Consider the following 57671-nt stretch of genomic DNA (forward strand, 5'->3'; position numbering starts at 1 on the left):
CCGCCCACGCCTCGTCGCGCAGCGCCAGCATGCGCCGCGCATAGGTCAGCAGCACTTCGCCATCCTGCGTGGGCGTGACGCTGCGCGGCCGGCGCACGAACAGCGGCTTGCCCAGCGCCGCCTCGAGCGTCTTGATCTGCATGCTCACGGCCGATTGCGAACGGTGCACGACTTCGGCCGCGCGGCTGATATTGCCGGTATCGGCCACGGCGACGATCATCGCCAAGACATCGAGGTCCAGTGCTTTCATTGAATCCTATGCATCAGTATCAGAAAATCTTATGGTTACCTTCAATATTATGCGATTTTCTTGGAGAAGTGCGTGATGCATAGTGTCGGAAAGGAGCCCACCGATGAACGCACGAACCAACCTGCCGAGCCTTGCCACCCCCGAGGTGTATTTCGCCACACTGCCCTCCGGCACCCGCGTGCCGTATGTGGCCAGCGGCTACGGCGAACCGCTGGTGTTCATCCACGGCTCGCTGTGCGATTACCGCTACTGGGATGCCCAGACAAGTGTGCTGTCGAAGCAGTTCTTCTGCATGTCGGTAAGCCTGAGCCATTACTGGCCGGACGACCAGGACCGCATGCCCGGCGAATTCGGCTGGCGCACGCACATGGAGGAACTGGCCGATTTCATCGCGATGATGAACGTGGGGCCGGTGCACCTGGTGGGCCATTCGCGTGGCGGCTGCGTCGCCTTCCAGCTGGCGCGCGAATATCCGCACCTGGTCAAGTCGCTGACACTGGCCGATCCGGGCGGGCCGCTGCAGGTCGATGGCCTGCCCGAAGCGCAGATGCCGGCGGCAACGACCGCCCTGCGCGCACGGGTGGCGGAGCTTGTCGAGGCAGGCGACATCGATGCCGGGCTCGAACTGTTCGTCGATTCCGTCAGCATGACCGGCGCCTGGCGCCGCAGCCCGCCGGCCTTCCGCAGGATGGCGCTCGATAACGCCTCCACGCTGCCCAAGCAGTTCCGCGATCCGCTGCCGGCCTACACCCAGGCCGCCGCCGCCAGCCTGCGCTGCAAGGTGCTGCTGGTCGAAGGCGAAAAAAGCCCGCGGATGTATCGCGACAATGTGGCGCAGCTCATGGCGTGGTGCGGTCGCGCCGAGAAGTACACCATTGCTGGCGCTTCGCACGGCATGGTGGCCACGCATGCGGCGGCATTCAGCCGGCTTGTGCAGGGATTTGTTGCCGCCGCATCCGAATGATGCATTGACCTTCACGCGGCGCCCCCAGCCAGCCGCGATACCCCGACCGTTAGAAAACCGCTTTAGCCATCCCCGATCGCGGGTAGCCAGCCCGCGCATCGGGCGGTATCTTCCTTGCCGGGTCCTCACCCAAGCGTGATGACGGCCCGGCGCCGCAATCGTCCATTTCCTGCCCAGCGCTACAGAACGGGACCCGTCCTGCTACCGTCCCTGGGCCATGCCGGCGTTAAAAAACGTTTTCTGGTATCCGTCGATTATTGCATAATCCCATAAAATTGGTATCGTTTCCAATCGGTGTTGTGCCGCATACAACGGAACTTCAAGAGGAAGGTAATCGTTTACCTAATCCTGTTGACTTTGGCACATCGCCTGCATACGATCGATGGACCAGAAGAAATAACAGGAGACAGTCATCATGGGATATTCCCCCCTCGCCCGCGTGCTTGCGACGGCAGTGTGCGGCATCGTCACGACCCTGCCCCTGGTCGGCACGGCCATGGCGGCAACGGCAGACAAGCCGGCCGCAGAGCTGGTACGCGACACGTTCGCGGCGGCAGCGGAGCGCTACGGCACGCTGCTGGCGAAAGTGCAGCGTCAACCCGGTTTTCCCCGCACGGTCGAGAATGGCGAAGTGCGGCTCGTCGATGTGAAGGACTGGACCGCGGGCTTCTTCCCGGGCTCGCTCTGGTACCTGTACGAAGCGACCGGCGACGCCCGGTGGCGGGCCGCGGCCATCGACTATACGGCCCGCACGGCGCCCGCCAAATTCGACAAGACACAGCACGACCTCGGCTTCATGCTGGGTGCCGGCTATGGCAACGGCTATCGCCTCACCGGCGATCCGGCCTACCGCGACGCCCTCCTCGCGGGCGCCACCACGCTGGTCACGCGCTTCAACCCGAAGGTGGGCAGCATCCAGTCGTGGGACCTGTGGAAGAACAGCACGTGGACCTTCCCCGTCATCGTCGACAACATGATGAACCTGGAACTGCTGACGTGGGCATCGCGCGCGGCGAATGAACCGCATTACCGCGACATCGCGATTGCCCACGCCGATACGACGCTGAAAAACCATTTCCGGCCCGATCACTCCAGCTATCACCTCGTCGACTACGATCCGCAAAGCGGTGCGGTGCGTGGCCGCATCACCGTGCAGGGCAACGCCGATGCCTCGGCGTGGGCCCGTGGCCAGGCGTGGGGACTGTACGGCTACACGATGATGTACCGCGAAACCCGCAAGGACGAGTACCTTCGCCAAGCGCACCGGATCGCCGCGTTCATCATGAATCACCCGCGCCTGCCGGCGGACAAGGTGCCCTACTGGGACTTCGACGACCCGGCGATCCCTGACGCGCCGCGCGACAGCTCGGCGGCCGCCATCACCAGCTCGGCCCTGCTGGAGCTGGCGCGCTTTGCGGACAAGGGCCTGGCGCAGCGGTACCGCGCGTTCGCCGAAGCGCAGTTGCGCAGCCTCGCCTCCCCTGCCTATCTTGCCGGGCCAGGCGAAAACGGCGACTTCCTCCTCAAGCACGCCACCGGCCACAAGCCGGCCGGCAAGGAAATCGACGTGCCCCTGAATTACGGCGACTACTACTTTCTCGAAGCCCTGCTGCGCCTGAAGGCCGCACAGGGCGGCGCCGACGCCGGCGGATGACCCATCGCGCCGGCGCATCGGGATCGGCCGGCGGCTTCACGCGCGCGGTGGCCGCCACCCGGGCCCGGCTGTATTTACCAAAAATAACAGGAGACCAGCATGCACCAGAACCACAACACACGCGCCGCAGTGGCCACGAAGCCGCTTGCCTTGCAACCGCTTGCCGCGGTCGTCGCCCTCGCCCTCGCGCAATGGGCGCTGCCCGCCCACGGGCAGGCAAGCCCCGAAGCGCAGCCCGATCCGAACCGGCTGCAGTCCGTGGTCGTCACAGCCAACAAGCGCGTGGAAAAGCTCGAGAGCGTGCCGATGGCCATTTCCGTGCTGTCGGAAGAAGAACTGCAGCGCAACAACGTGCGCGAGATCGAGGACGTCGTGGCCCTCACCCCGTCGCTGACCCAGGCGTCGGGCACGACGGCGGCCAACAACGCGCTGTTCATGCGCGGCATCGGCACGGTATCGGTCGGCATCGGCGTGGAGTCCGACGTGTCGGTGATCATCGACGATATCCCCATCGCCGTGCAGTTCCAGGCATTCCGCGACCTGGCCGACGTGGCCCGCGTCGAAGTGCTGAAGGGCCCGCAAAGCACGCTGTTCGGCAAGTCGGCCGTGGCCGGCGCCATCAACATCGTGACGAAGCCGATCAGCGGGCCGATCGTGTACCGGGGCAGCGCCTACTATACCGACGACCACGAGTGGCGGCTGGCCGCCTCGGTGGGCGGGCGCATGACCGACACGTTCGGCATGCGCATCGCCGTCAACAAGAGCGACATGCCCGGCAACTTCACGAACCTGACGACGGGCGAGAAGGTCAACGGCTCGTCCGGCAAGACGCTGATGGCGAAGTTCACGTGGACGCCGGTCCCGAACCTCGACATCGACTTCATGCCGCAATATAACGAGCAGTCCAACACGCGCGGCGTGACCGCGGTGAACGGCTTCTATCGCACGACCGGTTCGGCCGCGGCGGGCAACCTGGCGCGCGTGCCGGTCGACCTGTCGACCGCGTACATGAACGGCAATCCGCAATTGCCCGCCTCGCTGGTACTGGCCGGCATCGACCCGACCAATCCAAACAACCGCTCCGTGCGGCGCGATTTCCCCACCGGGATCAGCTCGCGCACCACGGGCACGGGCCTGAAGCTGTCGTACACGCTGCCCAACGATGCGATCCTGATGTCGATCTCGTCCTACCAGCGCTACAAGGCCAACGACGCGCGCGACCAGGACTTCACGGACGTGCCGACCATTGCCCGCCCCGGCGAAACCCGGTTCACGGTCGGCAACAGCCAGTTCGGCTCCTACGACATCCGCTCGAAGACGCAGGAATTCCGCCTCGTGTCGCCGGACGCCGGCAGCCTGCGCTACGTGGCCGGCCTGTGGTGGGCGCGCAACGAGATCGACCGCCACTTCATCCGCGGCTTCTGCGTGGCGCCCGCACGGTGCGCCGCCAATTCGCCCTCGAGCCCGACCAACTACTACACCGACATCTACAACGTGAACAAGGCCGTGTTCGGCCAGGGCACGTGGGACTTCGCACCGACGTGGACCCTCGTCGCCGGCGTGCGCCGCAACCTGGAGGAATCGGGCTTCAACTACGAACGCAGCTTCTACACGGACCAGCTGGACCGCGCCACGTTCGTGCCCGGCCCCGTCGGCGTGGACGTGTTCAGCAGCAGCGGCAACGAGGACTGGGCCACGACCGGCAAGTTGAGCATCCAGAAGCAGGTCACCGGCGACGTGATGGTGTATGCCATGACGGCCACGGGCCACAAGGGCAAGGCGTACGATGTCACTAGCGGCCTGCGCGCATCCGCGGCCTTCCCGGTGGACCCGGAAACGAGCCGCACCTACGAACTGGGCACGAAGGCCAACCTGTTCAACAACCGCCTGTCGGTCGCGGCCACGTTGTTCAAGACCGACTTCAAGCACTACCAGCAGAACACGTCGTTCGTGCTGCCCGACGACCCCACGATCTACACGCAGCTCAATTCGATCCCGAAGATCCGCACGAAAGGCTTTGAGATCGATGCGAACATGCTGCTCTCGCCGGGCTGGTCGGTCAACGCCGCTCTCGCCTACACGCGGCCGAGCATCGTCGACTGGAAGAACGGCCCCTGCTACCAGGACAACACCAACCCGGCGATCGGCAACACCGGCCTGGGCGAAGGCGGCTCGCTGGGCGGCTGGAACCGCCAGTGCTTCCCGATCCGCGCCGGCGCCACGACCGGCATCCAGGACCTGTCCGGCGGCGTGTTCCCGGGCACGCCGAAGGTCAAGGTCAACATCGGCAGCAATTACGAGATGCGGCTGACCGCCATCCCCTACCGCCTGTTCGTGAACGGCAACGTGCGCTACCAGAGCGATTACCAGACCAGCATCAACAACGACCCGCGCGCCGTGAACGACAGCTACACGATCGCCGACCTGGGCTTCGGCATCCGTGAAGACAAGGACCGGTGGCGCCTGAGCTTCCGCGTCAACAACCTGTTCGACCGGTTCTACATTCCGAACGCGAACGCCAGCGGGTTGAGCTTCCGCGCCGGCCCCACGTCGACGTCGCCCAGTATCACCGTCGACAACTGGGTGCCGCCGCGCGACGTGTTCCGCTACTTCAGCGCCAAGCTGGATGTGAAGTTTTGAGGATGGTCCGGTCGCGGGCCGGGCGGCCGCCTGGCCGCCCCTTGATCATGCCGGCATCAATCCTTGTAGATCGGTCCGGCCAGCACGAAGGGTCCGCCCTGGAACGTTGCGCCGATATCGTCCACCGGCGGCCAGGCGCCTGTCTGCGGGAAGCGCCCGGCGTGCTCGCGCGAGCTGTGCTTCGGCACGAAGCCGAGGTGGGCGGCCTGGCCATTGTCCCACCAGCGCACCGGGTTGTCCGACACGCCGAACGTGATCGTGTGGCCGACGCGCGGCGTGAACAGCGCGCAGCGCACCAGCTCCACCAGGTCGTCATGCGCAAGGAAGGTGACCATCATGCGCGCGTTGCGCGGTGCGTCGAACGAGGAGCCGATGCGCAGGCAGACGGTTTCGATGCCGAAGCGGTCGTAATAGTAGCGCGACAGCGCTTCGCCGAAGCACTTCGACACGCCATAGAGGCAATCGGGGCGCAGCGGTGCGCAGGCGTCGACGACCTGGGTGGTCGGGTAGAAGCCGACCACGTGGCTGGAACTGGCATAGATGACGCGCCGGATGCCCTGCTTGTGCACGGCCTCGTACAGGTTGTGCAGGCCGACGATATTGGCCTGCACGATCCTGTCGACCTCCTCCTCGACCGACACGCCGCCGAAGTGGAGGACGGCATCCACGCCATCGAGCAGGGACAGCACCGCGGCGCGGTCCGACAGGTCGCAACGCACCACTTCCTCGCCGGCCTGCGCCGTGGGGATGTCGCGGATATCGGAAACGCGGATCACGTCCGCCCACGGCTTGATGCGCTCGCGCAGCAGGGTGCCGAGGCCGCCGCCGGCACCGGTGAGCAGCAGGCGTTTGAAGGGTTTGTGCGGTGTGTCTTGTTGCATGGTTCGCTCCAGGTGAAGGTAAACGTTTACCTTAGTATAGCCGAACCAAACGCAGCGTCAATAATGGGGTCCCGTCACGCCAGCTGCATTCTGCCGTCTTTTAGAAGTATTGACCGCCAATTTTAGAGAAAACGTTTAACATGACTGGAGACTACACCATGCGCCTTGCCCTCACCCTGCTGGCCGCCGCGAGCCTGCTTTCCCCGTGCGCGCACGCCGCGCTGCCGCTGGAACGCAGCGTTGCCCAGGCCTACCCGCAGCTCGAGGCCCTGTTCCACAAGCTGGTGAAGGAACGGGACGGCATCACGATGGATGGACAGGCGGCCCTGAAGAGCAAGGACAGGTTCTTGCCCGGCAAGATCGCCACCGGCCTGGCCGACCTGCTGGTGCACGTGCAATCCGTGAACCCCGCCGATCCGCGCCTGCCCGGCATGCTGCGCGATTATGCCGACCTGGCCGATCTCACCATCGGCATGGACAACGAGACGTGGGGCATCTACTACTACATCGGTGCGCTGCACCGGCTGAAGGAAGCAGGCCTGCTGGGACGCGCAGTGCGCCCCGCCACGCTGGCCAGGCTGCGCGACCGCCTCGACTGGCGCACCTTCGTCACGCAGCCGGGCTTCGAACTGGTCAACCTGCCGACGAACTATTACGGCGTGGCGTTCAGCATCGCCCGGCTGCGCATGCTCATGGGCTGGGAAGACGCGGGCGCCAGCGCGGTGCTGCTCGACCGCATGCTCAAGCACTATGCCGCCTACTCGGGCGAATACGGCTTCAGCGACGAGACCGATGGCCAGGGCCGCTTCGACCGCTACAGCATCCTGCTGGCGGCCGAGATCTGCGAACGCTTCATCGAGACTGGCATGACGGTGACGCCCGAGCTCAAGGCGCTGCTGCGCAAGTCCGCCGACGTGGCCCTGAACAGCGCCACGGCCGACGGCACCGGGTTCACGATGGGCCGCAGCCTGGGCCCTTACGGCGAGACCGCGATGCTGGAGATCCTGTCGACCGCGGCCTATCTGGGCGTGTTGAGCCCCGAGGAAAAGGAATACGCCTACGCCTACTCGGCGCGCATCGCCGAGCGCTACATGACCTTCTGGTACGACAGCGGCATCGGCTCCGTCGATTTGTGGAACAAGGGCCGGCGCACGGACGCCTATCGGGGCAAGCACCGCATCCTGGGCGAAAACTTTTCGCTGCTGCACCAGCTCATCGCCACCAACGAACTGTGGAACCGCGCCGAGATGAAGGGCGTAACGCCGCGCCAGGACCTGGCGGCATGGTTCGAACGCACGCGGCCGAAGTTCAGCCTCACCCGGTTTGCGCGCGGCGAGTACGACCGGGCGCTGGCGATCTGGCGAGACAAGGGGCACGTGTTCAGCCTGTCGCTGATCAACGGCGGCCAGGGCCAGCATGCGAACAGCCCCTACTATCCGCTGCCCTTCGCGCACAACGTCGTCGCAGGCGTCGCCGACAGCGGCCACGCCCATCCGCAACTGCTGCCCAAGTTCACGCTGGCCGACGGCAGTGAACTCATCGCCACCGCCTTCATGAAGGACATCCGGAGCAGCGCGCGCGGTGCCGGCCACGTCGTCACCTACCGGCAGGACGAGCTGACGCGGCTCGGCAAGAACCTGCCGCAAAAGGATGGCCGCATCCGTGTCGAAACCGAATATGCGCTGCAGTCGGGCGCCATCACGCGCACCGACCGCTACATCCCGACGGCGCCGCTCGACGTGTCGCAGGTCAGCCTGGAATTCGCCTCGTTCTCGACCGGTGCCACGGTCGACGGCAACACGGTGCGTTTCAAGAACGGCGCGGTGCGGGCATTCGAAGTGAGCTCGCTCGCTTCGTGCGCCGTGCAGCCGGCCGGCGACAACCCCGCCTATCGCGCGCCGTATGGCTCGATGCACTCGGTGGTCCGGTGCAGCAGTGGCGCGTTCAGCCTGCGCGAGCCGCTCGTCGTCAGCTGGACGATCCGCTACCAGTAATCAGCGGACCGGATGCTCCAGCGGATTGGCCAGGTTCCGGTCGCCGCCCATGCGCGCATCCCAGTTATCGCCGGGCGGCGGCCCGACCGATAGCGGGCGTGGCGCATGACGATCGTAGATGGCGATCCAGCCGGGGATGCGCGCCGGCAGCTCCTGCGGCGCGCCCGCGGCACGCTCGATGCGTGCCGGGTCGGCGATGCCGTCCACGGCGTAGCGCACGAGGCGTTCCAGTGCCGGGTGCTGCACGTCGAAGATCGAGGCCATCATGACGAGCGGCGCGGCGGCGTACAGGTGGTAGTGCAGCGCCTTGCCCGCGCGCGCCAGTTCGAGCGGCAGCGAGCCGTCGGGCTGCACCTGGCGCATGGCGTCGCCGAACACCTTGCGCCCCCAGGCCAGGTAGCGCTGCTCGCCGGTGACGGCGCCGGCGGCCGTCACCGCCAGGCCTTCCCAGTAGTAGTGGTTGTTGCGCACCCCCTTGTGCGCGTCCGAATGGGCGATGGTGGCATCGGCCAGGCGCCCGAACCAGCCCTCGATGGCTTGCCGCTGCGCCGGCGTGGCCGCGTCCCGCACACGCGCGTAGCTGAGCGCCATCCCGCCGAGCGTCCATTTGCGCGTGTAGTACGACTGTGGGGTCGTCATGGTTCCCAGCATGGCGCCGGGCCGGGCCCATGCCTCGAGCCAGTTGAGCGCGCAATGCGCATCGGCCACGTCGCCGCGTCGCTGCCATGCGCTCGCGCGGCGTGCTACCACTTCAAGGAAATCGTTGACCGGCCGGACCGCCGCTTCATTGCGCGTCTTCAGCACCGGGTCGATGACGGAGCTGCGGGCATCGGTGTAATAGCGGTTCGCGTCGATGTCGCGCACCGGTGGCGGTGGCGCCTCGCACGCCATGGCGCTGCGACTCGCGATCGCCAGCAACAGCATGGGAAGGAGCAGCGACCGGCGCGGGCGGACAGCGTGGCCATCGGGATGTAAGCCTTGACGTTTCAAAGCGGGCCTCCGGTAAACGATTACCCATCGTACCGCCCACGCGTCATGCTGTAAAGCGGGAGCCCGGGCTACAGCGACTTCGCCATCAGCACCGAAGCAATGGCGATGCCGCTGCGGTGCGGATACAGCTCTTCCCTGATCGCGGTGAACCCCGCGCGCGCGTAGAACGGCACCGCGTTCAGCGAAGCCGACAGGTACAGCCTGCCGATCCGCCGTTCGCGTGCCAGCGCTTCGAGCGCGACGAGCAGGCCGATGCCGATCCCTCTCCCCTGCCCCGAGGGCTCGACGAAGACCGCGTCCACCTCGCCGTTTGCCACATCGAGGATCGCATAGCCGGCAAGCCGGCCTTCGTCTTCGGCGACCAGGCATCCGCCGCCTGCAACAAGGCCGGGCATCCTGTCGGGCATCGGCGCGGCGCACCAGGCCTCGATGACGTCCGGCGCATAGTGCGCGGCACAGCCGCTGCGAACGGCCCGGGTGCGCAATGCCCACAGGGCGGCGAGATCTTCGACGGTGGCTAGGCGTTGTACCGGCATGGCGCCTCCTGCTTGGTTTTCCCGAAACGGACCTGGGCGGTCCGTGCATGCGCCATCTTATAACCGCAGTGCCGCCCTGACGAAACGAATCGGCCCGATAGCGCTACCCACCAGTCCCGGCGCCGCTGTACAGCCGCTCGAAATCCCTCATCGGCATCGGCCGTCCCAGCAGGTAGCCCTGCAGCGTATTGCAACCGCTGTCGACGAGGAAGGCCCGCTGCGCCTCGTGTTCGACGCCTTCGGCAACGATGTCGAGCTTGAGCTTGTGGGCCAGCGCGATGATCGCCTCGACGATCGACGTGGCGTCGGCATCGAGGTGCACGTCGTGCACGAACGAGCGGTCGATCTTCAGGGCCGTCAGCGGGAAGCGCTTGAGGTAGGCCAGCGAGGAATAGCCGGTGCCGAAATCGTCCAGGGAAAAATGCACGCCCAGGCTGCAAAGCGCGTGCATGCGCTCGATCACGGCCGCCACGTTTTCCGCGAAGACGCTTTCCGTCAGCTCCAGGCACAACTTTTCCGCAGGCGCGCCGGTCTGGCGCAGGATACCGGCCATGCTGGATGCCAGGTCGTCGTTGCGCAGCTGCTGGGCGCTGACATTGACGGCCAGCTCGAGTTTCCCGAGCGTGCAATCGGTGCGCCAGCGCGCCAGTGCGCGGCAACTCTCCTCGAGCACGTATTGGCCGAGGGGCACGATCATGCCCGACGATTCCGCCAGGCCGATGAATGCGTCGGGGCCGAGCAGTTCGCCGTTGGCGCGCCGCCAGCGCACCAGCACTTCCGCCCCGACCAGTTGCCCCGCCGCGCTGAACTGCGGCTGGCAGAACAGCACGAACTGCCGGGTCGACAGGGCGTCGTGCAGGGCGCGCTCCAGCGCCGCCTGGTGCTCGGCCACGGCCTGCATGGCGGGATCGAAGAACCTGGCGGTATTGCGCCCGTCGGACTTGGCCCGGTACATGGCGAGATCGGCCTGCTTGAGCAGGGTCTCGATGTCGGTCGCGGTGCCGTCGAACAGCGTGGCCCCCATGCTTGGCGTGCTCAGGAACAGGCGGTCGTTCAGGTAATACGGCTGCCCCAGCGCGGCCAGCAGTTTTTCCAGCACATGCTGGGCTTCGTTCGCGGCACCGTGCGGGTCGTCGCCCAGGTCTTCCAGCACGACGACGAATTCGTCGCCGCCCAGGCGGGCCAGCTGGTCGCGGTGGCGCAGCGTGCGGCGCAGGCGGTCGGCCACTTGGCGCAGCAGCAGGTCGCCCAGGTCGTGGCCCATCGTATCGTTCAGCAGCTTGAAGTTATCCAGGTCGATGAACACGACGGCGCCGAAGCGCCCGGAGCGCTGCCCGCGGACCAGTGCCTTGTGCAGCTCCTCGATCAGCAGGCGGCGGTTCGGCAAGCCGGTCAGGTGATCGAAATTGGCCAGTTCGTAAATGCGCTGTTCCGCGATCTTGCGTTCGGTCAGGTCGGTATTGGTGCCGGACAGGCGCAACGCCGTGCCGTGTGCATCGCGCGATACCCAGCCGCGCGACAGGACCGGGAAATAATGCCCATCCCGGTGGCGCAGCCGGAATTCGAAATTGTAGCCCTCGCATTGCCCGCCGAGCACCTCCTGCAGGAAGCCGACGACACGCTGCCGGTCGTCGGGATGCGCCAGCGCCAGCCAGAGGTCCGGCGTCGTCGCCAGCGCGCCCGGCTCGTAGCCGAGCATGTTCCACCACCGGTCGGAATAATAGATTTCGCCCTTCACGAGATCGTAATCCCAGGGGGCATCGGTGGACCCCTGCAGCACGAGCCTCAGCCGCTCTTCCGACTTGTGCAGGTCCTGTTCCGCCTGTTTCAGCCCCGTGCAATCCGTGAAGCAGACGACGACACGGCACAGCGTGCCGTCGGCGTCGGTTTCCGGATACGCGTTGCAGATCACCCAGCGCACGAATCCGGCCTCCGGGAGCGGAAGCCCGAGAAGGATCTGCGACTGCTTCTGGCCCGTGCGCAGCACCACGTTGACAGGGAATTGCTCCGGGGACAGCGGCGTGCCGTCGGCCGCGAGGAGGTGCCAGGCGCTTTCATCGGAGCTGGTGCCGCGCAACTGCTCGACGCTTTGGCCGATGAGCTCGCAGGCGAGACGGTTGGCGTTCAGGATGCGGCCGTCGGTCCCATGCACCACGACGCCTGCCGGCAGGTGATCGAGAAGGTCGTCCAGTCGGCGCTGGATCTCCTCGGCGTTACTGGACCCCATACATGGCGTGGCTATCAAGTTGGCAATGCCTTCGATGGTACCACGGCCCTTTTGACACGGCGTCGCCGGAAACCGCCAGGCCGCGTTACCATGCCCGCTGGCCCGGAGGAAAAGCCCATGAACGACTGGATCGACCTGACCCGCAAGCTGGACCAGGATCTGTGGATCTACCAGGAAGACGGCTATGCCGACCCGCCGCTGGCCATCGAGCGGTGGGCCGAGCGCGCCACCGAAGGCTTCGAGGTATGGCGCCTCGCACTGGGCACGCAGACGGGCACCCATATCGATGCCCCATGCCACTTCGCCGATGGCGGCGCGACGCTGGACGCGCTGCCGGCCGGCGCCTGCGTGGGCACCTATCGGCTGGTCACGGCGGAAGATCTCGCCGACCCGGACGTCCGTTTCGACTGGACCGGCGAAAGCCACGTGCTGCTCGATGCGCGGACGCCGCATCCGGCCGCCACGGCCGCCATCGACGCCATGCTGGCCTTGCCGCCCCTGATGATCGTCATGGTCGGCAACCTGAACGTCGCCCATGCCGACCCGCTGTGGTTCCACCGGCGCGTGGCAGGAGCAGGAAAATTCCTTGCCGAAGATTTGCTGGAAGCGGTGCTGGACGACATTGGCGACCTGGCGCCCGCGGGCGACATCATCGCTCTGCCCTTGCGGCTGATGGGGGTCAGCGGTTCACCCGCGCGCGTGCTGATACGGGCGAAGCGATAACCCCGGTTGCGGCGCCAGGGCACGCCACGGGAAGGACTCCATGTCTTTATGGCAAGCAATCGTGCATGCAGGCGAACTTTCCAGCTTCCTGCTAGCATACCGGCCGCAGGCCTGCTGGACAGTAAGGGTATCGACCCGCGCCGCCAGCCGTCCGGATGCAATGCCCATCCAACCGGCCACGGCCCCGCGCAGTGCCTTGGCCATCGACCGAATCAAGGATCCACCCGTGCTACCCATCGTCAACCTCTTCCTGGGCCTTTACCTGGTGTGGCGGTATCTGTTCAGGTTCCCGCTCAACCTTGCCGCCAGGGCCGTGCTGGCGGCCGTGCTCATGGCGCTGATCGAGCACCACTGGCTCGTCAGCCGCATCTTTGGCACGACCATCGCATCGCCGGAGATTCCCCGGGCCGCGCTGATCGGCATCAGCGTGGCGTATGGCGCACTGGTCGTGACGGCCGTATTGCTGTTGCTGGCGGACCTGGCCGGCCTCGCCGCCTGGCTGCCTTCCCGCGAGACGGGCCGGAAGATCCTGCGCAACAGGGCGGTACCGCACGTGTTCCTTGCCCTGGGCATCGTCACGGCAGGCATCGGCGTGGCGCAGGCGATCAGGGTGCCGGCCGTGAAGCCGCTCGAAGTCCACCTGCCGGGATTGCCGGCGGCACTCGATGGCTACCAGGTCGCCCATCTCACCGACCTGCACCTGAGCCGCCTGCTGCAGGCGCCCTGGGCAACGGAGGTGGTCGCGGCGACCAATGCGCTGGGTGCGGACCTGATCGTCATCTCGGGCGACCTGGTCGACGGCACGCCCGCGGCGCGCACCAGCGATGTGGCGCCCCTGGCGGCCCTGGCCGCGAAGGATGGCGTGTTCGCCGTGGCCGGCAACCATGAATACTATGCCGACTACGTGGCCTGGATGCGCAAGTTCGACGAGCTTGGCATCGACATGCTGGAGAACCGGCACGTGGTCGTGCGCCAGGGTTTCGTGCTGGCCGGCGTTCCCGACCAGGTCAGCGCCAAACATGGCCAGCGCGTGCCCGACATCGCCGCGGCCCTTGCCGGCAAGCCGGACGGCCTGCCGGTCATGCTGCTCGACCACCGGCCGGCAACGATCCTGCGCAACGCCGGGTTCGGCGTCGACCTGCAACTCTCCGGGCACACCCATGGCGGGCACGCCCGCGGCCTCGACTTGATCGTCGCCCGCTTCAACGAAGGCTTCGTTTCCGGCCGCTACAGCGTCGGCCGGTCGACGCTGTACGTGAGCAATGGCGCGGGGCTGTGGCCGGGTTTCCCGATCCGCCTGGGGCGCCCTTCCGACATCACGCTCATCACGCTGCGCGCGGCAAAGGCTGGCGCGCCCGCAGGCGGCGCGTAAGCGTTGACCGGCAGGCGCGGCCAACCCGATAGGCTGCACCCGATAAGGAGCTGACCTGATACGCTGCGCTCAGCCGGTGCGCCCGGCCCTCCTGGCGTAGGCGGATGGCGACTTCCCGAACAGTTTCTTGTAGTCGCTGGAAAACTGGCTCACGTTGTCGATCCCCCAGTCGCCCGCGAGCAGGCCGATGCCGCGCCCGTGCGGCGGTTCCTCGAGCAGCATGCGGCGGATGGCATTGAGCCGGAGCCTGCGCAGGTAGACCACGGGGCTGACACCCAGCACATCGTCGAAGCAGTATTGCAGGGTGCGGCGGCTGACGCAGGCATGCTCGCACAATTCGGGGATGGTCACGGCCCTGTGCCGGTGCGCGAACAGGTAGTCGCGCGCTTTCGCCACGATGCGGTGGCGCCGCTGCTGGCTCTTCAGCGCGGCGGCCTCGATGCGCGTCGCCCCCAGCATGTCGAGCAGCGTGTCCACGATCCCTTGCTGCATGGCCTCGGTGGCGGCGGCATCGGGATCGCCTTCCTCTTCCCACACCTCTTCGCCCACGCCTTCCAGCAATGCCGATAGCTGGCGCAGGCAGGCGGTACGCGCCGCCGGTTCGACGCGCAGGATTTCCGCGCCCTCGAGCGCCGCCAGCGCGCCGGCGCAGCCATGGCGCCGCGCCCGCTCCTCGCACAGGCTCCGGCTGACGACGATACCATAGATGTCGTGCCCGCGCGGGGTGACCAGTTCAAAGTCCTTGCCGCCCGGCCGGGCCATCACCGACGCCACGCCCGCCTTGCGCCCGTTGATGCGGGTCGCCTCCAGTTCCAGCGGCAGGCCGAACCACAAGGCATCGGCGCGGACCCGGCAGGCCTGGTGCACGGACTGGTTGATGCGCTCGCGAAAGACCTGCACCTCGGGCAGGCGCAGTTCATCGAGGCCACCGGCAAAGGCGCCGCAGGTGATCTGGTCGTAGACCTGCTCCCAGCCGGTCAGGTGGCGTGCCAGGTCGTCGGCATCCTCGGCCGTGACGCGCCGCAGCACGCCGTGCTCCTTCATGGCGCCGGCAGGGGCGGAAATCGTTTCAATGTGGTGCATGGCTGTTTCACCTTGGGACAGTTATGCCGGTCACGGTGCGGCACCGGTCCGCCACCGTGGTAAATGCGCCGCGCTCGCTGCAAGTTTGCCAATTTCCGCTAACGCTGTCGCGCAGTCCTTTCCTACACTCGACTTAGCAATTCGCGTTCCACGACCGTTCCGGCGCGGCGTCGCCGGGGCTTGGGCCAATGCATGAGCCAACAGGAGAACAGGATGAACATCGCAGGCACACCGGGCGCGCCGGCGCTCAGGCAAACGCTGGGCACTGTCCAGCTGTGGGGGATCGCCGTGGGGCTGGTGATCTCGGGCGAGTATTTCGGCTGGAGCTATGGATGGGCTTCGGCGGGCACGCTGGGCTTCGCGGTGACGGCGATCTTCATCGCGCTGATGTACACCTGCTTCATCTTCAGCTTCACGGAACTGACCACGGCGATCCCCCAGGCGGGCGGCCCCTTCGCCTACAGCAGGCGGGCATTCGGGGCGACGGGCGGCTATCTCGCCGGGGCGGCCACACTGATCGAATTCGTGTTCGCGCCGCCGGCGATCGCGCTGGCGATCGGCTCCTACCTGAACGTGCAGTTCCCGGAACTGAATCCGAAGTGGATCGCCGTGGGCGCCTACCTGGTATTCATGACCTTGAACATCGCCGGCGTGCAGCTGGCGGCCACGTTCGAGCTGCTGATCACCGTGCTGGCGATCGGCGAACTGCTGGTCTTCATGGGCGTGGTCTCGCCCGGCTTTTCGATGGCCAATTTCGTGCGCGGCGGCTGGGCTGGGCAGGACGCGTTCAGCACGGCGGCCATACCCGGCATGCTGGCGGCGATCCCGTTCGCGATCTGGTTTTTCCTCGCCATCGAAGGGGTGGCCATGGCGGCCGAGGAAGCGAAGAACCCGCGCCGCTCCATCCCTATCGCCTATATCGCCGGCATTCTCACGCTCGTGGTGCTGGCGATCGGCGTGATGGTGTTTGCCGGCGGCGTGGGCGACTGGACCAAACTTTCCAACATCAACGACCCGCTTCCGCAAGCGATGAAGGCCATCGTGGGCGCCGACAGTGGCTGGCTGCACATGCTCGTGTGGCTTGGCCTGTTCGGCCTCGTCGCCTCCTTCCACGCCATCATCCTCGGTTACTCGCGGCAGATCTTTGCCCTGGCCCGCGAAGGGTTCCTGCCACGCCGGCTGGCGACGATCCATCCACGCTTCCGCACGCCGCACCTGGCCGTGCTGGCCGGCGGCGTGGTCGGCATCGCCGCCATCTTCAGCGACCAGTGGGTGAGCTTCGGCGGGCAGACGCTGACGGCCAATATCGTCACCATGTCCGTGTTCGGCGCCATCACGATGTACATCGTCAGCATGCTGAGCCTGTTCAAGCTGCGCCGCTCGGAGCCCGACCTGGTGCGCCCGTGGCGCGCGCCCGGCTACCCCTGGGTGCCCGGCTTCGCCGTCATGGCGGCGCTCGTCTGCCTGGTCACCATGGTGTACTACAACTTCCTGATTTTCTGCGTCTACCTCGGCCTGCTGGCCGCCGGTTACGCCATGTTGCTGCTCAGCCGCGGCAAGCCCGCCGCCACCCCTGCCGTGGAGACCATCTGATGACGCATTCCTTCGCACGACTGCTTCTTTCCCTCGCCATCGCCGCGGCGGCCATCCCCGCGGCGGCCCAGGAAGCACCCTGGACGGTATCGGGCAACCTGACGCTGGCCTCGGACTACCGCTTCCGCGGCCTGTCGCAGACCCAGAAACGCCCCGTGGTGCAGGGAACGCTGGATGCGGCCCATGCCAGCGGCCTGTATGTGGGCCTGTTCGCGTCCAGCGTGTCACAGGCGGCCTACAACAATGGCAGCGGCACGGAAATCGACGTGTACGGCGGCTACCGGTTCGCCTGGTCCGAAGGCAACACGATCGACGCCGGCATCGTCACCTACTGGTTCCCGGGCGCCGGTTACCAGCTGCCGGGCCAGCATATCGACTACGATACGCAGGAAGCCAAGCTGGCCGTCAACATGGGCAGCTTCAACGTGACCGGCTGGGTGGGCCTGAGCGAGCACTGGTTCGGCTTCGCGGCCGATCCGTCCAGCGGCCGGCAAGTGGCCACGCGGGGCACCGGCTACCTGGAAGTGAACTGGTCGCCGGAACTGGCGCCCGGCCTTGTGCTCAACCTGCACGCTGGCAGGCAGCACGTGAAGCGCCTGGGGGATTATGATTTCAACGACGTGCGGATCGGCGTGACGAAGCAGTGGAAGACCTGGTCGTTCAGCCTGGCCGCCATGCACAACGATGGCGAGGCCGACCGTGGCGGTGTGCCGCTGTGGACCTTCTTCGACGCGAACGGCCGCGGCAAGCACGTGGCCGGATCGGCCGTCGTGATCAGCGCAACACAGACATTCTGACCGCAGTTTTCGCAGTGGAGCCCGACAGCGATGCCTCGATATTCCCACACGGTGGGTGCCCGGACCTACACCTTCGCCGGCTTGCGCGAACTGCTGGCCCGGGCCACGCCGGCCCGCTCGGGCGATCACCTCGCCGGCGTGGCGGCCGGCAGCGCCGAAGAACGCGTGGCGGCGCAGATGGCCCTTGCCGCCCTGCCCCTCACCACGTTCCTGAACGAGGCCGTGGTGCCCTATGAAACGGACGAGGTCACGCGGCTGATCGTGGACGAGCACGATGCGGCCGCCTTCGCGCCCGTGCGCCACCTCACGGTGGGCGACTTCCGCGACTGGCTGCTAAGCGATGAGGCCGACATGGCCGCGCTGGCGCGGCTTGCGCCGGGGATCACGCCCGAGATGGCGGCCGCCGTCTCGAAGATCATGCGCATCCAGGACCTGGTGCTCGTGGCCCGCAAGTGCCGGCCCGTGACGCGCTTTCGCAACACGATCGGCCTGCCCGGCACGCTGTCGACGCGGCTGCAGCCGAACCATCCGACTGACGATCCGTCCGGCATCGCCGCCAGCCTGTTCGACGGCCTGCTGTACGGCAGCGGCGATGCCGTCATCGGCATCAACCCGGCGACCGACAACGTGCCCCAGGTGATCCACATCGTGCGCATGCTCGACGAGATCATTGCGCGCCACGCCATTCCCACCCAATCGTGCGTGCTGACCCATGTGACGAACACGATCGCCGCCATCGAACGGCGCGCGCCCGTGGACCTGGTGTTCCAGTCGATCGCCGGCACGCAGGCGGCCAACGCGAGCTTCGGCATCGACCTCGCGCTGCTGGGCGAGGCCCGTGCCGCCGCCCTGTCGCTCGGGCGCGGCACCGTGGGCGACAACGTGATGTACTTCGAGACGGGCCAGGGCAGCGCGCTGTCGGCCGGCGCCAACCATGGCGTGGACCAGCAGACCTGCGAGGCGCGCGCCTATGCGGTGGCGCGCAAGTTCAAGCCGCTGCTGGTGAACACCGTGGTCGGCTTCATCGGGCCGGAGTACCTGTACGACGGCAAGCAGATCACGCGCGCGGGGCTGGAAGACCATTTCTGCGGCAAGCTGCTCGGCCTGCCGATGGGCTGCGACGTGTGCTACACGAACCATGCGGAAGCGGACCAGGACGACATGGACGTGCTGCTGACGATGCTGTGCACCGCGGGCTGCACGTTCGTGATGGGCATCCCCGGCTCGGACGACATCATGCTGAACTACCAGACCACGTCGTTCCACGATGCGCTGTATGCGCGCCGCGCGCTCGGACTGCGGCCGGCGCCGGAATTCGAGCGCTGGCTGCGCGACCTGGGCATTTTCACGGGCGACGGCGAAGTCAGCCTGGGTCGCACGCTGCCCGCCCCGTTCCAGCGCGCGCTGCTCCAGCTTTCCTGAAGGAGACCCATCGTGTCGGACCCCATCGGCAAGCCCGATCCCTGGCAGGCGCTGCGCCGGTTCACCGCGGCCCGCATCGCCCTTGGCCACACGGGCGTGAGCCAGCCCACCGCCGCCCAGCTCGACTTCCAGCTTGCCCATGCGCGGGCCCGCGATGCCGTCCACCATGCGCTCGACGCCGGCGCGCTGGCGCGGGCGATCGAAGCGGCGTGGCCGGAAGCGGGCCCCTGCCTGCTGCTGCACAGCGCGGCGGAAAACCGCCACGTCTACCTGCAGCGGCCGGACCTGGGCCGCCGGCTCGACGACGCTTCACGTGCGCTGGCAACGCGCCCGGATGCCGGCGCGCGACCGTTCGACGTGGCGTTCGTGGTGGCGGACGGCCTTTCGTCGCTCGCCGTCGCGCAGCATGCGGCGCCGTTTCTCGCGGCGCTGCGGGAGCGGTTGAATGAGCGGTTAAACGAGCAGCTGCACGACGAACCGTGGTCGCTCGCGCCCATCGCCATCGTGCGGCAGGGCCGCGTGGCGGTGGGCGATGAAGTCGGCGAACGGCTGGGCGCAAAGGTCGTCGTGGTGCTCATCGGCGAGCGGCCCGGCCTGAGTTCGCCCGACAGCATGGGCCTGTACATCACGTGGGCGCCCGCCGTGGGCCTGACGGACGAGCGACGCAACTGCATCTCGAACGTGCGGCCGGCCGGACAACCTTACGGCGAAGCGGCGGCCCGACTGCATTACCTGCTGGCGGAAGCGCGCCGGCGCCAGTTGACGGGCGTCGGGCTGAAGGACGAGAGCGGCGGCCAGGCGGTAGTGCCCGCGGAGGGCGGCAGGAAGTTCCTGCTGTGATCACGGCCGCATGCCGCTTACCTCGGCGGCACCGGCGGATCGACGGCGGTGATGTTGATCGCCACGGGGTCGCTGGCCGGGAAGGATTCATCCAGCGCTTCGTCCAGCTCGTCCGATTGCTTGTCCGCTCCGGTGTCCTGCCGTGCCGTGCCCGCGGGCGCCCGGGCGGGTGCGGGCTTGGGCTGTCGAGGGGTGGTCATGGCGCCTCCTTATGGAAAAGATCATTCTAGGCCGCGGCGGGGGACGATTGCCCCTGCCGGAAGTAGTGCAGCTTAAGTCGTGCAGCTTAAGTCGTACAGCTCAGGTAATCCCGCTTAACGGTTCCGCTCGCAGGGCTTGCCCTCGTACTGGTGCCGATCGAGGACATATTGCCGGCCATTCCAGCGCCAGACCGGAAAGCAGAATCCGGGACCGCCCACCTCGATATCGGGCCAGCCATCCTTGCCCCTGGCTGGCAGGAACGTCGCGCTGCCCATATTGGCCGTGATCTTTTTCCAGCTGCCGTCGACCTGCTTCGACACGACCGTATAACCCATGCCGGTATTCCCAAAGCAAACCGTGCCGCCTTCGGTAATGACAGCCTCGGGGCGCCCGTCGCCATTCAGGTCACGTACTTCCGCGATTTCACCTGGTACGTACGTGGGGGTCGGGTCGTCGCACTGGCGCCATTGTTTGCCCTTCAGCGTGAAACCGGCCGCCTTGAACGCGGCGGCTGCATCGGCCGGCGTGAGACCCGGCGTTGCGCCCCCCGCCGCGGTGCCAAGAACCAGCAGCGCCACGGCGACGGTCGGCGGGAAGGTTGTCATCGCGGATTTCCTTGCTGAAGGGTGACATCGCCCGCTCATGCGCCCTGCCCCTGCATGAACGCCGTATAACGCCGCTGCATCTCTTCGGGCGACATCTCTTCGATGCTGTGGCCGATATTCCAGCGGTGCCCGAACGGATCGCGGACCACGCCGCCACGCTCGCCATAGAACTCATCCTGCACAGGCCGCTCCAGGCTCGCGCCGGCCGCCAGGGCGCCCGCGACGACCTCGTCTGCATCGTCCACGTGCAGGTGGATGGTGACCGGCGGGCTCTGCGCCGCACGCGGACCATGGATGCCGTATTCCGGGTATTCGTCCGACAGCATCAGCGTGACGCCGCCGAAATCGAGCTCGGCATGACCGATGCGGCCGCCGGGTTCCGTCAGCCGGAACTTTTCGGTGGCGCCGAATGCACGGCGATAGAAATCGATGGCCGCGCCGGCATCGCTGACACACAGGTACGCAAACAGTTCCTTGATCATGGCAGGGCTCCTGGTTGGGGATGACACCAAGAGAACACTATAGTGGGAGGCGGACCGCTTGTCCCGCATGGCATACGGATGGGTTGTTTTCCAGGCTCGGGATGCGGGGCGGCGGCTGTCAACCGATCCGGCTGCTGGAAGAGGCCGGCGCCTGCGAGGCGCCGGCACTGCGGAGAGACGCGCGCTGGCGGGAGCCGGCGCGCGGATGGGGGTGTGGTACTAGTGGCCGGCGACCATGGCAGACGACCGGTTCACGCTGCGGGCCAACGCGGTGGCGGTGGCCAGTGTGCGGGCCGACGTGGCTTTCGCGGGCACGAACTCCCACGATTGCATGACGTCCGTGGCGGCCGGCAATTGCATGCCGAGCACGTTGCCCAGGTGCCGCGCGTAGTTCGCGATGGCGTACACATCGAGGTTCGACGGGCACGTCAGCACCACGGCATCCGGCTTGACTACTTCATTCAGCCGCCGGACCAGCCCAGCCCGGGCGTCGTTGTCGGTGCCCAGGGCGTCGATGATGACATCGCAGTCCTTCAGGTGATGCAGGTTGACCGTGGTGGCCAGCAGCGCCATGCGAAGGTCGCGCTGGTGGGCCGTGGTTTCACCTGCGGCCACCGACTGCTCGTAACGCGAGCGTACCGATGCGAACACATCGCCGAGCGAATCCCGTGTGAGGTCGTAGACCGTCACGGGGATGTCGGCATCGAGCAGGTCGATGACGATACCGGCGCTGGTGGCGGTCGCGCCCATGATGCCGACCCGGCCGATCGCGCGCGGCGCATCGTGTGCGATGTGGTCCGTGGCAGCGGGAGCACAGTTCAATTTACTCATGTTCCTTCCTTGTTGTATGGCGCCAGGATCCGACAAGGCGCAACGGTCTTGCCGGATCCTGGCGAAAGCATCGGGCCGCCATGGCCGCCCGAAGCGGAACGCCTGTCAGAACTGGTTCATCGTGTTGTCCTTGCCGGCTGCTTTCAGCGCCGCCTCGCCGCTGAAGTATTCCTTGTGGTCGTCGCCCAGGTCGGAACCCGACATGTTCTGGTGCTTGACGCAGGCGATGCCCTGGCGGATTTCCTTGCGCTGCACGCCGGCCACGTAGCCGAGCATGCCCTGGTCGCCGAAGTATTCCTTGGCGAGGTTGTCCGTCGACAGCGCGGCCGTATGGTAGGTCGGCAGCGTGATCAGGTGATGGAAGATGCCGGCTTCGCGCGCGGCGTCCGCCTGGAAGGTGCGGATCCGCTCATCGGCTTCGCGTGCCAGGTCGGTGTTGTCGTACTCGGCGCTCATCAGCTGCGAACGCTCGTAGGCCGACACGTCTTCACCGCGTTCCTTCATGCCGTCGAACACCTGCTGGCGGAAGTTCAGCGTCCAGTTGAACGACGGGCTGTTGTTGTACACCAGCTTGGCGTTCGGGATGACCTTGCGGATCTCGCTGACCATGCCGCCGATCTGGGCGATGTGCGGCTTTTCGGTTTCGATCCACAGCAGGTCGGCGCCGTTCTGCAGCGAGGTGATGCAGTCGAGCACGCAACGCGCCTCGCCGGTGCCGGCGCGGAACTGGAACAGGTTGCTCGGCAGGCGTTTCGGGCGCAGCAGCTTGCCTTCGCGCTTGAGCACCACGTCGCCGTTGGCCAGGTCATCGGCCGCGATTTCTTCCACGTCGAGGAAGCTGTTGTACTGGTCGCCCAGGTCGCCCGGCTCGCGGGTGTAGGCGATCTGCTTCGTCAGGCCGGCGCCGAGCGAGTCGGTGCGCGCCACGATGACGCCGTCGTCCACGCCCAGCTCCAGGAAGGCATAGCGCACGGCGCGGATCTTGGCGAGGAAATCCTCGTGCGGCACGGTGACCTTGCCGTCCTGGTGACCGCACTGCTTCTCATCCGACACCTGGTTTTCCAGCTGGATGCAGCAGGCGCCCGCTTCGATCATCTGCTTGGCCAGCAGGTAGGTTGCCTCGGCATTGCCGAAGCCGGCATCGATGTCGGCAATGATCGGCACCACGTGGGTGACGAAATTGTCGATCTTGTCCTGGATGGCGGCGCGCGCCGGGCCTTCGGCGGCGTCGAGCTGGCGGAACAGGCCGCCGAGTTCACGCGCATCGGCCTGGCGCAGGAACGTGTACAGCTCGCGGATCAGCGCGGACACGGCGGTCTTCTCGTGCATCGACTGATCCGGCAGCGGGCCGAATTCCGAACGCAGGGCGGCGATCATCCAGCCCGACAGGTACAGGTAACGGCGGTCCGTGCTGTTGAAGTGCTTCTTGATGGAGATCATTTTCTGCTGGCCGATGAAGCCGTGCCAGCAACCCAGCGACTGCGTGTACTGCGACGGGTCCGCATCGTAGGCGGCCATGTCGCGGCGCATGATGCCGGCCGTGTAGCGGGCGATATCGAGGCCGGTCTGGAAACGGTTCTGCGCGCGCATGCGTGCCGCGGACTCGGGGCTGATGGCATCCCAGGCGCTGCCCTGCTGTTGCTTCAGGTTGGAAATGGCCTGGATATCGTTCTGGTAGTGGGACATGTGATGCTCCTTTAGGATGAATCGAAACTGGTTGTTTGCCGTTGAACTCTTGTCGAGAAAACCGCTGTTCGTTGGATCCATCATAAGGCCAATGCCGCTTGTCCTCTTATGTCTTATATAAGAGTTGCGGACTATTTTTTATGTTATTTATCAATAGCCTACATAATACGTTTCATAATGCGGGAGATCATTCTGCGGATTGCAAACGGCGGGCCTAAAAAAGTCGTTCTGCATTTCACCATGTGCAATCAAATTCGATTCCGTGAAATTTGCTGCGAATATACCTCCTCGAATCTTGCCGACCTGCAAGACAAACGAGCAAGAACCGGCGGCCGCCGACAACCGGCTCGGCGGCGCCATGCCCTGCAGGCCATCATGGATGCATGGCGTTATCGGCCCGTGTTCATGGCCGGGCTTGTCGAATGTCCGGCTCCGCTGTCGGGACGACGGCGATCGCGACTTTTCCACGCAGGCCGTTATCCCGGCTTTCAAGGCGGGCATGGGCAAGGGGAATGTCTGCCAGTGTGTAGGTCGCCCCGACATATGGCTTGAGCTGGCCGCGTTCGACCAGCGCGCTCAGTTCATCGAGCTTGCCCCGGTTCTGCCGGGTGAACACGAAGTGGTAACTCGCATTCTTGCCCCAGGCCTGGACGAGGTTCTGTGGACGCGCGATATCGACGATCGAAACGACTCGCCCAAGCTGTGCCAGGACGTCGGGACTGCGCGACAGGGTGTCGCCGCCGATCGTATCGAACACGACATCGACGCCCCGGCCTCCCGTTTCACGCATCACGGCGTCGACATAGTCTTCGGCCTCGTAATCGATCACGACATCGGCTCCCATGCTGCGTGCGAAGTCGAAGTTCGCCTCGCGCACGGTGGTGATGACCCGCGCACCGATGGCCTTGGCGACCTGGATCGCCACGTGGCCGACGCCGCCCGCGCCGCCATGCACCAGGACCGTTTCCCCTACCCGGAGTGCCGCACGCACCACGAGCGCTTCCCAGGCTGTTCCCCCGACCAGGGTCAGGCTTGCAGCTTCAAGATGACTCAGCGAAGCGGGTTTCTTCCCGATGATATTTTCGGCGGCCACGTGGTACTCCGCATAGCTCCCGGGACCTTCGAAGATCTGGGGTGTGTACCAGACCTCGTCGCCCGGGGCGAATGCCGTGACGCCTGGCCCGACTTCCTCCACCACGCCGGACACGTCGTGGCCGGTGATGGCCGGTAGTTGCACCAGGTCCGGGTAGTCGCCGCGCCTTACCTGGTAGTCCAGGGGATTGATCGATGTCGCATGGACACGCACGAGCACCTGGCCCGGTCCGGGTACCGGTTTGGGCACCTCGCGCAGGATGAATGCATCGGTACCGCCAAAACTGTTGAGTGTGACAGCTTTCATGGGATCCTCATTTCGTTAAAAAGGGATATCGAGAATTCTCGATATAAACGGATAAAGAAACAGCGGAGACCTAGAGAGTCTTGCCAATGCGTTCGGCAAGAGCGCTGATGGCTCCTTCGTTGCGCTTGTAGTACGTCCACTGGCCAATACGCTGGACTTCCACCAGGCCAGCCTTCTGCAAGGTGGAGAGATAGTCGGAAACCGTGGATTGCGACAATCCGACACCCTCCTGGATGCTGCTGACACAAACGCCCACCGTGTTCACGTCCCCCTCGTCTTGCGGAGGAAAATTGTTCACGGGGTCCTTCAACCGCCTCAGGATATCGAGACGCGTGCGATTGGAAAGGGCTTTGAATATTTCGAGGAGGTCCATGACCCGATTATATCGACATTTCCCGATATTTCAATACCCATGCTGCGATATTCCCGCCTGAAGGGCTGGCCCGGCGCCCTGCCCCCACGAGCAAATCGTGCTGCCCGCAGCAGGATCGATCAGTGACCGCGCGGACCCGGCTCACTACCATGCTGTCATCCAGCGCGCACCGCTGGTGTCCTTTCGAATGACTCACATGGGGAATGGCAGTGAAATCGATATTACTGATTGGATTACTGGTGATGAACGGCTTGACCGCCGCCCATGCACAAACCGTGAGGGAAGCGGCTGGCGCGGACCTGATCGTCCACAACGCCAGGATTTTCACCGGCAACCCGGCCCAACCGGCAGCCTCCGCGCTGGCCGTCAAGAACGGCCGCGTCTATTCCGTCGGCTCGGATACCGAGGTGCTGGCCCTGAAAAACGCCGGCACCCGGGTCATCGATTCCCGTGGCCGGCGGATCATCCCGGGCATCATCGACGCGCACACCCACGTGCTCAACGAAGGTGGCTACAACTACACCCTGCGATGGGACGGCGTGCCGACCTTGCGCCGGGCGCTGGCGATGCTGGGCGAGCAAGCCAGGCGGACACCGCTAGGCCACTGGGTGAAGGTGGTTGGCGGCTGGTCTCCCTATCAGTTCGAGGAAAAGCGCTTCCCCACCCTGGAAGAACTGCGCGCGGCGGTCCCGGATCGTCCGCTGATCGTGCAGTACGCCTACAACCGCGCCTTCATGAACCAGCAGGCGATGGAAGCCCTTGGCGTTGGCACCAGCACGTTTCCGCTGCTGCCCGGCACCGAGCTGGAAAAAGACGCCCAGGGCAGGTACACGGGCGTGATCCATGCCTACACGTTCCAGTTCATCGTCATCGAGAGCATGGTGCCCCAGTTGTCCTTCGACGAGGGCGTGAGTTCGCTGGTCCAGACCGTTCACAGCCTTAACCGCGTCGGCATCACCTCCATCGTCGACGCGGGCACGGGTTTCCGCGGCTACCCCAAGGCCAACCCGACCGTCGACGCCGTCGCGCGCGACAACCGCCTCAACATCCGCATGCCTTTCGTGGACATCCAGTTCGGCGACGACGGCACCAACATGGTGGATGCCCAGATCGCGGCGATCACCAGCACCGCGCCAATCAGTCCCGGCCACAACCTGCACCCGGCACTGGCGCACGGTTTCGTCTACCGCGGCGCCGGCGAACTGCTGGCGGCGGAGGTCCACGACCACGAGAACTTCGACCGTCCGGCCGTCATCATCGAGCCGGCGAAGATGCGCGAACTGGTGGAGCGCGACGTGGCCAAGCTGGTCCAGCGGCGCATCCCCTTCCGCCTGCACATCACCTACGACGAGAACATCACGCCGTTCCTCGACGCGCTGGAAAAACTGAACGAAAAAACACCGCTGGACGGCCTGCGCTGGAGCCTCGAACATGCCGAAACCATCAGTCCCGCGAACATCGCCAGGGTCAAGGCGCTGGGTGGCGGTATCGCGCTCGACACCAAGATGGCGCTGCACGCCGACGGCTTCATCAAGACCCACGGCCGCGACAAGGCATTGCAGACGCCGCGCCTGCGCCAGCTGGTCGACAGCGGCATTCCCATGGCCATGACGACCGACGCCTTCCGGGCGGCATCGTTCAATCCGTGGGTCGGCATCAGCTGGATGGTGTCGGGCAAGTCCGTCTCGGGGTCCGAGGTACTGGCCAGGGACAACCGCCTGTCGCGTGCCGAAGCGCTCGGACTGTTTACGCGCAAGGCGGCGTGGTTCATGCATGCCGAATCGGAGCTGGGCATGATCGCGCCCGGCCAGCTTGCCGACTTCGCCGTGCTGGACAAGGACTACTTCTCGGTACCGGAAGCCCAGATCGCATCGATCGTCTCGCTCCTGACCGTGATGGATGGCCGGGTGGTGTACGGTGCGCAGGACTACCAGTCGCTGTCGCCCGCGTTGCCCGCGATCCTGCCCGCCTGGTCGCCGATCGGGCACTTCGGCGGCTATCACCACGCCCGGTGAGGCCGCCGCCACTTTGGATGCGCGTGCACGCGGCATGGCTGGGCGCTACCTTGCTGCTGGGCGCCGGCACCGCGCTGGCGCAGTTTCATCCACTGCGCTTCGACGACGATGCCGGCGCCCAGCGCCAGCGATGCGGCGAGGATGACAAGGGTGCCGCATGCTGGAAGGACCGGCCGGTCGCCGCGCATCGACTGCTCTCCAATGTGCGCCTGTCTGTCGGCGGCGACCTGCGCTTGCGCCACGAGTACGCCGACAATCCCCGCTACGGACTGGAGCGCCAGGACCGGTGGGGGGTGCTGATGCAGCGCGCGTCCGTCTTCGCCGACCTGCGGTTCGGCCCGCACTGGCGCGCCTTCGCGCAGCTGGCCAGCTCCACCGCCAACGGCCGCGCCGCGGGCCCGTCCCCGGTCGACGAAAACCGGCTCGATCCCACCAACCTGTTTGTCGAATGGCAAGCGACCCGGGACGGCGCAGGCAGCTTCGGACTGCGTGCCGGCATCCAGGAGCTGCAGTTCGGCGCCGGGCGCGCGATCGACGCCCGCGAGGGCCCGAACGTACGGCGCAGTTTCGAGGCCGTCCGCGCGTATGCGACCGGTGGGCCCTGGCGTATCGACCTGTTCGCCGCGGCGCCACGGCTGAACCGCCAGGGCAGCTTCGATGACGCGCGTTCGTCGACCCAGGCGCTGCGCGGCATCTACGCGACCCGCACCGGCGCCCTCGCCTCCTGGGATGTCTACGCACTGCACTACGAAGACGCCACTGCGCGCTTCGACCAGGGCACGGCGCACGAACGCCGCTGGTCGCTCGGCACCCGGCTGTTCGGGCGCAGCGATGCCTGGGACTGGAACTGGGAACTGGCCATGCAGGGCGGACGTTTCGGCATCGCCAGGATCCACGCCTGGTCACTGGCCACGGATACCGGCTACACGTTCAAGGGCGTGGCCGGCCAGCCACGTGCCGCGCTGCTGCTTGCCGTCGCCAGCGGCGACAAGGATCCCGGCGACGATCGCCTGGGCACCCTCAATCCCCTCTACCCGCGCGGCAATTACTTCGGCGACGAAGCGACGCTCGGGCCCCGGAACTTCTTCAACATTCACCCGCTGCTTACCTGGCGGCTCGCCCCGAAGCTACAGCTGAACGCCAGCCTCGACTTCTTCTGGCGCCACAGCACGCGCGACGGGGTGTATGCACCCAATGGCATGCTGATCCGGGGGGCCGGCGATAGCCGCGCCCGCTATGTGGCGACCATCGCATCGGTCGGCACCACCTGGACGCCTGCCCCTGGCTGGTCCGCAACGACAGTGCTGGCCTACGGCCGGCCTGGCGCGTTTCTGCGCGAAACGGGCGCCGGGGAGGCGCTGGGCTTCGTCAGCACCAGCGTCCAGTACCGCTTCTAGACGACCTGGGCAACGGCACGCACTAGCCGCGAAACACCGGAATACTGCCGCCGGCGTTGCGGCGATCGCCCGCCTCCAGCAACAGCAGCCGGAGGCGTTCGATGTTCCCCTCCCCCGCTGCCAGGGATTCGGCCGACGTGTGTACCGAATAATTTCCCAAGTGGAGATCGTGCGGATGGGGCGCAGCGGACCCGATGACGAACAATGTATCGCTGGCGCACCCTGCCTCCAGCGTGATCGGCTGCGCCGATTGCTCGAACACCAGCATTTCTCCCGCGCCCGCCCGTGTTTCGCCTGTCAGCATGCCGCTGGCGACGGCGAGCCAGGCCACCGGCTGGGTTTCGGGCGGCGTGAATGTCCAGGTCGTTCCCGCGGCAAGCTTCACCAGCAGGTAGGTGACTCCATCGGGCGAACGTGCCGGGCTGCGCGCTCCCTCGTAGCTGCCAAGGATGACGCGTGCCGGACCCGCGCCGGGAACGTGTTGCGCTTCCACGTACTGGCTGTCGGCAGGCGAGTGCTCGAGTTCGGGCGGCAGGGCAATCCACAGCTGGAATCCCCGGGCTCTCGGCGACGTGCCACCCGACAGTTCCTTGCCGTGCCATACCCCGTTGCCGGCACACATCCATTCAAAGCCGCCGAACCCGAGGTGGCCGGTACCATCCGCCGGGTCGTCGAAACGCAGGTCGCCCTCGACGACGACGGTGATCGTCGCCAGTCCCGAGTGGGGATGGATCGTCAGTCCGCCACGCGGGTCGTGCAGGTCCAGGTCGAACAGGTCGAGAAAGACAAAGGGCTTGAGCACGTGGCCGAGGTCCGATGGGCTCATCAGGCGGGTGATGGGGCCGTGCGTGATGCCGTGGGTCCGGTGGGTCACGCTGCGCCGGTTGGTGGTCGAAGATACTGGAAGTTCACTGACTGGGTGCATGAGGGTTCCTTGGAAGAGTGGCGCGTCGCCGCTGCTGTGGATAGTGGGCCGGCGGATGCGGCGCGCTGGGCAAAAATATAGCTGGCCTGCCTCCTCCGGGGTAGTTGCAGCCACGGTGCAGCCATGTCGCGGCAAGCGCAACACCGCCCTCGCCCAGGAGCCCGCCAGCCGGCGCGGATCAACCGAGCGCGCCACCCGTGGCCGGCGGCAGCTGTTCGAAATACTCGATCAGCAGCTCGGCCAGGACCCGGATCTTCCTGGCCGGATGCTGGCCCGGCGGCCGGAGCACGTAGGCACCCGCGGGTGGCGGGGGATACCGCGTCATGACGGGGACGAGTGCGCCGGTGCTCACGTATTGATGGGTAAGGGGGTTGGGGAGATAGGCGATGCCCAGCCCGGCCGCGGCGGCGGCGGCCAGCGCCACGCCGTTATCCGCCTTGAAACGGCCCTGCGGACGAATCGTGACGATGTCGTCGCCATCCATGAAGTTCCACGACTCGGTGCCCTGCATGAGCGCTTCGTGCCCGAGCAATTCGGCCGGTGTGTCCGGCGCCCCGTGGGCCTCGATATAGCCGGGGCTGGCCACGGTCGCCCCGTAGATCGGCCCGACCTTGCGCGCCACCATATTGGAATCCGGCAGCCAGCCGACGCGGATCGCGCAATCGTAGCCATCCTTGATGAGATCGACCACCTGGTCGCTGTAGCAGGTATGGATGTGCAGCTGCGGGTGGCGTCGCGCCATTTCCGCCAGGACGGGCGCGAAATGGGTGGGCCCGAAGGTCAACGGCGCCGCAATGCGCAGGCGCCCCTGGAGTTCCCCCGCTGGCGAGAGCATTTCCCTGGCCAGGCCGATCTCGGCACAGGCCTTGGCCGCGTGGTCGCGGAACATGGCGCCCGCTTCCGTGAGCGCCGCGCCACGGGTCGTGCGCGACAGCAGTTGCACACCCAGGTGGCTTTCGAGGCGGGCGAGCCGCCGGCTTACGATCGACTTGGAAACGCCGAGCCGTAGCGCGGCGGGCGAAATGCCACCGGCATCGGCAACTTCCACGAATGTCTGCAATTCTTCGATATCCAATTTCTTCAGCCCCCGGGTCTGGCAACGATTGATCGTGGTACGTCCATGCTGGCATCATGCCGCAAGGTGGTGGTTTATCTGAACGCTATTTCGGCGCCGCCGGCTGGTGCAAGGACTCGGGGACGATCGCCGTGTTGCGCAATACGCGACACAGCGTGCCGGCACATGGCACTACCGGTGCGGGAAGCGGAACACGAAAATTATGTTTCCGGCAACGCCAGCTTTCGCACGCGTCCGGTACAACCCAGCCACTCACCGATGAAGGATGCCGACAATGACCTGTTATGACGGCCGAGACTCCCTTCTGGCCGAACCCGGCCATTGCACGCGAGGCGTGCCGCCCGGCTTCGGCGCGCGCCGCGTTTTCCCCGACGAGGCGACCATACCTGGAGAATGCCTTTCTCCAGTGCCTCTCGCGGCAAACCGGGACACCCTGCCGGAGAACCTGTTCAACGTGGCGAGCGTCGATCGCACCTGGAATGGTGTCGACGTCGTGATCACCGAGTTCTTCGGTACCGGAAGGGTATTGCACCGGCTGGAGCACGCCGACCAGTCGCGGCTGGGCATGCTCCTTGATGAAGTCGGCGAAGGCCGCAGCGAGCCGCGGCTGCGCGGCGATCTGCCCTGTCCGATCGACCACAAACCGCGCCAGATGTGCTTCACGCCCGCCGGCACCGAGCTGTGGGGATACAGCGACGACGTTCGCTATGTCCGGGATATCAACCTGTGCTTCGACATCGGCGCGCTCGCCGAGCGCTGCGCGATCGACGGACGGCACGGCCTTGCAGCCGAGCCGCGGCACCGGTTCACCGACGATGGCATCTACATGCTCCTCAATCTGCTGGCGGACGCGGTGCGCGATCCGGATCCGTCCGCGCAGCTGTATGGCGACGCACTGGTGACCTCGATCGGCATCCGTCTCCTTCGCGGCAACCGGTCGCCTGCCAGGGGTCCGGCCAAATTGTCACCGTTGCAGCTGAGCGATGCGCTGGGCTTCCTGGAAACAAGCCTCCCTTCCAGGGTGGAGCTGGCCACGCTGGCGAACCTTGCCGGGCTGTCGCAATCCCATTACCACCGGGCCTTCAAGGCCTCCACCGGCCTGGCGCCCTACCAGTGGCAGCTGCAGGCGCGCATTGCCCGAGCCAAGGCGCTGCTGCTCGAGACCCGCGGGTCGCTCGAGGATGTGGCCGAAGCTACCGGTTTTGCGGACGCCGTGCACTTCGGCCGGACGTTCCGCAAGCTGACAGGCGCGACACCGTCAGCCTGGCGCAGGGATCGTCTCGGCTGAGCCCGGCCCGGCCCGGTCCGGCTCAGGCCCGCGCCGCCGTCTGCAGCAGTTGCAGTTCCCAGGCAAACGCAACACCGCTCGCGCCGCCGTGCTCCAGCACGACGTTCGAGAGCTCGGCGGCGGTTTCCTCGCGTGCCCAGTCGCGCTGCCACTCGGAGATGACCGCCATCCAGGTGATCGGCACGGCGCCGGCCTGCACCAGCCGGCGCACGGCCATGTCGTGCGCCTCGGTCGACACCCCGCCCGACGCATCGGTCACGATGAACACGTCGTAGCCTTCGCCCAGCGCCTGGATCGCCGGCATGGCAAGGCAGATCTCGGTCCACAGCGCCGCCAGGATGAGCTGCTTGCGGCCGCTCCTTTTCACGACGTCGGTGACATTGGGGTCTTGCCAGGTGTTGATGAAGGTACGGTTGATCGGCCTCTGGTCGGGGAACACATCCTGCAATCCCTTGATCAGGTTGCCGCCGCGCTCTTCGATCACCGTGGTCAGGATGGTCGGGACGCCAAAGACCTTCGTGGCCTTGGCCAGGCCGACGACGTTGTTGACGATCATGGTCGGCTCATGGCTGTGCAGGTTCGCGAACTGGTAAGGCTGGTGGTCGATGAGCACGACGATGCTGTCTTCGGGACGAAGCAGTGCGGGAAGACCGGTCTTTGACATGGAAAGCTCCTTGAGGATGTGGCACTCGTGCGCCGTTGCGGGAAGCCTGGGTCCAGGCGGTGGCGCCTGTCCGTGACGAAAAGATGGTGCCATGGCAAGGCGCGCGTGGCACTGACCCGTCTTGCGCTGGATAGTCTGAATTGATCACGGGACGCTCGCAGTGGGCACCCGAGATTCCGTGCAACCGCTCGGCCTGCTGCGCGGCATGGCGTTTCCGGCATCCGCAAGGAAAGAAGATGTAGCCTGTTAGCAACTATCGATGCAATCAACGAAACCAGGCCCCTGGAATGACGCTACAATCGGCGCTCCCGCATGTGATTCGCGCGGCTGCAGATCCCCTATCCGCATTTGCCACCGTCCGATGAGGAACCCCGTTCCGCATGTGCCGCCACGACGCGGCAACCATCGCCTGGCCCCGAATTCGCCGAACATCGTCCACCGTTTCAGCTTGCCATCGCCGCGTCCCGCCACGGGTCTCTTCCATGCAAGCGGAGTCCAACATGATCAACCGAACCGATCCATTGCAGGCAATCGCTGTCCAGGCCGACAAGATGATGCTGTGCGTCCTGTGGGCACTGCAGGTGTTCTCGCTGGCGCTGGCCGGCCTGAACGATACCCTCGGCATCGCGCTGGGCATCGGCCTCGTGGCCGCCGGCCTGCCTACTTTGCTGTTCGTCTACGCGCCGGGATCGCTGGCCACGCGCTGCGCCGTTGCGGTCGCGGTGATGGTGTTCGCCGCGCTCAATATCCACCAAGGCGCCGGCCTGACCGAACTGCACTTCGGCATCTTCGTCTACCTGGCCTTCCTGCTTGCCTACCGCGACTGGCGCCCGATCGTGCTGGCCGCCGCGGTGATCGCGATCCACCACCTGTCGTTCCATTACCTGCAGGAGTTGAATTACGGCGTGATGTGTTTCACGCGCCCGCAACTGTCGACCGTCTTCATCCATGCCGCCTACGTGGTGGTGGAATCGGCGGTCCTGATTTTCCTGGCAACGATCCTGCGCCGCGCGGCTTACCAGGCCGGCGAACTGGAAAGCATCGTGTCGGCGCTCGCCGATATCGAAGGCCGGATCGACCTGTCGGTTCCCGCTGCCAATCCCCGCAGCCGGCTGGCCCGGTCACTGGTGCACATGCTGGTCACGATGCGGGAGACCATTGCAGGCGTACGCGATGGCGCCGCGACCATTGCCGGTGCGTCGGGCGAAATCGCCGAGGGCAATGCAGAACTGTCGCGGCGCACGGAGCACCAGGCCAGCAGCGTCGAAACGACGGCGTCCGCGATGGCGCGTCTTGCCGCGACGGTCCGCCAGAATGCCGAAAGCGCGCGCAATGCCAATGAGCTCGCACAGGCGGCATCCGCCGTCGCGATCAAGGGCGGCGAAGCGGTCAAGGAAGTGGTCAACACCATGGGCGACATCAACGCCTCGTCGCGCCAGATCGTGGACATCATCAGCGTCATCGACGGCATCGCCTTCCAGACGAACATCCTTGCGCTGAACGCCGCCGTGGAGGCGGCGCGCGCGGGCGAACAGGGGCGCGGCTTCGCCGTGGTCGCGGCCGAAGTGCGCAACCTTGCACACCGGTCCGCATCGGCGGCCAAGGAAATCAACGCGCTGATCACCAATACCGTGCGCACGGTGGAAGGCGGCACCCAGATGATCGACAAGGCGGGAACGACGATGCTCGAAGTGGTGGAAAGCGTGCAGCGCGTGACGGCGATCATGTCCGAGATCAGTACCGCCAACCAGGACCAGAACGAAGGCATCGAACGCATCAATCATGCAATCATCGATTTCGGCGAGAACACGCAGCACAACGCCGCGCTGGTCGAAGAAGACGCCGCCGCGGCCGAAGCACTGGCGGATCAGGCGCGACACCTGAACCACCTGGTGGCCGCATTCAAGCTGGAGGCGGGTCTCCCTGCCAGTGCGGCCAGCCCACGCTGATGCAGGCCTGTCGCCGCGCCGCATGACGGCGCGGCGCGCACCATCATGCGGCGGGCCCGCCGCCCGTGTTCATGCATCTACTTCATGCTTGTCCCGTCCCGCCCGTGGACGGGACATGAATTTCGTTGCCGATGACGACCAGCGCCACCGCGCGCAAGCCCTGGCCCAGGCACGGGCCGAGCGTGCAGATGCCGGTGGCGATGTCGAACTGCGCGCCATGCGCGGCACAGACGATGCGCGTGCCGTCGCCATTCAGGTAGGCGTCCTTGCGCCATGCCATCGGGGTATCGCCGTAGTGGGGGCAGGCGTCGCGCCAGCCATGCACGCGGCCACCCTGCCGCACGACGAGTATCGTGTCCCTGCCCTCGCCCCAGGGATCGAAGCCGCGCGACGCGCCGTCCGGTATGTCGTCCAGGCGGCAAAGGAACACGGCGGCGCCGCTGCCGGTCGCTCCCGACGCGGATGACGTCGCGGCCTGCCCACCCTCTTGTAACCCTTCGTACTGCATGCGTTTGCCTCCGGAATGACGCGCCGGTTCCGCGGCCCTTCGATTGAACGGGACAAACCGGCGCCCGGACGATCTTATCGAAGCCGCCTGCTTTTTCCCAGGTAGTTGCCTTTGTTCGCCGATGGATTGTGTGGATAGCTCGTATCCACGAATCCGATGCGCGACCACGCGCGCGCCGGACCAGCCTCGGTACAGCCGGCGCCCGCGGACCGGTGCAGGCCAACCCATCGCCCTGGCGGATACCTGCAATCGAAAGGTCCGACTTGTGACGGTCGGGCGCCACCGCTAAATTGAGGAGCCGTTACCAATACAAGGGCAATCGTCTTGCGGCCGCCATGGCTGCGTGAGCGGTGAGCGGATCGTTCCGGACAGCCAGCGCATCGGCGCGAACTTGCCGGTGCATCCGCCTGGACAGCCCAAAAATCAAGGAGACAATCATGAAAACAACCAGCGAGAGCCGGGCTGGCCGCGCCAGCCTGATGGTGGCACATTGTGCCGGGATGGTCGACCTGGTCGCACTGCCGGTCTGGGTCGGCGTGCTGATCAGCGGCTACGGCCTGGACCCGCAACAGGCGGGTGGGCTGGCCACCCTGTTCCTGGTTGGCGCCGTGTGCGCAAGCCTGTTCGTCGCTCCCCGCTCGGCCCGGCTGCCTGCCCGAGCCACCGCGGCCGGCGGCTTTGCCGTCGCGGCGCTGGCCTTCGGCGCTGTCGGGCTGGTGAACGACTATGCGGCGATGGCGGTGCTGCACGTGGTCGCGGGACTGGCTGCCGCAACGGCATTGAGCGTGACCCACGCGGCCATTGGCGGCAGCGGCAACCCGCACCGGCTGTTCGCCCTCGTCGGCTTTGCATTGGGCGTCTTCGGCATCCTGTTCATGGGCGGCGTTCCGAAACTCGTGGCCTCGCTGGGCGCGCCGGCGCTGTTCTGGAGCTTCTGCGGCATCATGGCGGTGGCCGCCTGCGTTGCCGCACTGGCGTTTCCCACGGCCCGCGCCGTCGACAGCGGCGCGCAGCACACTGCCGGCCGCCTGCCCCGCGCGGTATGGCTGGCCGCGATCGGCGTCAGCTGCATGGGCCTAGTCCAGGCCATGATCTTCGCCTTCGTCGAGCGCATCGGCGCCGAACGGGGTTTCGACGGCGCCGCCGTGGCGGGCGTGCTGATCGCACTGGGTTTCGTCAATCTGCTTCCCGCACCGCTTGCCGCGTTCCTGCAAAAGCGCGTCAACCCGCGCACGGTGCTCGTGTGCGGTCCCGTCGTCCAGGCAGCGCTGGCCCTGTTGATGACGCAGAGCCAGGCCTTCCTGCCCTACGCGGCCGCTGCGGCGTGCTTCGCGGCCGTGATGATCTTAACGCACACGTTCGCGTTCGGACTGCTGGCGACGCTCGATCCGAGTGGCCGCGCGGTGGGCGCAACGCCGGCCATGCTGATGACCGGCGCGGCGATCGGCCCCATTCTGGGCGGGACGGTGGTGAAGCTGTCCGGCTACCCTAGCCTCGGGCTGGCCGCGGCCGCCATCGCCATCTGCGCGGTGGTCTGCTTCCTGCCAAGCCGCGCGGACCGGGCCGTGTTGTCTCCTTCCTGAACCGACATCCGGCGACCCGGATCTTCGTGCCATGTACCCATGCCATGTATCCAGGCCGCGTATCGCTGGTTTCGCACAAGTCGCTCCCCCGCAGTACCACGGCGCTGCAAGGCGCCCGTCGCGCCGGGCGTGCGTTTTACCAGCACCAGCGCGGGCAAGGTCTTCGGGTCCGGCGGCTTTGAACATGTGTTCAACGACATCGGCGGCCCTGTCGATGCGACCGGACCAGCATCCATCGTGGTCGGCCTGTCAGCCCTGCGGCAGGTGCCCGCATTCCCGATCGCGCCTTGAGGCGGCGGGTATCTTTTCCAGAAGCCGGGACAGGAGACACTGCCGACTGCACAGGTATGTCGGCGGTGTCCAACGCAGGGTTCGCAGATCGCAGCGTAACTGGCTCATCCAGTCTGCTCGTCAACTGCGCTTGGCCACAAAACTATTTGTGTTGCATATTCGCCAGCAGCCGCTGATCCCTGCCAGTTCCCGCGTATAGTCGGCCTCATTCTGACTACGTAATCAAAAGGGGGCATACATGGGCCCGATGCTCCACCGGCTTGGAACATGCTGTGCATTCGTCCTGCTGTGCGCCTGTGGCGGGCCGGACGCCCCACCCGCGTCCGGTACGCGGGCAGCCGCTTCGGACCGGCATGCGCCGCGAATCGCGGAACGCGCCGCGGATTACGAGACCATTGTCCAGACGATCTACATCGGCTATTTCGGCCGTCCGCCCGATCCCGCCGGCCTGGCTTACTATGCCCGGTTGTACGCCGGCCTGGGCGCCCCGACGACACTCGCCGATTTCAGGTCCGCCTATTCGTCCGATCCCGCAGTGCGCCAGACCATCGACGACATGGCGGCGAGCCAGGAATCCCGCGACCTCTATCCCGGCAACAATACGGTCTTCATCACCGCCATCTACCGCAATCTGTTCAACCGTGCACCGGATGCCGCCGGCCTGGCGTATTGGGCCAAACTGCTGGGTGATGGTGCGATCACCCGGGGCAATGCCGCGCTGTCCATCATGGCCGGCGGGCAGGCAAGCGACATGGTTGCCGTGCAAAGGAAGGTCGCCGCGTCCGTGGCCTTTGTCGGCCTGCTGGACACGCCCGCCCGTGTCGCGGCGTATGCCGGCGCTTCACCGAACGAAGCGGCGCGCCAGCTCCTGCAACGGGTCGATGCAGGCAGCGACCTGGCGGACCTCGGCACCGCGTTCCAGGCGCTGTTGCAGTCCCTGCTTGCCGCCCCGCGTCCTGCCGGCGCCCCCGGCCAACCGGTCATCACCAGCGCCGTCCCGACCGATACGCAGATCGTCCTCGTGTTCGCCGCACCGCAGTCGAATGGCGCCAGCCCGATCGAAGACTACACGGCGATCTGTACCAGCCCGTCAGGAGTCGCCTCGATGAACGGTACGGCCAGCCCATTGATCGTCGGCGGGCTGCAGAATGGCGTGCCATATTCATGCGCCGTCAATGCGCGCAACGGTGCCGGCACGGGTACCGTGTCCCAGGTCGTCGACGTCACGCCGCAGGCAGGGGCGCTCACGTGGCAGGCACCGGTGGATCTCGTGGCGACGGGCCTGTCCACTTCCAGGGCGGGCCGCGCTTTCCTGGCGTTCGGTGCCCCGCCCCGCATCGGCAACACGGCGCCTCCCGGTTACCTCGCCACCTGCGCGTATGGCGGCGAGAGCCTGTCGGGGTATGCGACAGCCAGTCCCGTGGTCGTCGAAGGCCTGCGCAACAACGTTCAATACACTTGCACGGTCAGCGTGGCCGGGCCCGAAGGCGGCGTCCCGTCGTCCACCGTCCCGGTCGACATTCCGGCACCGAACGGCCACCATCTGCGCTTCATCTATGCCGTGCCGAGCGACCGACCCTTCAACGACGGCTGGTCGAAGGCCATCCAGGGAGCCGCCGTCCACCTGCAGCAATGGTTCAAGCATCAGCTCGGCGGGCCCACATTTACCATCTACGCTGCCGCGCCGGAAGTCTGCAACCTGCCGCGCCCGTCGCGCGATTACTTCAGCAACGACACGTGGGCGACGGTCCAGCGCGACCTGACCGAACACTGTGGCCTCGACCACACACGGCAGGACGTCGACTGGATCGTGTATGCCGACGTCCTGCACGCGGTGAACACCCCCGGGAGGCTCGGCGCGGGGATGCCGCGCCTTGCCATGTTCCCGCGCCAGGACCTGGAGGGCCTGGGTGGCGCCCCCTGCGTGGTCTCCGACGAAGGGACGACCTACTGCTTCGAGACGATCCGATGGACCGGTGGCGGCGCCCATGAAATCGCACACACCCTGCATGTTCCTCACCCGGAAGGCTGCGATGCCGGGCTGCCGTCGTGTACCGAGCATGCGAAAGCATCGATCATGTGGACGGGTTACACCATCTATCCCGACACGTATTTCCTTCCGGCTGCAAAGGCCATCCTCTTCGAGTCGCCGTTCATTCGTTGACTGCCGTGCCGGGGACCGCGATGGTTGAAGCCCGCACCCTGGCGATCACAACTACAAAAGTCCGCAGAACAATCCGACCTGCACCGGACCCTCATATTTGTGCAGTGCACAAAACTTTGCTTGACTTCGCGCTTTAACCCTGTAAGCTTGATCATGTTGCAGTGCACAATAAATATCGCGAGCCGCTAACAACCGCTCTCATCAACCTTACCGAATGGAGCAAACCATGTTTTCGATTCCTGAGCAATTTTCCAATGCAACAAAGACCACTTTCCAGAGCCAACTGGCAATCTTTTCGACCCTGACCGGCAAGGCATTCGAAGGTATCGAGAAACTTGTCGACCTGAACCTGACCACCGCCAAGGCGTCGCTGGACAATTCGTCTTCCACCGCCAAGCAGTTGCTGTCTGCCAAGAACCCGCAAGAATTTTTCGCGCTGGGCACCGCCCAGGCCCAGCCAGCTGCCGAGAAAGCCGTTGCTTACGGTCGCCAGGCGTCCTCGATCGTCGCCGCTACCGCTGCCGAGTTCACCAAGGTCGCCAAGGAACAAGCCCTGGAAACGAACAACAAGGTTATTTCCCTTGTCAATCAGGTAAGCAGGAATGCTCCGGCCGGTAGCGAGAAAGCCGTTGCCTTCTTCAAATCCGCAATGGGCGGCGCGGATGCCGGCTATCGGCAGCTTACCAAGGCGACGAAACAGGCTTCGGACGTGATCGAAGGCAATGTCAACGCGGCTGTCGAGCAATTTACCTCGGCCGTGAAGAAGAGCCCACTCGGTGCCGCCAGCTGATTTGATACAGGCCGGGCCTGCAGGGTTCACGTCCGAAGCGTAGCTGTACGAAGCCGCTTCGGTATCCGTAAACCCCTTTGGCAAAGATCTTCATCCCGGCGCGACCGGGATTTTTTTCGCCTGGATGCGTTGCGCACCTCAGGGCTGGTGTTTCCCTGCCCCCCGCGATAACTTGCAGCTGGTGCAGCTGAAAAGCATTTCTCGTACACCACGCCTTAGCGCCATCGTTGACCGCAGCGCCGTCGACAATTTCCGCTGGTGGAGGCGCGCGGCTATACTGTCGGCCTCTCCGCCCAACTCCCTCTGACATGCGTGTGCAATCCCTGAATGGCGTTACCCTCGAATCCCTGCTCACCCGGCTGGTCGACCACTATGGCTGGCATGAGCTGGGTCGCCGCATCGACATCAATTGCTTTCGAAGCGACCCGAGCGTGAAGTCCAGCCTCAAGTTCCTGCGCCGCACGCCCTGGGCGCGCGCAGAGGTGGAAGCGCTGTTCCTGGAGACCGAGTTCCCCGGTTGACCGAATAATGCTGTAGCGCTTTCGTCAGCCAATGCGCACGTGAAGTTCGCTGTTTGCTGAACTGCCGTGCCGAAGCGCCTGTCGGACAGGTTCCGACAGGTTCGTCATCCACCAGTCGAGCTGTTGCTGCACCGAGTGATTCTGGCTGTCGGTGGAAATGAGCCCGTAGGGGGCGACCGGCAATGGCAGCCGCCCTGCCCCGACCCATGGGACGTCCATGCGTATGATCGGGTGATCGATGTCTCGTCAGTTCATTGCAAGTGCCGGGCGCCGTATCGAAGATGACGCGCCCCTGGCTGCCGTTGACGCCAGCGTCATCGGAGCGTGAAGACGGAACACCGATACCGCCTCGGCCAACTTGGCGGCTTGCTCGCTCATCGTTTCGGATGCCGCACTCGCCTGCTCGACCAGGGCAGCATTTTGCTGAGTCACCGAATCCATCTCCCCCACCGCCTGGTTGATCTGTTCAATGCCTGCAGTCTGCTCGGTACTCGCCGTCGTGATTTCCCCCATGATACCGGTCACGCGATTCACGCTCGATACGATTTCGGTCATCGTTGCGCCAGCCTGGCCAACCAGCACGGTGCCGCCGGCGACCTTCTCCGTCGAATCGCTGATGAGCTGCTTGATCTCCTTCGCTGCCGCTGCCGAACGCTGCGCCAACGTGCGCACTTCACTTGCAACGACCGCAAAGCCGCGTCCCTGCTCGCCCGCGCGCGCGGCCTCGACAGCTGCATTCAGGGCAAGGATATTGGTCTGGAAGGCGATGCTATCGATGACGCTGGTGATGTCGCCGATCTTTGCCGCAGAAGCCCGGATCTCGTCCATCGTGATCACCACTTGCCCGATGACTTCACCACCTCGAATGGCGATAGCAGACGCGCTTTCCGCGAGCGAGTTCGCCTGCCGGGCGTTGTCGGCACTCTGCTTCACTGTCGACGTCAATTCCTCCATCGAAGAAGCGGTCTCCTCGAGGGAACTGGCCTGCTGTTCCGTACGTACCGACAAATCCTGGCTACCTGCGGCGACCTCCGCGGCTGCCGTGGCGATCGTGTCGGTACCCGAGCGGACAACTTGCACTGTCCGGGCCAGGCTTTCGTTCATCGCTTTCATCGCCTGCAGCAACTGCCCCATTTCGTCGGCCGTTTCCACGTCGATCTGACTGGTCAAGTCACCAGCCGCGACTGTATTGGCCACTTCCAGGGCTCTGCGCACGGGGCGAACGATCGACACGGTGATCCACCAGGCCACGCCCACCGCAAACGCAACGGCAAGCAGGCCGATCACGATCGAAAGCAATCTTGACTCGGTGTATGTCGCGGCCGCAGCCGCGGCCGATTCATCGCTCAAGCCTTTCTGGAAGATGACCAATTCATTTGCCGATCCCTTCAGGCGCACCAGCAACGGCCGGAGTTCCGTACTCAACAAGGTACGCGCCGCATCCAGATTGCCATCGTTGACGAACTGGATCAACCGATCCTGCCCGACCACGTAGGCATCCATTTCCTTGGTAATTTGTGCCAGCAATGCCCTCGCTTCGGGACGCTTCATTGATGCATTCATGGTGTTCAGGATGCCGGCGATGGCCGCTCTCGATACCTTGATTTCGTCCATCTGTGCTGTGCGGTCGGCTGCCGTCGGCGACAGCATCATATTTCGCAAAGCGATGGCGATATCGTTCACTTCCAGGAGCATGTCTTTCGTGGCCATGATCTTCGGCATGCGATCATGGACGATCGCGTCGGTGTTCGAGTCCATCCGCCCAAGCATGACATTACTCATCACGATCAGGCAGACGAGCAATACGCTCACGGTTCCGAACCCAAGGCCCAGTCTTTTTGCGATCGACAAATCCTTGACTCTCATACAGTAATTCCCCTATTGATGTGAATACATTCCAGCTCGTCAGTGGGGTTAACGGCGGCAGTGCATCTAAACCGATGGAAAGAAGCTAAGAATCACTGAATAAATTGTGAAATTGACGCCACCAGTCCCGGAGCGGAACGAATCCCCGTGGCGAGACGCGGCGTCGAGGGCCGCACTCCTGTACACCGACAGGCATGGTCGGGAATGCTTCAGGCGCCCCGATACGCGTGAATGTTTAGTGTCATCCACCACAAGCCTCAACGCCCCCAGCTACCCACGTAAACGGTACTCACTGCTCAAACCGCTGCGTTACGCGGCAGGATTCGAGCACGTGCTAGGGCCCCACCACCCGGTTCTTGCCGCTTTGCTTGGCCAGATACATCCGCGCGTCCGCAAGCTGCAGGATCTGCTCGATGTCCTCAGTCGACCTGGCGCCTTCCCAGACCACCAAGCCAATGCTGGCGCCAATCGCTACGGAACCGGCGCCGAGAGTAAAGGGTTCCTGCAGTTCTGCGAGAATCTTTTGCGCCACCGCGAAGGCACTGCGGGGGGCCTGGTTCACGTCCTCGAGCAGAACGGTAAATTCATCGCCGCCAAGACGCGCCACGGTATCGGTACACCGCACGATCGATGTCATCCGCTGCGCTACGCCAACCAGCAGCTGATCACCTGCATGGTGCCCCATCTTATCGTTCACCTGTTTGAATCCGTCCAGATCGATAAACAGTACTGCCAGCGACGACTGAGCGCGCTGGCTGCGGGCCTGTGCGATTCTCAGGCGATCAACGAAGAGTGTGCGGTTCGCCAGGCCCGTCAGCGAGTCGTATTGCGCCATCCGCTCCAGCCTGCGCTCGATGGCCTGGCGTTCGCTGATATCGCGCATGATCACCACCAGATGCCTGTCCGTTGCAACGTTGACAGCGGTGACTGTCAGCTCCAGTGGGAAACGCGTGCCGTCGCTGCGCTGCCCCTCGACTTGCACGTTCGCTGTACCAACCAGTCGTGAAAATTCACCGTTTGCTTCCGGGACGACTTCTCCGCCCTGGACGACTGGCACCGCACAATCGATCAGGCCGATGACATTGCGGCCAGTGATCGCGCCTTCCGGGTAGCCAAACAGTTCGCAGGCGGCAGGATTGGCGGAGCGCACCCGATCGGCCCCGTCGATGGTCATGATGCCGTCGGCTACCGCATGCATCAGGGTGCGCATTTCCGCTGCAGCCTGATCCGCACGCCGCTCCGATTCGTACATCCGCGTGACCAGTGGATCTGTCTGTGAATACAGGACGTAGGCGCCTGCGAGGGAGATCAGCAGGATGATCGGCGCACCGAATGCCAGTGCCCGGCGAATAACGGCGTATGCCTCGACCGTGTCCTGCCGTGCGACAAAGCCCACGCCGGGAACGATTGCACCATAGGCGGCCACCACGTTGTGGCCGCGATAGTCGAGCGTGTACATGACGCCTGTCTTGCCGCGCAGGGCATACCCCATCGGCAAGTCGGCATGGCGATCGCCCTCGGCCAGGCCGAGCTTGAATGGACGCGCATGCTGCCGGTTCGGCAGGCATACGATGTGACCATGTTGCTGCACGCAGGCCGTCACCTCCGCGCTTTCGCCCAACGTCGCGCCATTGAACAACACGCGGTCGAATGCTGGCATCGGCTTGTCGAGCCGGAGGTATCCGAGCAGTGCGCCGCCTTCGATCACGGGTGCGCGGACGCGTAACAGTGGAACGCCATTCCAGATCAACTCCGTGCCATCGTTGTCGAGCGTCGCCGTGAATTCCGCTGGCTTGTCGAGCTCGCCAGCCTCCCAGACGACGCGTCGATGTACATCCTCGACAGCGACATGCGGATACCCTTCCGCCCGCAACCGCCGGGCGGCGTCATCGAAAGTATGGGGCTTGGCGCCAGATCCGGACGGGCGCAACAAGGGCAATGCACCCTCCTGTGCCTGCACCATGCGCAGCTCGCTGCGAGCATGCTGGACCGTTTCACGGGTAATCGTTGCCAGCCATGGCCCACGGCTTTGCACGACCGAGAGCAGACGTCCCTCGATGGCTTTTTCCAGGGATTCCTGCATGAGGACAAAGCCGGCCAGGCCGACCGTGGTCGTGACCACGATCAGGATCGCCGTTCCCAGCAATCGTACCTTGCCGGCCTCGGTGAAAAATCGCCGGTCGGCATACCAGCTGCTGCCGGACCAAGCGGCCCACATCCCGATCGCCGCCGCGATCATGCCAGTTGCGGTGTGCACCGCCATCCTCGCGGAGCGTGACCACCCGAACAGCAAGTCCGGCGCCAGCAGATATCCACCCAGTCCGGTCAGGCCGATCGTAAGGACGCACAACGTCAGCACAACGATCAACCGTGCCGTGACACGGGAGTCCACGCGGCCCAAAGCGCTATTCACCGCACCGATGAGCATGAAGCCCAATGCGCTATTGGGCGCCATTCGCCCGGGGCGGGTATTGCCGTAGTTGTACCACTGGTGCACCCATGCCATGTCGATACCAAGGCTGGCATCCACGATATGCTCCGCCAACGTCATGCTGTACAGCAGCAGCATGCTCCAGCCTATCATCGCGCGCACCTGGCCGCGTCGACGTTCGCCCACAAGCAATGCCATGCCTGTCAGCGCAAAGCCCAGACCTGTATTGAACACCATGGGGACAAGGCCACGAACAATTTCCACCATGGCTGGTACCTGCAAAAGCCATCCCGTCATGGTATTGACACCCAGGATCAGAAGCAGCGCGCCGAGAAGGCGATCGAGTTTGAGGGAATCAGTCAATAAGTACGTTCCCATGGACAGGTGGATATCCGCGCCGGCTGGCTTGTGACGGAACATGGAACAGCATGGGGATTCCGGCTGACCCGGCGATTCGTGACATTCGATGCGCCTTGCATTGGCCTGGCTGGCTGGCCGCGATTGTCGAACCAGAGCCGATCCGCGCAGCGGTGGGAAAACCGCCACTCCCATGGTTAGAGTACATCATTGCGATTGGCGGATCAGGCCAGTTCCCCATCAATCGGAAACCGCTTGCAGCGCGTCCTCGAACTGATCCGGGGACATCGGCCTGCCGAACAGATATCCCTGCATTGTCGAGCAACCGAGTACGGAGAGCAGCGATGCCTGAGCGGCTGTCTCGACCCCTTCCGCGATGACGTTCATTCCCAGTCCATCGCAAATGTCGATAACGCCTTTGACGAGCGCCTGGGCGCGCTGGTCCGTGACGAGGTCACAGATGAACGATCGATCGATCTTGAGGGTATCGACTGGAAGGCGCATCAGGTAGGACAGGCTGGAAAAGCCGGTACCAAAGTCGTCGATGCTGAGACTGACGTGCAGTCGCTTCAGCTCATGCATGATGGCGATGACACGGTCGACATCGCATACCGCGACTGATTCCGTCAACTCCAGTTCCAGCAGGTTCCCGGGCACACCGTGGGCCGCCAGCGACGTCCGTACCGTTTCCACGATATCGCCATGCAAAAACTGCCGCGGCGACAGATTGACGGCCACGCCAGGACCGTCTTTTCCCGCATCGAGCCATTGACGAATCTGGCGGCAGGCTTCATCGAGCGTCCACCGACCCAGCTGCACGATGACGCCACTCTCCTCGGCTACGGGAATGAAATCGCACGGCGCGATGAGACCAAGGGAGGGATGCTGCCATCGCAGCAAGGCTTCACATCCGACAAGTGCGCGGGTGTCGAAATCAACCTTTGGCTGGTAGACAAGGAAAAGTTGATCGGTCGAGATCGCAGCACGCAGGTCGTGCTCCAGTGCGCGCTGGCCCAGGCGACCCAGCGACCGGTTATAGGCGCTCATCAGGCCATGCCCGAGGGCCTTCGCCTGCCGCACGGCTTCGTGCGCCGTGTCGAGCAACGCTTCGGCGCCGCCATCCTGCTGGCCCAGCGGCACATAACCAGTCGTCAGGCTGCACTGGATAATGCCGTGGCTGCCGACGAACGACCGGTTCAGCAGTTCGTGAATGCCGGCCAGCCGTGCGACCGCCGCTCGATGGTCGGGTGCGCCGCGCAGCAGGAACGCAAACATGCCGCCACCGATGCGCGCGGCGATATCCGTCTTTTCCGATACCTGCAGCAGGCGTTCGGCGGTCAGCCCGATCAACCCGTCGCCGACGTCATGCCCGAACCGCTCGTTGACGGCGGAAAGATTATCGATGTCGACGACCGCCAGCAGACCTGCGCCTTCGTGATGCTTGCCATCCTTGACGGCATCGCCAATTGCACTGTCGATCGCGACGCGGCTGGGCAGACCAGTAAGACGATCGCGCAGCACCAGATTTCTCAACGCCTGCACGCGGCTGCGCGATTTGTCCCCGTAATGCTCCATCCAGTCGTTCAGGGACTGAACCGACTCCAGCGTGGCTTGCCGGACATACAGCAGATCTTCGACTGTCCGTGCCAGGCTTTTCAATAGCGTGATATCGCGCGAGCCAAGCGTTCGCGGCGCAGTATCGATGACGCACAGCGTGCCGATGCGGCTGGGCCCCGCATGGATGGGAATCCCGGCATAGAAGCGGATCCCCGGCGCGCCCGTCACCAGCGGATTGGCGGCAAACCTGGGATCCATGCCGGCGTCGTCGACGATGAAGGGTGCATCGGAAAGAATGGCATGGCCGCAAAATGACACGTCCCTGCCGGTCTCCCGTGCCTCCAGCCCACAGCTGGACTTGAACCATTGACGATCCCTGTCGACCAATGAGATCAGGCTGACCGGGACGCCGAGCGCAGAACATGCCATGCGCGTGATCCTGTCAAACACTTCCTCCGGCTGCGTATCGAGCAACTGCGCAGCCTGCAGTGCTTTCAGGCGATCTTCCTCGTCATCGGGTTGCGGGGGGCGTGCAAAATCTCTCATCTCGCTGTCCTCATCGACGTCCTGGACAAAATCTTGCCTTGCATCCAGTGATGTACCATCATAACTGCAAAATAGAACGTTGCAATATGTGTCTTCTACAGGAACGTACAACGCGTTATTGCCTTGCGATCGCACGCCGCGCCGGCGGTTCCGCCGCTGCGCCCTCCTGCCGAAAAGATGATTTCAAGTTTGTCGCATTCGTTGCCCCGGCATCGCGCCGATTGCGCGCGACAGCCCCGCGGCGCCACGAAGCGCCTCACGGCTCCACTGTATGCACTGCAATGGCGTCTTCACCGGTGCCGGTCAGTCGCTGGCGTCGCGGTGCCCTTCATGCGGATGGCCCGCGCCCAGGTGCTCGCGGATCAATGCCACGATTTCGGTTGGGCTGACAGGCTTGACAAGGTGGATGTCGAATCCCGCTTCCTTTGTCGCGTGCCGGTCCTTGGGCTGCCCCCAGCCGGTGATGGCGATAAGCACCGCCCGCCGGCCCCAATCCTGTGCGCGCACCCAGCGCGCCACGTCGAGCCCGTTCGCACGGGGCATGCCGATATCCAGCAACATCAGATCGGGCCGCCACTGCCCTGCCAGCTCGATCGCGGCTTGGCCATCGTATGCAACCTCGACGGGGTAACCTTCCATCTGCAGCACGGCGCCCAGCAGGTCGGCTGCATCGATATTGTCGTCAGCGACCAGCAATCGCCCCTGGCTGCCTGCCTGGGACAGCCGCGACGTGCCTTGCGGCGTCTCGGCATCTTCGACACGGGGGAGCTCCAGGCGAAACGTGGTTCCACTGCCGGGGCCCTTGCTGATCGCCCTGACTGTGCCGCCATGCAGCTCCACCAGCTTGCGAACGATGGCAAGGCCGATCCCCAGTCCGGGTGCGCCACCGCTGGCCTTGGCCTTCCCCTGCGCGAACATCTCGAAAACCTGCTCGAGTTCCGATGGGTGGATGCCGGCGCCGTTGTCCGCCACCTTCAGCACGATCTGTCGCCCGTCGATTGCCCCGGCCACCGTGATCGCGCCGCCGGCCGGCGTGAACTTTGCCGCGTTATTGAGCAGATTGCTCAGGACCTGGGTCAGCCGCACTTCATCGCCGATCACCATCAGTGGCGTGTCCGGGAGTTCGAACGTCACCCGATGACGTTGCGCCTCCAGCAGCGCCAGCGTACTTTCGTAAGCGTGTTCGATCACGCGCCGCAGATCGAGCGGCCTGAGTACAAGTTCGATGCGGTTATGGGTGATCCGGCTCAGGTCGAGCAGGTCGTCAAGCAGCTTGCGCATGTGGGCGGTCTGCCGTCCGATCACGTCGCGAGCCTTGTTGATGGCATCCGGTGTCGCAACGTGGCGCAGCATCTCCACCGAATAACTGATCGCCGCCATGGGGTTGCGCAGCTCGTGGGCCAGCACCGACAGGAATTCCGTTTTCTGGCGGTTTGCCTGCTCCAGTTCACGCTGCACGGACTTCAGTGCGCTCACGTCCATGATGGCGGCAACCGCACCCCGTACAGCCGACTGCTGGTCCAGCAGCGGTGCCGCATTGACGAGAATGGTGAGCGTGCGCCCGTCGTCGAAACGTACCTCGAGCTCTTCGCTGCGCACCGGCAAACCCTCGCGGGCCGCGATACGGATCGGCCAGTCGGCAGGATCAAGCGGCTGTCCATCGCGGTAGTACCGGTACGGCGCTTGGCCGCCGCCACCCGCCGGCACTTGCGCGAGATTGGTGCCCGGTTCGATTCCCAGCAAGCCGCAGAAATAAGGGCTCACCGTGATGTCGTTGATCTGCGGATCGTGGCTGATCGCGACCCCGACGGGCAGGACATCGAGCACCGTCTGCAATTCTTCCTGCTGCGCACGCTGTTGCTCTTTCGCCTCCACTTCGGCTGTGACGTCGCGCGCCGTGCCGACGATAATCCGCGGCATCCCGGCCCCATTGCCCACCCCCTTGCCGCTGACGGCGAGCCAGCGCGTCCTGCCGTCTGCGCCGACGACGCGTGCCTCGATGCCGAACGCCGCGTCACGATCAGTGGCTTCCCCCCAGGCATTGCGCACCCGTTCGCTGTCGGCACGATGCACCTGCAGCAGTGCGTCCTCGACACTTGCGTGCACGAACCCGCTGGCGTGGCCGAACATCGGGCCGATGTCTTCTGAAAACGCGAGCTGACGCGTTTCAAGGTCATACTGCCAGGTCCCCATGCGCGCGGACTGCAAAGCGATTTCCAGCCGCGCCTTGGCAAGCGTTTCGCGCGCCAGCGACTCCTGCAAGCGCAGCCTGTTATTCACGCGTTCGAAACAGCCCAATACCGCAAAGGGCACCCGGGGATAGTGTTTCGGCGTCTTGGTGATGTAATCGTCGAGGCCTTCCTTCATCGCCGTCACGGCGACCTCCTCGTTGCCGCTCCCCGTGAACATGACGACCGGCGTATTCGGATACCGCTGCTTGATGGCGCGCAGCACGTCCGTACCCAGTGTCCAGCGCAGCCGGTAGTCCGTCACGGCCACATCGAACTCTCCCTCCATCAAGGCCTTGTCGAGCGCGGCGGCGTCGGCAACGTGGCGGACGGACACGGCGGCAATACGCAGCCGCAGTTCCCGCTCGACCAGGGCGCGGTCATCGGGGTTGTCGTCGATGAGGAGAATGCGGAGCCGTTCGGCGTCAACAGGCATGTCAGGCACTTGGCAACTCGATCCAGAAGGTTGATCCGATACCCGGGGCGGCATCGACACCCACGCAGCCATCCATGCGCTCGACGCCCTTCTTCACGATCGCCAGGCCGATGCCCGTGCCGGGATATTCCTCCTCGCCATGCAGGCGTTCAAAGACGTTGAAGACCCGTGTCCGCGCCTCCTCGGCCAGGCCGATGCCGTTGTCCTGCACTTCGATCCGGACCTGGCGGCCGTGGGCACGGGCCACGACATTGATGGCGGCGTGCGTATTGGGCCGCACGAACTTGACCGCGTTACCCAGCAGGTTCGTCAGCGCCTGCACGAGAATCGGACGATGCGCCCTGACCCGCAGATCGTCCGGGATATCGACCTGGACCACGGCGGCGCGGTAATCCTGGTCGTTTTGCAAAGCGATCCGGACATCGCGGACAATGTCCGTCAGCACCAGGTTTTCAGACGCGATTTCGGCCCGGGACAGGCGGGCAAATTCCAGCAGGTCGGACACCATCTGGTCGATCCGTCGCGCGATCGCATTGATGCGCTCGACGAACTTCTCCAGATGCCGGAGATCCCCCGCGCGCACATCCTGGCGCAGCGCCGCCGCGTACCCCTGGATGGTGCGCAAAGGCTCACGCAGGTCGTGGGATACCGAGAAGCCGAAAGTTTCCAGGGCCTCGTTGGCTTCCTGCAGCTGCCTGGTGCGTTCGACGATACGCTGTTCCAGCTCCGCATTGAGGCGGAGAATCTCGGCACTGGCCCGGCGCAGCGACGTCGCGTCCTCGACGATACCGTCGACGGCATCGTGTCCATCGACGCGTACACGGACGAGCTTGACCACGAAGAAGCGGCCTGCGTCATCGATGGCGCCGAGTTCCGCCTGCAGCTCCGCCGTGTCCAGGGCGGCCTGGAGCGCCGGCAGGCGCGTCAATACCTGGTCGAGCAATGGATGCCGCAACGTCTCCGGGGCGGTTGGATCGCCTCCGAGCATCGTCCAGAAGGCGCGGTTCCCTTCCTGCAGGCGGCCATCCAGGCTCATGCGGAATACGCCCAGCTGGATATTTTCCAGCAGACCGGCAAGGCGGGACTCCGAGCGGATCGCGCGTGCCCGGATCTCCGAGCGGTCAAGGCAGGTCCGCACGGCAACCGGCAGGCGCGCGTAGTGGCGTGGACTCTTGATCACATAGTCGTCCAGGCCGAGCTTCATCGCTTCCACCGCGATTTCCTGCGTGCCGGTGGCCGTGAACATGATGACCGGCAGCTGCGCATCGTAGGCGCGGACCTGCTTCAGGATATCGAGGCCCGTGATCCAGCGCATCTGGAAATCGGTGATGATCAGGTCGACCTGCAGGCCATCCTGCATTTCACGGTCGAAGCCGGCACGGTCACCCACTTCGCGGATGACGCATCCGTCGAAATGGCGTTCGAGTTCGCGCCGCGCGAGTGCGCGATCGTCGGGATTGTCGTCCAGCAGTAATAGAGTGATCGTCACGCTTGCATCTTTCGGGCCTGCCCGTCTATGACTGCGCCACCCTGGGCGGGGCAGTCAGGTTGTTCTGCAGCCAGTACAAATCCAGCACACCGAGAAGCTGCACCAGGCCATTGAACGCTACCGGCTTTTGCAGGTAGGAGTTGGCCCCGAGGGCATACGCTTTCTGGATGTCCTCGTCTTCACTGGAAGACGTCAGCACGACGACGGGCGTCGCGTCGTAGTGCTGGTTCGCGCGGATCCAGCGCAATACTTCCAGGCCCGAGCGTTTCGGCAGTTTCAAGTCCAGCAGGATCAACGACGGCGACAGAGCCTGCCCCCCAGCGCCGGGCTGCGCCGCGGCATCAAGGTAACCGACTGCTTCATCGCCATCGTTGACGATCTCCATCAGCACGGCCAGGGCAGCTTTCTTCAGGGCGCGTTTCGCCAGCAGGACATCATCGGGATTGTCCTCCACCAGCAGTATGACGGGAGCGCCGTCCCGCAGGGCGGTGGCAGTGGTCGGGTCCATGTCAGTCCCCGCCGTCATGCGGCCGCCGGCAAGACAAGCTCGAATACCGAACCACCTTCGGCAGCCGCCAGGATGCGTACATTTCCGCCCATTCGTTCAATACCTTTCTTGACGATCGCCAGGCCGATGCCCGTTCCCGGATATTGCTCCTGCCCATGCAGACGTTCAAAAACACCGAACACGTGCTTGTGGTGCTCAGGCGCGATACCGATGCCATTATCCTCGATTGACAGCGTGGCGATCGTTCCGTCTTTCGTGCCACGGATCGACACGCGCGGCAGCGTGCCCAGCGGAACGAACTTGATCGCATTCGAGACCACGTTGGCCAGCACCTGCACCAGCATGGCCTGGTTACCCATCACCATCGGCAGCCCGTGCGCCACGACAATCGCGGCACGGCTGGCAGCGATCTCGGCCTCCAGGTCGCGCAGCACGATGCGCATCACGGCGGCGGTATCGATCGGTTCGATGCGCAGTTCCGCGCGCGACAGCCGGCTGTAAGACAGCAGGTCCGTGATCAGCCGGTCCATCCGCGTGACGGCGGCGACGATCCGCTCGGCGAACATCCTGCCATCCTCCGACATCCGTTCGGCTTCGTCCTCCAGCAATGCTGTCGCGAACCCTTCCACATTGCGCAGCGGTGCCCGCAAATCGTGGGCAACCGTGTGCGCAAAGGCGCGCAACTCGGCGTTCGCTTCGCCGATCTGCATTGTCCGCTCCTCGATGCGCTGTTCCAGCGACTGGTTGGCCTGCAACAATTCGCGTTGCGCAACCTTGATCTGCGTGACCTCAAGCAGGGCAATGACGACCCCCTGCACCTCGTCGCCATCGAGCACGGGAAAAAAACTGCCCAGCCAGTCACGCCGTGCCCCGGTTGCAATGCTCGTGTCATGGAATTCCACACCGCTCACCTGGTGCCGCTGCCGCACGACGTTGGACAGCACGTCGCTGACCTGCTCGCCGAATGGGGCCGGCAGCACGGCCGCGGGCGTTTGACCGAGCACGTCGTTCTTCGGCAGGCCGGCGACATCGGCCAGCGCTTCATTCAATTCGAGGACCTGCAACCGGATATCCACGTAGCCAAGCCCGATGGGAACGGCGCGGTAAATGGTTTCGACCTGGACCAACTTCTCGTGGAGTTCCGCCTCCCGGTGGCGCAACGCCAGTTCCGCTTCCTTGTGCGCGTGGATGTCCTCGGTCAGGCCATACCATGCGACGACGGCGCCCGACTGGTCGCGACGGGGATTCGCACGCGAGCGCATCCAGCGCAGGTTGCCGTCGGCCATGCGGATACGGTGCTCGAAGTCGTAGGGCTCCCCCGTCGTGACGGAATGCGTCCAGGCTGCCACCATGCCGGGCAGGTCCTCGGCATACACGACGTCTGCCCACCCTGCCCCCGTCACCGCGGCATGCGATTGCCCAGTGAGTGCGAGCCAGCGTTCCGACACGCCTTTGACGTTGCCATCGGGATCGGCCTTCCATGGAATCTGCGGATTGAGCTCGATCGTGTACCGGTAATTGGCTTCGGATTCGCGCAGCGCACGCTCGCGTACGTCGCGTTCGGTGACGTCCCGCATGACCAGCACGGATCCTCGCAGTGCCGCATCGCCCGAGTTGATGGGCGCCATGTTGAACTCGACAACGTGGTGGTGATCGCCAGCACCCAGGTGCCAGCGGCGCGTCCCGCTGGCCGCGATCGCCGCGTCGGCGGCCGGCACCGGAACACCGTTCTCGTGCGTCAATACCAGCAGGTCCGCAAGGCGCCGGCCGACGGCCTCGTTTTCGGTGACACCCATCAGATTCTCCGCGACCGGATTCACCAGCCGCACGATACCTTCGCCGTCGACTGCGACGACCCCGTCGCCGATACCGCGCAGGGTCGCGTCGAGCTGGGCACGCTCGGCCCGCAGGCGCACGGCGTCGCGTCGCGAAACGACCCACAACAGTATCGTCAGGAAAACCGACAGGCCGGACACGACCGTCACCGCAATGATCAGCTCCCACCGTGTTCCTCGGGCGCGGACCTGCCGCTCGCGCAGCAAGCGCTGCTCTTCCAGGCGAATCGCCGTGGCATGCGTCACGATCTGCTCCTTGATCAGACGCCCCGATTCGAGCATGACGGGATCGACAATCGTGCCTGCCCGGTACCGCTGCATCACCACTTCGAGCATGTGCAGGCGCTGTTGCAGCGCCGTTTCCAGCGAACGCAGCGGCACCAGCTGGCGCGGATTGTCGCTGGTCAGCCGGCGCAGCGCCAGCATCTCGAGCGGGACCTTGTCTCGCGCGACGGTGTAGGTCGCCGCAAAGCGCTCATTACCGGTCAGCAGGAAGCCACGCTGCGCCGCCTCTGCATCGCTGATCAGGGTCATCGTCGTCTGTACATGTTCCAGTACTTCCCGTGTATGCACGAGCCAGGACCACGATTCGGTTTCGTTCCGGATACTGCGGCCAAGGGCCAGCCAGGCCACCGTCAATACGAGCAGGCTGAAAGCTGTTGCGACAGTTACCGGAGCACGACGTAGCGAAAAGTTCATGGAGCAGCCTGCGGCAAGAGAATCAATGCAGAGGTAAGACCCTTGCAGGATACGCCGCCTGCGGCAGGACTTGCGCCCGCTTCGACCATGCGCTGCCATTGCCCGTGCACCAGCGGTGGCCGCACCCGCCGCACAGCCAAAACAAAGCAGAAGGTCCTAGTGGCGAGACGCGCAGGTCATGCCGGTCCATCCAAGCCAGAGCGCCATCCGGTGGGTAACCCAATAGGCTTCCTCGACGGATGTCCAGCCGGACGAGACCAGGGAGTTGCGGTACCAGGTCAGTAAATTCGCCTGTGCCTTCCAGGTCGCGGGGACGCTGGCGCGGGCTTGCACGATGTCGCATAACCGCTCTGCCAGGTCACGACACTGGGTGAAGCGTTCCATATGGAGGTTATGGATATGCTCGACCGCCAGGAGTGCCGCGTCGGCATCCGGGTCGGCACGATCGGTTGCTCCCTCGAGCAGGTCGAGCACGTCGTCGGAGGGAGGAAAATCGGCAGGGACGGTCCCGTCGGTATCGAAACTGACCGACGAGGCGCGCGGGTCTTGAGGATGGTCTTTCATGAGGTCTTCTCCTGCGAGATCGCCGCACCTCCCCGAGCGAGACGATCAGGTATATAAGTGCCTTGGACAGGCATCGCTTTCAGCGGTCCGCGCGGCCGGGTGTCCCCGCCGTGCCACCGCCGATACAAGCGCATTATCGTAGTCGATCTTGCGTTGGTGGCGCGTCCGTTTGCGCGCGCCATCCGCCCGGCCGCGGGCTTCCGTCCTGCAAGAACCATCCTCGCTGAGGCAGTGCCTTAGGGCTCCCTGTCGTGCAATCGTCCGACATACGGAAAACCGGCGCAGATGTGCTCACGCCAACCGCCTTCGAGTTGCGCAACAACAACACAAGAGCCGGCATTTCAATATCAAGCTGACAGGTTTCATGCGGGTTCCAGGCATGTCGGACGACAATGGCCTCGCCGTCTACCCTTGCATATCGGAGTTTCCCTTGTCTACCCGACCTCGCTGCCGCTTGCAGGCTGCCCTCATCATGCTCGCATGCGTCCAAACCCCTGCCTTCGCGGCGAACGAGGAACCAATTGCCACCGATCGTCCGGATTTCGTCGAATCGAGCGACGTCGTGGGTAATCGGCGTTTACAGATCGAAACAAGCATTGCACGCGATCGCACCGCGGGCCATGGCGACACGGAAACGCTCTGGGCGACGCCAACGCTGTTACGGTTCGGCATCAGCGAGTCGGTCGAATTGCGTATCGAGTCCGATGGTGCGTTACACCAGCGTAGCAGCGTGGCGGGCCACGCCCCGATCACCGAACGGGGTCATGCTGACGTTTCGCTGGGCATGAAATGGCACGCCATGGACGCCGTCGGCAACCTGCCCTCTGTCGGCGTGTTGCTGCACGCCGACCTGAACACCGGTAGCACCGCATTTCGCGGCGAGGGAACGCGCCCGACGGCGCGCGTGGTTGCCGAGTGGGACCTGCCACACGACCTGTCACTCGGCATCATGCCCGGGATCGGCCACGAGAAGGACCACGGCGGCACGACGTTCGCGATTTTCGGCCTGGTGGTGGGCAAGTCGTTGAGCGACCGGCTGCGTGGTTTCGTCGAGGTTTCGTCGCCCCACATCGCTCGCGCCGCGCACGGCGGTACCGAAGCAAGCCTGTCTGTCGGTGCCGCGTACCTCCTGCAGAAAAATATCCAGATCGACACGGCGTTCTCGCGCGGCCTGAACGGGCGTACGCCCGACTCGGGCATGACCGTCGGCCTGTCCATCAAGCTTTGACATCATCGCACCCATGAACCTGTCCATCCGCAAGCGCCTTCTGCTGTCCAATATCGCCACCCTGATGTTTGTCGCAGTCTGCGGGCTGATCGGCTTCCAGGCCGTCCGCGACCTGGACGCTGCGATGCAGGCAGTGCGCGACAACGGCAGCGCCATCAAGGACCAGCTGCAGGCCGACATGGCGCACGACGCCATCCGCGGCGACGTCCTGGGCATCCTGCTCAGCGCGACCAGCGGCGATGCAGCCCAGGCGAACGAAGCGCGCCAGGATCTCGTTGAACATGCGACGCTGTTGCGCGCGCGCCTTGCCAGCATGGCCGGGTTGACCAGCGACGCTGCCCTGCAACATGCCATGGCAGCGGTGATGCCGGACGCCGAGGTCTATCTGGCCAGTGCCAGCGTCATCGGGAAGATGGGCGCCGGCGACAAGGCCGCCATCGACGCCGCCTACCTGGCGTTCCTGGCGAGTTTTCGCAAGCTTGAGCAAAGCATGGCCGCGCTGAGTGATCATATCGAACAGAATTCCACGCTGCTGGCCGCGGCCGGGGAGAGTACCGCGCATGACGCGAAACTGCGAATCGTGGCGGTCTCGATGTTGTCGATGGTCGTCGCGCTGGCACTGGGCCAGATGAACGCGCGCGCCATTGTCGTTCCGCTCAATGCGGTCATGCAAGCTGCCGCCCGCATCGCCCGCGGGGACCTGACCGAAGACGCCACACAAGGCCATGCCGACAACCGCACCGAAACCGGACGCCTGACGCTGGCACTGGCGGATATGCGCGCCAGCCTGCATGAAATCGTGTCGCAGGTGCGCACCAATACCGACAGCATTGCCGCTGCAACGAGCCAGATCGCGGCCGGCAACATGGACTTATCGTCCCGCACCGAAATGCAAGCCGGTTCGCTGGAAGAAACCGCAGCCACGATGGAGCAGCTGACGTCGACCGTGCGGCAGAACACCGGCAATGCCCGCGAGGCCACCACACTCGCCTCGGTGGCATCGGACGTGGCCGTCCGGGGCGGCGTGGTCGTTGGCGAAGTTGTCGAGACGATGGCGGAAATCAGTACGACATCGGCCAGCATTGGCGACATCATCGGGGTCATCGAAGGCATCGCATTCCAGACCGATATCCTTGCCTTGAACGCCGCCGTCGAGGCAGCCCGCGCGGGTGAGCAAGGCCGGGGCTTCGCTGTCGTTGCCTCCGAGGTGCGAA

The 57671-nt window shown here is 65.0% G+C and carries 47 protein-coding genes (2 of these 47 only partly in view); 21 read left to right on the plus strand and 26 right to left on the minus strand.

The window, feature by feature from the left end; genetic code table 11:
• Positions 1-250, minus strand: the 5' portion of a protein-coding gene (locus EWM63_RS01435) for a LysR family transcriptional regulator (protein ID WP_207221216.1). It extends 602 nt beyond the left edge of the window; only the first 250 of its 852 coding nucleotides appear in the window; its start codon is at positions 248-250; the stop codon falls past the left edge of the window.
• 103 nt (positions 251-353) lie between these two features.
• Between EWM63_RS01435 and EWM63_RS01440 the strand changes: the two genes are divergently transcribed.
• The 3 genes from EWM63_RS01440 to EWM63_RS01450 all read left to right on the plus strand — a co-directional run bounded on the left by EWM63_RS01440 (position 354) and on the right by EWM63_RS01450 (position 5508).
• A complete protein-coding gene (locus EWM63_RS01440) occupies positions 354-1214 on the plus strand; it encodes an alpha/beta fold hydrolase (RefSeq protein WP_130184956.1) in 861 nt (286 codons plus the stop codon).
• A gap of 415 nt (positions 1215-1629) precedes the next feature.
• Positions 1630-2868: a glycoside hydrolase family 88 protein gene (locus EWM63_RS01445; protein WP_130184957.1), complete on the plus strand. Its 1239-nt coding sequence runs from the start codon at positions 1630-1632 to the stop codon at positions 2866-2868.
• Between the two features lie 99 nt (positions 2869-2967).
• Positions 2968-5508 carry a TonB-dependent receptor gene (locus EWM63_RS01450; RefSeq protein WP_130184958.1) on the plus strand — a complete coding sequence of 847 codons (2541 nt, stop codon included), beginning with the start codon at positions 2968-2970 and terminating at the stop codon, positions 5506-5508.
• Positions 5509-5564: 56 nt separating this feature from the next.
• Here the strand turns inward: EWM63_RS01450 and EWM63_RS01455 are convergent, their stop codons facing one another.
• Positions 5565-6389, minus strand: a complete 825-nt coding sequence (locus EWM63_RS01455) for an NAD-dependent epimerase/dehydratase family protein (RefSeq protein ID WP_130184959.1) — start codon at positions 6387-6389, stop codon at positions 5565-5567.
• Between the two features lie 158 nt (positions 6390-6547).
• On the opposite strand from EWM63_RS01455, the gene EWM63_RS01460 reads away from it, so the two are divergent.
• Complete coding sequence (locus tag EWM63_RS01460) at positions 6548-8383, plus strand: hypothetical protein (RefSeq protein WP_207221217.1); 1836 nt, start codon at positions 6548-6550, stop codon at positions 8381-8383.
• Here EWM63_RS01460 and EWM63_RS01465 read toward each other — a convergent pair whose 3' ends face one another.
• The 3 genes from EWM63_RS01465 to EWM63_RS01475 form a co-directional block, all read right to left on the minus strand.
• Complete coding sequence (locus tag EWM63_RS01465) at positions 8384-9373, minus strand: alginate lyase family protein (protein ID WP_229487671.1); 990 nt, start codon at positions 9371-9373, stop codon at positions 8384-8386. It lies immediately after the preceding gene.
• Positions 9374-9441: 68 nt separating this feature from the next.
• Complete coding sequence (locus EWM63_RS01470) at positions 9442-9909, minus strand: GNAT family N-acetyltransferase (RefSeq protein ID WP_130184961.1); 468 nt, start codon at positions 9907-9909, stop codon at positions 9442-9444.
• A gap of 103 nt (positions 9910-10012) precedes the next feature.
• On the minus strand, positions 10013-12136 hold the full coding sequence (locus tag EWM63_RS01475) for a GGDEF and EAL domain-containing protein (protein WP_130184962.1): 2124 nt from the start codon (positions 12134-12136) through the stop codon (positions 10013-10015).
• Positions 12137-12253: 117 nt separating this feature from the next.
• On the opposite strand from EWM63_RS01475, the gene EWM63_RS01480 reads away from it, so the two are divergent.
• Positions 12254-12859, plus strand: coding sequence for a cyclase family protein (locus EWM63_RS01480; protein WP_165390713.1), 606 nt, complete (start codon positions 12254-12256; stop codon positions 12857-12859).
• Positions 12860-13085: 226 nt separating this feature from the next.
• Positions 13086-14231 carry a metallophosphoesterase gene (locus EWM63_RS01485; RefSeq protein WP_229487672.1) on the plus strand — a complete coding sequence of 382 codons (1146 nt, stop codon included), beginning with the start codon at positions 13086-13088 and terminating at the stop codon, positions 14229-14231.
• Positions 14232-14300: 69 nt separating this feature from the next.
• Here the strand turns inward: EWM63_RS01485 and EWM63_RS01490 are convergent, their stop codons facing one another.
• A complete protein-coding gene (locus EWM63_RS01490; RefSeq protein ID WP_229487673.1) occupies positions 14301-15314 on the minus strand; it encodes a helix-turn-helix domain-containing protein in 1014 nt (337 codons plus the stop codon).
• Positions 15315-15506: 192 nt separating this feature from the next.
• On the opposite strand from EWM63_RS01490, the gene eat reads away from it, so the two are divergent.
• From eat to eutC, 4 genes are read left to right on the plus strand one after another with little or no spacing between them, the layout of a single operon-like run.
• Positions 15507-16907: an ethanolamine permease gene (eat, locus tag EWM63_RS01495; RefSeq protein ID WP_130184965.1), complete on the plus strand. Its 1401-nt coding sequence runs from the start codon at positions 15507-15509 to the stop codon at positions 16905-16907.
• Positions 16907-17704, plus strand: coding sequence for a TorF family putative porin (locus tag EWM63_RS01500; RefSeq protein WP_130184966.1), 798 nt, complete (start codon positions 16907-16909; stop codon positions 17702-17704). The genes eat and EWM63_RS01500 overlap by 1 nt, the downstream gene beginning before the upstream one ends.
• Positions 17705-17734: 30 nt before the next feature.
• A complete protein-coding gene (locus tag EWM63_RS01505) occupies positions 17735-19126 on the plus strand; it encodes an ethanolamine ammonia-lyase subunit EutB (protein ID WP_130184967.1) in 1392 nt (463 codons plus the stop codon).
• Between the two features lie 12 nt (positions 19127-19138).
• Complete coding sequence (gene eutC / locus EWM63_RS01510; RefSeq protein WP_130184968.1) at positions 19139-19966, plus strand: ethanolamine ammonia-lyase subunit EutC; 828 nt, start codon at positions 19139-19141, stop codon at positions 19964-19966.
• Positions 19967-19983: 17 nt separating this feature from the next.
• Here eutC and EWM63_RS01515 read toward each other — a convergent pair whose 3' ends face one another.
• From EWM63_RS01515 to EWM63_RS01545, 7 genes are all read right to left on the minus strand, one after another.
• Complete coding sequence (locus EWM63_RS01515; RefSeq protein ID WP_130184969.1) at positions 19984-20166, minus strand: hypothetical protein; 183 nt, start codon at positions 20164-20166, stop codon at positions 19984-19986.
• Positions 20167-20280: 114 nt separating this feature from the next.
• Entirely contained in the window at positions 20281-20772 is a 492-nt protein-coding gene (locus EWM63_RS01520) for a hypothetical protein (protein WP_130184970.1), read from the minus strand.
• Between the two features lie 35 nt (positions 20773-20807).
• The gene (locus tag EWM63_RS01525; protein WP_130184971.1) at positions 20808-21254 is read right to left on the minus strand and encodes a VOC family protein; all 447 of its coding nucleotides are present in this window, start codon (positions 21252-21254) and stop codon (positions 20808-20810) included.
• A 219-nt stretch (positions 21255-21473) separates the two neighbouring features.
• Positions 21474-22085 (minus strand): 3-hydroxyacyl-CoA dehydrogenase NAD-binding domain-containing protein, encoded by a 612-nt coding sequence (locus tag EWM63_RS01530; RefSeq protein WP_130184972.1) that lies wholly within the window; start codon positions 22083-22085, stop codon positions 21474-21476.
• Between the two features lie 105 nt (positions 22086-22190).
• Entirely contained in the window at positions 22191-23771 is a 1581-nt protein-coding gene (locus tag EWM63_RS01535) for an isocitrate lyase (RefSeq protein ID WP_130184973.1), read from the minus strand.
• Positions 23772-24174: 403 nt separating this feature from the next.
• Positions 24175-25170 (minus strand): zinc-dependent alcohol dehydrogenase family protein, encoded by a 996-nt coding sequence (locus tag EWM63_RS01540; protein ID WP_130184974.1) that lies wholly within the window; start codon positions 25168-25170, stop codon positions 24175-24177.
• A 70-nt stretch (positions 25171-25240) separates the two neighbouring features.
• Complete coding sequence (locus EWM63_RS01545) at positions 25241-25543, minus strand: ArsR/SmtB family transcription factor (RefSeq protein ID WP_130184975.1); 303 nt, start codon at positions 25541-25543, stop codon at positions 25241-25243.
• Between the two features lie 242 nt (positions 25544-25785).
• Here EWM63_RS01545 and EWM63_RS01550 point away from each other — a divergent pair, with 242 nt between their 5' ends.
• Both EWM63_RS01550 and EWM63_RS01555 read left to right on the plus strand, forming a co-directional pair.
• Positions 25786-27558, plus strand: a complete 1773-nt coding sequence (locus EWM63_RS01550; protein WP_130184976.1) for an amidohydrolase — start codon at positions 25786-25788, stop codon at positions 27556-27558.
• A gap of 23 nt (positions 27559-27581) precedes the next feature.
• Positions 27582-28955, plus strand: coding sequence for an alginate export family protein (locus tag EWM63_RS01555; RefSeq protein WP_165390715.1), 1374 nt, complete (start codon positions 27582-27584; stop codon positions 28953-28955).
• Between the two features lie 22 nt (positions 28956-28977).
• Here EWM63_RS01555 and EWM63_RS01560 read toward each other — a convergent pair whose 3' ends face one another.
• Both EWM63_RS01560 and EWM63_RS01565 read right to left on the minus strand, forming a co-directional pair.
• Positions 28978-29880, minus strand: a complete 903-nt coding sequence (locus EWM63_RS01560; protein WP_130184978.1) for a pirin family protein — start codon at positions 29878-29880, stop codon at positions 28978-28980.
• 178 nt (positions 29881-30058) lie between these two features.
• Positions 30059-30955 carry a LysR family transcriptional regulator gene (locus EWM63_RS01565; protein ID WP_130184979.1) on the minus strand — a complete coding sequence of 299 codons (897 nt, stop codon included), beginning with the start codon at positions 30953-30955 and terminating at the stop codon, positions 30059-30061.
• Positions 30956-31229: 274 nt separating this feature from the next.
• Here EWM63_RS01565 and EWM63_RS01570 point away from each other — a divergent pair, with 274 nt between their 5' ends.
• A complete protein-coding gene (locus EWM63_RS01570) occupies positions 31230-32243 on the plus strand; it encodes a helix-turn-helix domain-containing protein (RefSeq protein WP_130184980.1) in 1014 nt (337 codons plus the stop codon).
• A 22-nt stretch (positions 32244-32265) separates the two neighbouring features.
• Here EWM63_RS01570 and EWM63_RS01575 read toward each other — a convergent pair whose 3' ends face one another.
• Positions 32266-32907, minus strand: coding sequence for a hydrolase (locus tag EWM63_RS01575; RefSeq protein WP_130184981.1), 642 nt, complete (start codon positions 32905-32907; stop codon positions 32266-32268).
• Positions 32908-33407: 500 nt separating this feature from the next.
• Between EWM63_RS01575 and EWM63_RS01580 the strand changes: the two genes are divergently transcribed.
• Entirely contained in the window at positions 33408-34856 is a 1449-nt protein-coding gene (locus tag EWM63_RS01580) for a methyl-accepting chemotaxis protein (protein ID WP_165390716.1), read from the plus strand.
• An 82-nt stretch (positions 34857-34938) separates the two neighbouring features.
• On the opposite strand, the gene EWM63_RS01585 is transcribed toward EWM63_RS01580, so the two are convergent.
• A complete protein-coding gene (locus EWM63_RS01585; protein ID WP_130184983.1) occupies positions 34939-35364 on the minus strand; it encodes a Rieske (2Fe-2S) protein in 426 nt (141 codons plus the stop codon).
• 437 nt (positions 35365-35801) lie between these two features.
• Here EWM63_RS01585 and EWM63_RS01590 point away from each other — a divergent pair, with 437 nt between their 5' ends.
• The 5 genes from EWM63_RS01590 to EWM63_RS01605 all read left to right on the plus strand — a co-directional run bounded on the left by EWM63_RS01590 (position 35802) and on the right by EWM63_RS01605 (position 40713).
• Positions 35802-36947 (plus strand): MFS transporter, encoded by a 1146-nt coding sequence (locus EWM63_RS01590; protein ID WP_130184984.1) that lies wholly within the window; start codon positions 35802-35804, stop codon positions 36945-36947.
• 129 nt (positions 36948-37076) lie between these two features.
• The gene (locus EWM63_RS31655; RefSeq protein WP_165390717.1) at positions 37077-37238 is read left to right on the plus strand and encodes a hypothetical protein; all 162 of its coding nucleotides are present in this window, start codon (positions 37077-37079) and stop codon (positions 37236-37238) included.
• A gap of 238 nt (positions 37239-37476) precedes the next feature.
• On the plus strand, positions 37477-39402 hold the full coding sequence (locus EWM63_RS01595; protein WP_130184985.1) for a DUF4214 domain-containing protein: 1926 nt from the start codon (positions 37477-37479) through the stop codon (positions 39400-39402).
• Between the two features lie 226 nt (positions 39403-39628).
• On the plus strand, positions 39629-40192 hold the full coding sequence (locus EWM63_RS01600; RefSeq protein ID WP_130184986.1) for a phasin family protein: 564 nt from the start codon (positions 39629-39631) through the stop codon (positions 40190-40192).
• Between the two features lie 308 nt (positions 40193-40500).
• Positions 40501-40713 carry a VF530 family protein gene (locus tag EWM63_RS01605; protein ID WP_130184987.1) on the plus strand — a complete coding sequence of 71 codons (213 nt, stop codon included), beginning with the start codon at positions 40501-40503 and terminating at the stop codon, positions 40711-40713.
• A 24-nt stretch (positions 40714-40737) separates the two neighbouring features.
• Here the strand turns inward: EWM63_RS01605 and EWM63_RS31660 are convergent, their stop codons facing one another.
• The 9 genes from EWM63_RS31660 to EWM63_RS01645 form a co-directional block, all read right to left on the minus strand.
• Entirely contained in the window at positions 40738-40932 is a 195-nt protein-coding gene (locus EWM63_RS31660; protein ID WP_165390718.1) for a hypothetical protein, read from the minus strand.
• Positions 40933-40959: 27 nt separating this feature from the next.
• On the minus strand, positions 40960-42579 hold the full coding sequence (locus tag EWM63_RS01610) for a methyl-accepting chemotaxis protein (protein WP_130184988.1): 1620 nt from the start codon (positions 42577-42579) through the stop codon (positions 40960-40962).
• Positions 42580-42913: 334 nt separating this feature from the next.
• Complete coding sequence (locus EWM63_RS01615; RefSeq protein ID WP_165390719.1) at positions 42914-45430, minus strand: sensor domain-containing diguanylate cyclase; 2517 nt, start codon at positions 45428-45430, stop codon at positions 42914-42916.
• 177 nt (positions 45431-45607) lie between these two features.
• Positions 45608-47470, minus strand: a complete 1863-nt coding sequence (locus EWM63_RS01620) for a putative bifunctional diguanylate cyclase/phosphodiesterase (RefSeq protein WP_130184990.1) — start codon at positions 47468-47470, stop codon at positions 45608-45610.
• Positions 47471-47773: 303 nt separating this feature from the next.
• Entirely contained in the window at positions 47774-50134 is a 2361-nt protein-coding gene (locus EWM63_RS01625) for a hybrid sensor histidine kinase/response regulator (protein WP_165390720.1), read from the minus strand.
• A gap of 1 nt (position 50135) precedes the next feature.
• The gene (locus EWM63_RS01630; protein WP_130184992.1) at positions 50136-51623 is read right to left on the minus strand and encodes a sensor histidine kinase; all 1488 of its coding nucleotides are present in this window, start codon (positions 51621-51623) and stop codon (positions 50136-50138) included.
• A gap of 25 nt (positions 51624-51648) precedes the next feature.
• Positions 51649-52131 carry a response regulator gene (locus EWM63_RS01635; RefSeq protein ID WP_130184993.1) on the minus strand — a complete coding sequence of 161 codons (483 nt, stop codon included), beginning with the start codon at positions 52129-52131 and terminating at the stop codon, positions 51649-51651.
• A gap of 14 nt (positions 52132-52145) precedes the next feature.
• Positions 52146-54764, minus strand: coding sequence for a PAS domain S-box protein (locus EWM63_RS01640; protein ID WP_130184994.1), 2619 nt, complete (start codon positions 54762-54764; stop codon positions 52146-52148).
• A gap of 57 nt (positions 54765-54821) precedes the next feature.
• Positions 54822-55229, minus strand: coding sequence for a hypothetical protein (locus tag EWM63_RS01645; protein WP_130184995.1), 408 nt, complete (start codon positions 55227-55229; stop codon positions 54822-54824).
• A 379-nt stretch (positions 55230-55608) separates the two neighbouring features.
• Between EWM63_RS01645 and EWM63_RS01650 the strand changes: the two genes are divergently transcribed.
• Both EWM63_RS01650 and EWM63_RS01655 read left to right on the plus strand, forming a co-directional pair.
• A complete protein-coding gene (locus tag EWM63_RS01650) occupies positions 55609-56457 on the plus strand; it encodes a transporter (protein ID WP_229487674.1) in 849 nt (282 codons plus the stop codon).
• Between the two features lie 13 nt (positions 56458-56470).
• On the plus strand, positions 56471-57671 hold the 5' portion of the coding sequence (locus EWM63_RS01655) for a methyl-accepting chemotaxis protein (RefSeq protein WP_130184996.1). It continues 353 nt past the right edge of the window; the window shows 1201 of its 1554 coding nt (coding positions 1-1201); its start codon is at positions 56471-56473; its stop codon lies beyond the right edge, outside the window.

The organism is Pseudoduganella lutea, from assembly GCF_004209755.1.
Classification (GTDB): Bacteria; Pseudomonadota; Gammaproteobacteria; order Burkholderiales; family Burkholderiaceae_D; genus Rugamonas; species Rugamonas lutea.

Excerpts from the sequence above, each read along its gene's own strand:
- EWM63_RS01440 (WP_130184956.1), top strand. The coding sequence starts at position 354 with ATGAACGCACGAACCAACCTGCCGAGCCTTGCCACCCCCGAGGTGTAT.
- EWM63_RS01445 (WP_130184957.1), top strand. The coding sequence starts at position 1,630 with ATGGGATATTCCCCCCTCGCCCGCGTGCTTGCGACGGCAGTGTGCGGC.
- EWM63_RS01450 (WP_130184958.1), top strand. The coding sequence starts at position 2,968 with ATGCACCAGAACCACAACACACGCGCCGCAGTGGCCACGAAGCCGCTT.
- EWM63_RS01455 (WP_130184959.1), bottom strand. The coding sequence starts at position 6,389 with ATGCAACAAGACACACCGCACAAACCCTTCAAACGCCTGCTGCTCACC.
- EWM63_RS01460 (WP_207221217.1), top strand. The coding sequence starts at position 6,548 with ATGCGCCTTGCCCTCACCCTGCTGGCCGCCGCGAGCCTGCTTTCCCCG.
- EWM63_RS01470 (WP_130184961.1), bottom strand. The coding sequence starts at position 9,909 with ATGCCGGTACAACGCCTAGCCACCGTCGAAGATCTCGCCGCCCTGTGG.
- EWM63_RS01475 (WP_130184962.1), bottom strand. The coding sequence starts at position 12,136 with ATGGGGTCCAGTAACGCCGAGGAGATCCAGCGCCGACTGGACGACCTT.
- EWM63_RS01480 (WP_165390713.1), top strand. The coding sequence starts at position 12,254 with ATGAACGACTGGATCGACCTGACCCGCAAGCTGGACCAGGATCTGTGG.
- EWM63_RS01490 (WP_229487673.1), bottom strand. The coding sequence starts at position 15,314 with ATGCACCACATTGAAACGATTTCCGCCCCTGCCGGCGCCATGAAGGAG.
- eat (WP_130184965.1), top strand. The coding sequence starts at position 15,507 with ATGAGCCAACAGGAGAACAGGATGAACATCGCAGGCACACCGGGCGCG.
- EWM63_RS01500 (WP_130184966.1), top strand. The coding sequence starts at position 16,907 with ATGACGCATTCCTTCGCACGACTGCTTCTTTCCCTCGCCATCGCCGCG.
- EWM63_RS01505 (WP_130184967.1), top strand. The coding sequence starts at position 17,735 with ATGCCTCGATATTCCCACACGGTGGGTGCCCGGACCTACACCTTCGCC.
- EWM63_RS01515 (WP_130184969.1), bottom strand. The coding sequence starts at position 20,166 with ATGACCACCCCTCGACAGCCCAAGCCCGCACCCGCCCGGGCGCCCGCG.
- EWM63_RS01520 (WP_130184970.1), bottom strand. The coding sequence starts at position 20,772 with ATGACAACCTTCCCGCCGACCGTCGCCGTGGCGCTGCTGGTTCTTGGC.
- EWM63_RS01525 (WP_130184971.1), bottom strand. The coding sequence starts at position 21,254 with ATGATCAAGGAACTGTTTGCGTACCTGTGTGTCAGCGATGCCGGCGCG.
- EWM63_RS01530 (WP_130184972.1), bottom strand. The coding sequence starts at position 22,085 with ATGAGTAAATTGAACTGTGCTCCCGCTGCCACGGACCACATCGCACAC.
- EWM63_RS01535 (WP_130184973.1), bottom strand. The coding sequence starts at position 23,771 with ATGTCCCACTACCAGAACGATATCCAGGCCATTTCCAACCTGAAGCAA.
- EWM63_RS01540 (WP_130184974.1), bottom strand. The coding sequence starts at position 25,170 with ATGAAAGCTGTCACACTCAACAGTTTTGGCGGTACCGATGCATTCATC.
- EWM63_RS01545 (WP_130184975.1), bottom strand. The coding sequence starts at position 25,543 with ATGGACCTCCTCGAAATATTCAAAGCCCTTTCCAATCGCACGCGTCTC.
- EWM63_RS01550 (WP_130184976.1), top strand. The coding sequence starts at position 25,786 with ATGAACGGCTTGACCGCCGCCCATGCACAAACCGTGAGGGAAGCGGCT.
- EWM63_RS01560 (WP_130184978.1), bottom strand. The coding sequence starts at position 29,880 with ATGCACCCAGTCAGTGAACTTCCAGTATCTTCGACCACCAACCGGCGC.
- EWM63_RS01570 (WP_130184980.1), top strand. The coding sequence starts at position 31,230 with ATGACCTGTTATGACGGCCGAGACTCCCTTCTGGCCGAACCCGGCCAT.
- EWM63_RS01575 (WP_130184981.1), bottom strand. The coding sequence starts at position 32,907 with ATGTCAAAGACCGGTCTTCCCGCACTGCTTCGTCCCGAAGACAGCATC.
- EWM63_RS01580 (WP_165390716.1), top strand. The coding sequence starts at position 33,408 with ATGATCAACCGAACCGATCCATTGCAGGCAATCGCTGTCCAGGCCGAC.
- EWM63_RS01585 (WP_130184983.1), bottom strand. The coding sequence starts at position 35,364 with ATGCAGTACGAAGGGTTACAAGAGGGTGGGCAGGCCGCGACGTCATCC.
- EWM63_RS01590 (WP_130184984.1), top strand. The coding sequence starts at position 35,802 with ATGAAAACAACCAGCGAGAGCCGGGCTGGCCGCGCCAGCCTGATGGTG.
- EWM63_RS01595 (WP_130184985.1), top strand. The coding sequence starts at position 37,477 with ATGGGCCCGATGCTCCACCGGCTTGGAACATGCTGTGCATTCGTCCTG.
- EWM63_RS01600 (WP_130184986.1), top strand. The coding sequence starts at position 39,629 with ATGTTTTCGATTCCTGAGCAATTTTCCAATGCAACAAAGACCACTTTC.
- EWM63_RS01605 (WP_130184987.1), top strand. The coding sequence starts at position 40,501 with ATGCGTGTGCAATCCCTGAATGGCGTTACCCTCGAATCCCTGCTCACC.
- EWM63_RS31660 (WP_165390718.1), bottom strand. The coding sequence starts at position 40,932 with ATGGACGTCCCATGGGTCGGGGCAGGGCGGCTGCCATTGCCGGTCGCC.
- EWM63_RS01610 (WP_130184988.1), bottom strand. The coding sequence starts at position 42,579 with ATGAGAGTCAAGGATTTGTCGATCGCAAAAAGACTGGGCCTTGGGTTC.
- EWM63_RS01615 (WP_165390719.1), bottom strand. The coding sequence starts at position 45,430 with ATGTTCCGTCACAAGCCAGCCGGCGCGGATATCCACCTGTCCATGGGA.
- EWM63_RS01620 (WP_130184990.1), bottom strand. The coding sequence starts at position 47,470 with ATGAGAGATTTTGCACGCCCCCCGCAACCCGATGACGAGGAAGATCGC.
- EWM63_RS01625 (WP_165390720.1), bottom strand. The coding sequence starts at position 50,134 with ATGCCTGTTGACGCCGAACGGCTCCGCATTCTCCTCATCGACGACAAC.
- EWM63_RS01635 (WP_130184993.1), bottom strand. The coding sequence starts at position 52,131 with ATGGACCCGACCACTGCCACCGCCCTGCGGGACGGCGCTCCCGTCATA.
- EWM63_RS01640 (WP_130184994.1), bottom strand. The coding sequence starts at position 54,764 with ATGGCAGCGCATGGTCGAAGCGGGCGCAAGTCCTGCCGCAGGCGGCGT.
- EWM63_RS01645 (WP_130184995.1), bottom strand. The coding sequence starts at position 55,229 with ATGAAAGACCATCCTCAAGACCCGCGCGCCTCGTCGGTCAGTTTCGAT.
- EWM63_RS01650 (WP_229487674.1), top strand. The coding sequence starts at position 55,609 with ATGTCGGACGACAATGGCCTCGCCGTCTACCCTTGCATATCGGAGTTT.